This window comes from Thermostichus sp. MS-CIW-23 (genome assembly GCF_054059455.1).
The window spans coordinates 1-57,021 of the sequence record NZ_JBSSCC010000011.1 but is presented as its reverse complement, the minus strand read 5'-3'; the positions used below and the strand labels follow the sequence as shown (position 1 = coordinate 57,021).

The window sequence follows — 57,021 nt, the reverse complement described above, 5'->3', positions numbered from 1 at the left end:
ATCCGGGCTTGAATTTGGTGGGCATTGGCTTCGGTAATTTGGTTCTCTAGAGCAGCAGGAATCAACACATCCGCTTTTTGCACCAGCAGGTCGGCATTGCTAATGGGCTCAGCCTGTGGAAAGCCCGCCATGCGGCCTCCCTGTTCCTTCATGTAAGCTTTGAGGGCGGGGATATCCAGTCCTTTGGGGTTATAAAGGCCCCCAGAACTGCCGGAAACCGCCACAATTTTGGCTCCTGCCTGATGCAGCAAGCTGGCCGCTGCTCCACCCACATTGCCAAAACCTTGGATTAACACCGTTGCCCCTGCCAGGGATCCACCATGTCGGGCCAAGGCTTCCCGTACCGTGATCATCACCCCCCGTCCGGTGGCCAGTTCTCGCCCTCGGGATCCCCCAATCGAGAGAGGTTTGCCCGTCACCACTCCCGGCACCGCATGCCCAACATTCATGGAATAGGTATCCATCACCCAGGCCATCTCGCGGGCGGAAGTTCCCATGTCTGGAGCGGGAATGTCCTCTGCAGGGCCGATATCCTTGATCAGCTCGCTGGTATAACGGCGGGTAATGCGCTCCAGCTCCGAGACCGAATAACGCCTCGGATCGATAGGGATCCCCCCTTTGGCCCCACCGTAGGGAATGCCCATAAGGGCGCATTTCCAGGTCATGAGCATCGCCAAGGCCGAGACCTCTTCAAGGGTGACCGCTGGGTGGTAGCGGATCCCCCCTTTGTAGGGGCCGAGAACGTTGCAATGCTGCACCCGATGGCCGGCCAGCACTTGGATGTGTCCGTTATCCAGCCGCACGGGGATCGCCACCGTCACCACTTTGCGGGGGGTGCTGAGGATCGCCACCCAGCCGGGATCCAGTTTCAGCTCGCGAGCTGCCCAATCCAGGTAGCTACAAGCCTGGGCAAAGGGACAGATGTGGGCGGGAGAGGGAGGGGCAGAAGAGGCCAGCGCAGGACTTGCAGCCATGGTGGAGAAGAAGAAAGGGCTGTTTCCACGCTATACCGCCGGGAACCGGAGAGGAACGTTCCGTAGCAAGCGTTACAAATAATTGAGGATCTGCAGCAGAACAAAACAGAGGCCGGCACTGGCCAGGGGCACGGTCAGGTTATCCAACCCCCACCAAGAGAACACCTCCAGTCCCATAGCCATCCCTCCCACCAAAAGGCTCACTCCGAGCAAAGGGAGAGAGAAGCCAAAGTACCCCAGCAGCAGAGCTGCGATCACCAAGCTGCTCACCGCCCACATGGTCAGGGATCCCTCCCAGCTTTTTTGAATGGATCCCAGTTGGTAGGGGTGTTGGCCCCAAGTTTTGCCCACCAACCCTGCCAAGGCGTCGGCCCACGTCATCACCAATATGCCGATCACCGCGAAGACCTGTCGCTGGGGACGCCAAAACCAAAACAGCAGCAGGCCAATGCTGACGGCGTAGAAACAGGTGCCAAAGCTGCGGCGACCGACTCCATTCAAGCTGGGCAAGATGGCCACCCGGTAGGAGAGCAGCGCCAAGCCGGCAAACACCAGAGAGAATCCCACCCCTAGCCAGCGAGGCACTTGCAAAGCCCAAGCCAACAAAATGATATTGCCCACACCAATGTGAATGGCCTTGCGCACCCATTCCCCGTCCACCTGCCGGGAGCGCAGCCATTCCGCAAAAGCAAATACGGCGGCCAGCCAGAGAGCATAGCAAGCAAGCTGCTGGGCCAGGCCCATGAAACGGCCTCAGAGGGTTTTCAAGTAGCTGAGCAGATCTGCCATCTCCTGGGGATCCGGCTGGAACTGGGGCATGGGAGGCGTTTTGCCACCGGTCACCTGCTGAATAATAAACCGATCCGAGCGGCGGCTGCTCACCCCCCGCAGACTGGGCCCTACCCGGCCATCCGCTTCTTCTCCGTGGCAGGCTGCACAGTTGAGGGCAAACAAGGATGCACCATGGCTAACCTGCCCCTGTAAGCTGAGGACGGCTTCGGTATAGGGATCCAGACGAGCCTCAGCACTTAGCCAAGCCCAGGTCAATATCGCCAGCCCTAGGCTGAGGAGGGCAAGACCCAGCCGAGTTTTTTGAGACCAGACACTTGTAAAGAACTGCTGCAAGGATTTGAGGAAGGGTTGTAAACGCTGTTGGGATGAAGGCTGAAGTCGCTTTTGCTCAAAGCCGACGCAACTGCCAGTTGATGACTGGCTGCTGCGGGATTGAGTGGTCTCTGAGAGGGAGGGAGACACAGACAACGCTGAGAGAAACCGTTTCAATCTTTTACATTTCAACCAACACGATAACTCAGGAGCCTTTCCCTGCCAATAATCTGTAAAGGTATTTACTTTTTCTTAATGGTTGGCTGGGCCACGTGAGACTTTGATCCCTCTGAGGGGGAACGGTTGGGAAAGAGCCGCCCCATCACCTCCGCTTGAGCCCAGGGATCCCGGTTGAGGCTGTGGATGGCATTGGCCCATGGAAAGTGCGCCCGCAGGCGGCGGTAGAGAGATAAATTACCATAAATGACGACCGCTGCCACCCGCTCCCGATGCTGTTGCAGCCAATCCAGCACATAGTTGGGCAAGGGATCCCGAAGGAAACCTTGGAAGATGAATCCTGGGGCGTTGTTTAGGGCAGCTTCCAGCCAAGGTAGGGGGGTAAGAGCATCGCTGAGCACAGGAAGCATGCCTAAGGCAGCCGGAACATGCAGGGCGGGAGACTGCAACTGCACATCGGCAGCACCCAAGGGGGGATCCTGCCAGATCCAGTTCAACCATCCGGGCTCTGCGGGCGGGCTGAGGGGCCGGCCTCCTTCCACGCCACCACGGGCCATAGCCGCTTGACAGGGGGCAATATCCTTCTCGGCCAAGAGGGATCCCATCTGTGCGGCTCTGTGCAGAGCAGAGGTCAGGTGGGAGCGCCTGTTGAACAACTTTCCCAACGCCGTTCGCGTCCGCGGAACGGAGTCCTTGTCCTTGGAGATGGGATCCCCCAACAGCAAAGGCTTCAGTTGCTCGGCGGGAGAGCCACGGTTGAGGGCCGGATCCGTGGGATCCTTGGCTCCCATCCATCCGCCAAGGGCGCTGAAGTCGGTTTCTGCCAGGGCCGGCCACACCTGTTGGAGGAGAGCTGAGGCGGCGGGTAGGAGTCGCTGTTTGGCCCGCAGCACCCGCGTCACCGACTGGGCAAGCTGGTCTGTGCTGAGGGATCCCTGTTGCACCGCTTCCAAAACGGCTGCCAAGGATGCCATCGGATCGGGGGGGGCCAAAATTAGGTCGGCACCGGCCTGGAAAGCCCGCACGGCCAATGAGTTGGGCCCGTTAGCATTGGCCAGCTCTGCCAAGCAGCCTTGATCGAGGCTGTCCACAACAATAAGCCCGCCAAACCCCCATTCCTGGCGCAACAGTTGGGTTAGCCGCCCCGGCAGCAGGGTGACAGGCCAGCGCTCATCCCACTCCGGCAGCACCACGTGGGAAACCAAGATCGCCCCCACCTGCTCCACCAAACCTCGAAAAGGCAGCCAAGGTCCCTCTTGGAGCTGGGCTAGGGTCAGGGTTAATCGGGGGCACCAGGGGGTGTCTGTTGTCTTTGGGGATGGCTTCAGTCCGGCCTGAACCGGATCCCTCCAGCCTTTGCCCGGAAAAGAGCTGGCTGTGGTTAGGATCCCGCCTGTGCTGCCCGGGGTGGCTTGCTCACATCCGCGCACAAAAGCTCGCGCCAGTTGCAAAGCAGACAGGGGATCCTCCGCCAGCGCCCCTTCCCCCAGCGGCTCTGCCACCGGGCTGAGCAACCAATTGATGCCGATGGCCGCCGCCTCCCGCGCCGTGATCCGCCCCCACTGCTCGGCCCAGCGCTCGGCTTCCGCCCCCAGGCGGCTCAACCCTAGAGGATGGGGGAAAGGGGTCGCCCCCTGCAGGGCCAGCCCCCGCCCGACCTCGGCTGCCACCAAAAGGGGCAGAGCCGCCCAAGACTGGGCCTCCTCGATCAGCAGCAGGGCCTCGGCCACGTGGCCATCCGTGAGCCAGATGCCCCCGATCCCCACCTCCTGGATAAGCCGTTTGAGGATCTCTCGGGGAGGAGACTGGGATCCCAGACGGGCCGAGACCGGCACCACCAACAGTTGCGCCACCTGCCGAGCTAGGGACAAGGGTCGGTCAAGTTCCTCGAGCGGAGATCCGGAAACACTCATAGGCACAGCCGAAAGTTCGTCAGCAAGGGGAACTGCTCCCTTTGCAGAAACGCAGATCATGATAGCCACTCCTGCCGGTTGCGGCTCGCAGCGGGCTGTTGAGGGCTAACGAGAAAGCCGACAACGGTCACAGGTGCCACAGGGCAGGCCGGGCTGCTCCCCAGGGTAGCCAAAATAGGGCAAGATCGCCTGCCACCGACAGCCGCGGGCGTGGATGAGGGCTTCCATCCCTTGCCAGGGATCCTCTCGTCTTAAAGGCTGCCAACGGCGGTGCAACACCTGAAAGTGAAAGGGATCCGGCCAGTGCAGGCAGCCCATCTCCTGCAATAGACCCAGGGCCACCCGTACCTCTCCAGGCGGCAGGTCGGCGTAGGATCCCTGCTGAGGCAAGGTTTGCAGCAGGTGGCGTGCTCGGGCCTGAAGGCGCTCCTGCTGGGAATAAAAATAGGCCTGGCGCCGGCGATCGCTGGGATCCAGCATGCCCGTCGGCTCCGAGACCAGCATCAGGGCCCGACAAGGGCCACCATCCCGACCACCTCGTCCCACCTCTTGTAAATAATCCATCAAGCTGGGCGGGGGATGAAAATGCAGCACCCAACGCACATCCGGCTTGTTGATCCCCATGCCAAAGGCGTTGGTGCAGACCAGAAAGCGCAGTTCCCCCTGCAGCCAGGATCGTTCTAGCCGGCGGCGGGATCGCGCTTCCAGCCCCCCGTGATAGGTGGCGGTTTTCAAGTTCTGTCGGCCCAGCCACTCGGCCAGCTCTTCCCCATCCCGTCGGGTGCGCACATAGACCAGACCCGACCCGGGATTCTCGCCCAGGAATCGCAGCAGACGACGACGGCGATCCGCCGGGCTCCAGGCTATCGCCACATTGAGGGAGAGGTTGGCCTGCAGGGGATCGGCGCAAATGTGCTCCGGATCCCGCAGCTCTAGGATTTGGCTGAGGCGGCTGCAGGTTTGGGGGTCAGCCGTGGCGGTAAAAGCGGCGATGGGAAAAGAGGACTTCACCGGGGCCAGAGCCGGGCGCAGCAATCCCAGACGGCGGTAGTCGGGCCGGAAGGATCCCCCCCAATGCACCAACGTGTGGGCCTCATCCACGATCAGGCCGTTGATTTGCACCTGAGGCTGTTGCAGCCGTTGCCAAACGGGGGGGCTGAATAGAGTCTCCGGCCCCAAATAGAGCAGGCGCAGTCGGTTTTCCTCAAGGGCCTTCAACACCCGCTTGCGCAGGGCTGGATCCAGTTCGCTGTGGAGACAGGCCGCCGGCAGCTTGCGTTTCCAGAGATCCTGAACTTGGTCTTCCATGAGGGCGATTAGGGGCGAGACCACCAGCATCACCCCCCTTTGCAGCAGAGCTGCTAGCTGAAAGCACAGGGATTTGCCAAACCCCGTCGGCAACACCACCAGCGCGTCGCGCTTGTCCAGCAGAGCGCGGATCACCTGATCCTGCGGTGGGCGCAGCCTCTCGTAACCCCAGTGTTGCTTGAGGGCGCGCTGAATCTGCTGCCAATCTTGCAAACGGCAACCCCCTTTTCAACAATTTCCTTCAGCAATCTACAGCGATTTCGGGAGAAGCTGTCTTATAGGCTATTTCAAATCCCGCTGAACCTGCTAGCTCCCCTCTCCCAAGGGGTGAGGGCGCAGAGGATCGGCCCCACCGGCTTGCCTGTAGGGGATCCCTGTCACACCTATCCCCGTGTCCAGGGGGCTGGGATCAGGATCCCCGGCAGAGAAGGGATTCTCACCTGCTGCATGGGTGAAGGTGTCGATGGCGGCGGGCTTGTGCGATCCTAGAGCTGGGACTTCCCGCCTGCTTCGATACTTTTCCCATGACTGCCCTCGACTCCTCGCGCCTGCTCCAGCCCAGAACGGCCTCTGTTCACCGTCGCACGGGGGAAACGGATGTGCAAATTCACCTGAACTTGGATGGCAGCGGTCAGCACCAGATCGACACCGGGATCCCCTTTTTGGATCACATGCTGGCCCAGCTCAGCACCCACGGGTTGATCGATTTGCAGATCAAGGCCATAGGGGATCTGCACATCGACGATCACCACACCAACGAAGATGTGGGCATCACGCTGGGACAGGCTCTGGCGCAGGCTTTGCAGGATCGGCGGGGCATTCATCGCTTCGGCCATTTTTGGGCGCCTTTGGATGAAGCCCTGGTGCAGGTGGTGCTGGATTTTTCGGGTCGCCCTCACCTCAGCTATGGCCTGGAGCTGCCCACAGAGCGCATTGGCCGCTACGAAACCCAGTTGGTGCGGGAGTTTTATCAGGCGGTGGTCAACCACGCCCAGCTCACTTTGCACATTCGCCAAGCTGCCGGCCTCAATGCCCACCACATTGTCGAGGCCAGTTTTAAGGCGTTTGCCCGCGCCCTGCGCATGGCTGTGGAACGGGATCCGCGCCGCCAAGAAGGGATCCCTAGTTCGAAGGGAGTACTCTAGGCATGAACTGGCCACGGAGACTGTTGGCCTTGGCTCTGGGATTGGGGACAGTTTTCTTCGGTCTGGGCCAGATGGGGGGTGCAGAGCGCTTGGGGGTGTTTCTGCCGCCTTTGTTTGATTGAGTTCTCCTTGCCCGTGGAGGATCTGGCCCAGTTTGCTCACAATGGCACGGTGAGCCGGCAGTTGGATTTTTATCTGCGGCGGCTTACGCCAGAGCAGCAGGCAGCTTTGGCAGATTTGCTCACACGCGATTTTGATCCCAGCACCTCTGCGCACTACTTTGATTCGAGACCTGAGGCCAGAACAGATCCAACTGGCCTCGTTCGCGACGGAGGTGAGGAACACTTTCCCGTGAGAAGTGTCTTGAGCTGAGGAGCTGAGAAGAGGGCTGGCTGCTATCTTTGTCGGATGGCCCTCCTTGGTCTTGTTGAATCTCTGCCCATGCTGCTGTTGCTGACCAATCTGAGCGCCGTTTTGCTGTTTTTGCTCTGCCCCTAGTGGGTGCTGAGGCGGGAGTTCGGCGGCACAGGGGTGCTGGCAGGAACCTTTGGCCTCATCGACCCGCAGCAGTTGGGGATCCCGGAGACTTTGGCGGTGGGTTGGATCCCAGGGTTGAGCTGGGCCTGGGTGCTGTTGGCGCTGTTGTCATGTCTGGCTCTGGGGATCAAGGAGCGGCAAGTGCGGGCCCGCTGGCTGTACAGCTTGGGAGTGGTCGGTCTGGTTCTATTTGGGCTGGGCTTGCTCTGGTTTTATGGGGCAGTGGGGGCGGTGAACAGGGTGGCCCTGGCGGAGGGGATCCCGCCAACTCGGTTGCCGTTGCGGCGGTTCAGCCCTTCTTTGGCTGGCTATGCCAGCTTTGCCTATGCCCTGCTGCTGTTGCTGCTGGGGCGGCTGCAGTTGCCGGGAGGAAAAGCTTTTTTGGTGCGGCAGCGGCAGATCATCGTACCCCTGAGTGCCTTGGGGGCGGCGGTGGCAGCAGGGGCGGTGGTGGTGGGGTTGCTGCGGCCCGGCTTAGGCTCCTCGCCCGATTCGCCTTTTTTTGTAAAGCTGAGCACCAAAGTGGACTTGATCACCTACACCTTTTCATTGCTGCAGGCGGCCTGTTGCCCGGCTATTTCACGGATCCCTTGCAGGCAGCCCAGGTGGAAATGGACTGCGATGAACGCTCAACTTGAGTACCTCTGAGCGGAGATCTCGTTTGCGCTGGCGCTGCGGAGCACTATGGCAACTCTGTTTTGGGCTTTGATCCCGGCTACCCTGCGCTCCACTACCCCTCTGTTGCTCACGGCCTTGGGGGGCATGTACTCCGAACGCAGCGGCGTGGTCAATATTGCCCTGGAGGGGATCATCTTGTTTTGTTTGGGGCTTTGGCGGCGGCGGTAACCACCCAACGCCTGGAAGCTTCCCTTCTGGCCCAGACTCCAGCAGCTCAGGTGGGTTGGATCCCTTGGGTGGGTTTGTTGGCCGGCGCCTTAGGGGGGGTGGCCATTGCCTTTGTGCATGCGCTGATGTGCATCCGCTACAGAGCCGATCAAATTGTCAGCGGCACTGCCATCAACCTGTTGGCCATGAGCGTGCCTTCGCTGGTGCTGCAATCGTTCTACGGCAACACCACCAACTCTCAAGAAATTGTCAATCGGCTGCCGCTGTGGCATGGGTTTAGCCCCTTGGTGTATCTGGCCTTTCTGTTGGTGCCAATCTCCTGGTGGTTGCTGTTCAAAACACCCTGGGGCTTGCGGCTGCGAGCGGTGGGAGAGCATCCTCAGGCTGCTGCCACCATGGGGGTGGATGTCCTGGGTATGCGCTACGCGGCGGTGCTGCTCTCCGGCCTGTTGGGGGGCCTGGCGGGGGCCTACCTTTCCATTGGCTTTTTGAACCAGTTTGTCCGCAACATGTCAGCAGGAAAGGGCCTTATCGCCTTGGCAGCGATGATCTTTGGCAAGTGGCACCCCTTCGGGATCCTGGGCGCGACGCTGTTGTTTGGGGCCACCGACGCCCTGGCCATTCAACTGCAAGGGGGAGATGTGATGCCACCCGTGTTGATCCAGGCGTTGCCCTTTGTGTTGACGATGGGGGTTCTATCGGGAATGCAGGGCCGCGCCCGCCGCACTCGTCCGCCGGCTGCCTTGGGCAAAATCTACAGCAACTGAGAAAGAGCCCAGAATTAAGATCCAAGTTGCGGGCTTGGGCAGCAGTTAGTCAGGTGATCGGGGTCGATTGCACATCCCTGGTGGGTGCGCTAGTTCTGGACGCGATTCTCAGTGTGGGCCTGTTGGCTCCCGCCTCAGCAGTCCAGATGGGGCAAAGTCTAGCCGGTAGGGATCCCCATTTGGGTTTATTCTGGACTTAGCCATCTTTCCAGAGTTGCACCTCAGCTTATGCGGGATCCAGAGTCGAAAACGGTTTCACCCCATCGGGATTCCGGCGGTGGCCAACCCTGGAGGCTCTTGTTCCCAGCAGTCGGTAAATCAATCTATGTTAGGGGGGGATGAAAACCATGGACATTGATCTCCGTCCGCTGATCGTTCTGTCGCCCATTGTTTTGGTGGTTGCCTGGGCTGCCTACAACATCATCAAGGCTGCCATCAAGGGAGAAGCCAAGCTCTTCGGCGAAAAAGGCAACAACCCCTTCGGCAGAGGGGGGAGCTGAACGTGCGGATCCGGTCACAGCTGGCAGGCTCAGTATGCTAGGCGAAGCAACCCAGGCAGCGGTAACCCCTTCCGAGGGAGCCCGCTCAACATCCGCCGATGTGATTGTCATCGGGGCGGGAGTGGGCGGTTTGGTGTGTGCAAGGCAACTGCTGCGGGCGGGGCTGCGGGTTCTGGTGCTGGAAAAATCGGCGGGCTTGGGCGGGCGCATGGCCACCCGTCGAGTTGAGCACGCTGGGCAAACGGTGCCAGTGGATCATGGGGCTCAATACCTGACCGCCGATTCGGATGGCTTTTATCGCTGGGTGAAGGAGCTGCTGGGCCTGGGGCTGCTGACGGAATGGACGCGCTCGCTGCATGTGCTGGATCGAGAAGGGCTGCGCCCAGAGGATCCCAACGACGAGAAACCACGCTACGCTTGCCCCCAGGGCATGACAATGCTGGCCAAACACTTGGCTGCCCCGCTGTCGGTACACACCCAAACTCGTGTGGTCAGCCTCAAACCTTTGGCAACAAGCTGGCAATTGAGGGCGGAGAACGGCCAATGCTACGAGGCTGCTGCCCTGGTGGCGACAATTCCGGCCCCCCAGTTGCTGCCCCTGCTCCGGGAAGGGATCCCTTCGGCTGAAAACCTGTTGCCTCTGCTGGAATCCGCCCAGTATCAACCCTGCCTTGCGGTTTTGGCGGGCTACTCTGAGCATACGCCGCCCTGGAAGGGGATCAAGTGCTTGGAGGATCCGATGTTGGCCTGGCTGGGACTGGACAGCAGCAAGCGCCTGCAGCCGCTCCCGCCTGTGGTGGTCTTGCATGGGGGGGCGGAGTGGTCATCTCTGTACTTGGAGGCCGGCCCCTCTGAGCTGGAAAAGGCCGGTCGAGAATTGCTGGCCCACGCAGCCCAACGGCTGGATCCCTGGTTGGCTTCGCCACAATGGATGCAGGTGCACCGTTGGCGCTACGCTTTGCCTTTGGAAACCACGGGATTGGCCAGCTTAAGCACCCGTGTGCCGGTTTCCGCTGCTGAGGGATTGCCTTTGGTTTGTGCCGGCGATTGGTGCGCCGGAGGGCGCGTAGAGGGGGCTTGGCTCTCAGGGCAAGACGCTGCCAAAACCCTGCTTGGAATGCTTTCTGGGAAATGAGGGTATGCACAGGCCGACCCGGTCGGCAGGGCAAGTGCCTGACCTGGCGCAGGACAGAGATGACGGCAAGACCACTGGGAGGGCAGGCTGAGGGCCGCTGAGAATTTCCACCCTCTGGGCCGGGGAGTGTGTCAAGCTAAAGGGTGGATCCCCTGGCAGATGCTCTCCTCTCCACTCATGTCCAGAATCTGTACAATTTACCGTCGGGCGCAATTTGCCGCCAGCCACCGGTACTGGTTGCCCGAGCTCTCAGAAGCCGAGAACTTGGCCCGCTTTGGCCCCAATGCCCGTTTTCCCGGCCATGGCCACAACTATGTGCTGGAGGTGGGCATGAGTGGTGAGGTGGATGACTATGGGATGGTGCTCAACCTCTCGGATGTAAAGCAAGTGATCCGGCAGCGGGTGATTCAAGATCTCAACTTTGCTTATCTAAATCAAGCTTGGCCGGAGTTTGCCCAAACCTTGCCCACTACCGAGTTTATCGCTTACGTGATTTGGCAACGCCTGGCCGAGGCTCTGCCCCTGACCAGCGTCCGTCTGTACGAAGATCCTGAGCTTTGGGCCGAATACCGAGGAGAAGCCATGCAAGCCTACTTGACTGTTGCCACCCATTTCAGCGCCGCCCACCGCTTGGCTCTGGATCACCTGAGTTTTGAAGAAAACAGCGCCATCTACGGCCTCTGTGCCCGTCCCCACGGCCACGGCCACAACTACGGCCTGGAGATCACCGTCAAGGGATCCATCGACCCGCGCACGGGGATGATCGTGGACTTGGCGGCCCTGCAGCGGCTGATCGAGGAGCAGGTGGTGAAGCCGCTGGATCACACCTTTTTGAACAAAGACATTCCCTACTTTGCCCAGGTGGTGCCTACTGCCGAAAACATCGCCCTCTACATCCAGCGGCTGCTGACTCTGCCCCTGCGGGAGCTGGGGGTGCAGTTGCATCGGGTTCGCCTGCAGGAGAGTCCCAACAACAGCAGCGAGGTCTACGGGGAGTTTCCGCTGGAAGAGCTGCTCAACTCCTCAGAAGGACAAGATGTGGCTTCTTCCGCTTCTGGCAGCCGTATTGCCATGCAGGGCTGATGCGGCCATCATGTTGGATCTGGTTAAGCTGAGCGGGCAAATTCCTGCGTTCACCCGGCACCTGCAACAGGAGTCGAAAGCCGGCCAAGAACGCCTCCGCCAAGCCTGGCAAGTTTTCGAGCGCTGGCAGCAGGAGCCGCAGGTTTGGCAGTCCCGCTGGGTGGAGTGGGGATCCCATCTGTCGTTTGTTTGCGCCAGCCCCGCCGAGCCGCTGGAAGCCTGGGGATCCCTGCCCAAGGTCGAGCCTCTGCAGGGGCGACACACGGTGGTGGCCACGGATGGATCCCAGATTTTGCCCAGTCACCACGAGATTGCCTACTGCTCGCTGATCAATGTTGGGCGCGTGGTTCTCCACTACGGCACCCAGGAGTGGCCGCTCCTGGACAGCCAGCCCCTGCTGCTGTATGGAGATGGGCCCCTTGCCCAGCAAAACCGCTCAGACTCCCCTCTCTCGGAACCGCGGGCAGAAGGGTTGCCGAGGGCCCCCCTTAACCGGCGAGACTCTCGCCCGCAGCGCGCTCCAGGTGAACGCAATCCTACCAGCGGCACGGAGTCCTCGTTGGGGCTGGAAGAGATACTGGCCTTACGACGCTCCCAAGCGGAACTGGAGGAGCTGGCTCGTTTGGCCCTGTCGGTGCCCCGTCGCCGCACCACGCTGGCGCTCCTGGATGGATCCCTGATCCCCTGGGGACTGGAACCTCTGTCCCAGTCGGCTCGGCGCCCCTGGTTGGATCCCATTCTGGCGACCTTGGAGCAGTTGCGGGCGGCCCGCATTCCTCTCGTGGGTTACATCAGCGCCTCCCGCAGCAGCGAAACCCTCAACTACCTGCGCTTGGGGCTGTGCCCGTACCTGGGCTGTGACTGCTACCGCTACTGTCCCGGCGAGAAGTCTCCTCCCTGCCATCCCTTCGCCCCCCTGGCAGACCGCGTCTTTTGGGGATCCCTGCTGCAGCCGGGAGAGCGCAGCCCCCTTTGGCGCAGCGGCGCCAGCGTGTTGGACGCCTTCGGGGAACACCACGTCCACTGTTGTTACCTCAATGTTGGCGAGGGATCCCTGGGCCAAGCCGAAATTGCTCGCCTGGAGTTTCCCGCTTGGGTGGTCCAGGATGCGGAGTTGCTGCAGCGGGCTCTGGCAGGGGTGCTGAGCCAAGTGCACAAGGGCTTTGGCTACCCCATCGCCTTGGCGGAAGCCCATCATTTGGCGGTGGTGAGAAGCGGGGATCGGCAACGGTTTTTTGCCTTGATCGAGCAGGAGCTGCTCCGGGCCGGCCTGCGCCACGTGGCCGTCTCCCGCAAGGAAGCCCAGAAGCGGAGTGGCATTGCCTGAACCGACGCCGGGGATCCCTGGCACCCAAGAGAAGGCTGTAGCCTATTGAGGGGATCCCCATTCAACGGCTAGGGTTGCCAAGGTGTCCCAATCCTGTCTCTGTTGCCGACATGACCGACATGATGATCCGAGCCCCTCTGCGCAGCCTCATCTCCCCCCTCACCCACGACCCCCTTTGGTACAAAGATGCAATCATCTACGAGCTGCCGGCACGGGCCTTTTTCGACAGCGACGGCGATGGCGTGGGCGACTTCCAGGGCCTGACCGAAAAGCTGGACTACTTGCAAGAACTGGGGATTACAGCCGTCTGGCTGCTGCCGTTTTTCCCCTCGCCTTTAAAAGATGACGGCTACGACGTTTCTGACTTTACCAGTGTTCACCCTGACTTGGGCACCCTAGAGGACTTCAAGATCTTTCTGGAGGCTGCCCATAAGCGGGGGATCCGCGTCATCATTGAGCTCATCCTCAACCACACTTCGGATCAGCACCCCTGGTTTCAGCGGGCCAGACGAGCTGCCCCCGGCACCCCCGAGCGGGACTTTTACGTTTGGAGCGATACCCCCGAAAAGTACAAAGAGGCCCGCATTATCTTTCAAGACTTTGAAGCCTCCAACTGGACCTGGGATTCAGCGGCCAAGGCCTACTACTGGCACCGCTTTTACTCCCACCAGCCAGATCTCAACTACGACAACCCCGCCGTACAAAAAGCCATGTTCGAGGTGGTGGACTTTTGGCTGAGCTTGGGGGTAGATGGCATGCGGCTGGACGCGGTGCCTTATCTCTACGAGCGGGAGGGCACCACCTGCGAGAGCCTACCGGAGACCCATGCCTTTCTCAAGGCTCTGCGCCGACACATTGACCAAAGGTATCCTGGCCGCATGCTGCTGGCGGAGGCCAACCAGTGGCCAGAAGATGCTGTGGCCTACTTCGGCGATGGGGACGAGTGCCACATGGAGTTCCACTTTCCCCTCATGCCACGGCTGTTTATGGCCATCCAGATGGAGGATCGCTTCCCCATCATTGACATCCTGCAACAAACCCCTCCCATTCCTGAAACCTGCCAGTGGGCCCTCTTCCTGCGCAACCACGACGAGCTCACCCTGGAGATGGTCACTGACGAGGAGCGGGACTACATGTACCAGGTGTACGCCAAGGATCCCAACGCGCGGGTGAACCTGGGGATCCGCCGCCGCTTGGCCCCCCTTCTGGGCAACAGCCGCCGCCGCATCGAGCTGATGAACAGCCTGCTGTTTTCTCTGCCCGGCACGCCGGTCATCTACTACGGGGACGAGATCGGCATGGGGGACAACATCTACCTGGGGGATCGCAATAGCGTGCGCACCCCCATGCAGTGGAGCGCCGACCGCAACGCCGGCTTTTCGCGGGCCAACCCTCAGAAGCTCTACCTGCCCATCGTCATCGACGCCGAGTACCACTACGAAGCTGTCAATGTGGAGGCGCAGCGAAACAACCCCCATTCCCTGTGGTGGACCATGAAGCGGCTCATCGCCGTGCGCAAGCGATTCCAAGCTTTTGGCCGCGGCTCCTTTGAGCTGCTCCACCCAGAAAACCGCAAGGTGCTTGCCTTTGTGCGAGCCTACCGCGGCGAGCGCATCTTGGTGGTGGCCAATCTCTCCCGCTACGCCCAGTGGGTGGGGCTGGATCTATCGCCGTGGGAAGGATTGATCCCGGTGGAGATCTTTGGCCACACCGAGTTTCCCCCTATTGGGCGACTGCCCTATTTCCTAACGCTAGGCCCCCATTCCTTTTACTGGTTTTCCCTTGAGCCCCAAACGGAGACCATCCACCTCAGCCCCAGCAAAGCGGAGGAGCAGGAACGCCTGGTCCCTCTGGTTGTTCAAAGTGGTAGTCCTCTGGTTGTTCAAAGTGGTAGTTGGGACAGTCTCTTGCAAGGGGAAAGCCAAAAGCAGCTGGAGGCAGTCTTGGCGGACTACCTCTACCGCTGTCGTTGGTTTGGCTCCCAAAACCGCCAGCTCCAGGCGATCCATATCCTGCAGGCTATCCCCTGCCGCCGAGAAGAGGAGTCCTTGCTGGGCAGCCAGATCTTGCTTCTCCAGGCCGAGTTTATCGAGGGCGATACGCAGCTCTACTCTCTCCCTGTGGGCTATGCCACCCAAGAAGCAGCCGTACACCTGCGCCTGGAGATGCCCCAGGCGGTCATCCTCCCTGTGCAAGTGGCCGGAGGGCCGGCGGGAGTAATTTTCAACGCCCTGGCTGACAAAAGCTTCTTGCTGCGGCTGCTGCAGCTAATTGCCCAGCAGGGCCGCCTGCGTCACCGTCAGGGAGAGCTCTGGGCCACTAGCTTTGCTGCCCTTGAGCATGACCTGGAACCCCGCCTCCTCAAGGCAGAGCAGAGCTACACCTCCGTTGTCTATGGCGACCACTACCTCCTCAAGCTCTACCACCGGGTGGCCGAGGGGGTAAACCCAGAGCTGGAGATAGGCCGCTACCTGCTGGAGCACCATCCCCAAGTGCGGGTGCCGCGGCTGCTGGGATCCCTGGAGTATCGCCGTCGTCGCGGGGCCCGTGGGTTTGATCCCGCCGATCAGCCCATTACCCTGGCCATTTTGCAGGAGTACATCCCCAACGAGGGAGATGCCTGGCACTACACCCTGGACAGCCTGGGGCAATTTTTTGAGGCGGTGCTGGTTCACTACCAAGAGGTGGATCCCGTGCCCGTGCCGCAGGGATCCTTCTTGGAGCTTTCCCAACAGCCCTTGCCGGAGCTGGCCTACGCCACCATCGGCAGCTACCTAGAATCGGTGCGGATCTTGGCCAAGCGCACCGCCGAGCTGCACATCGCCCTGGCTGCCGCTCGCGTCAGCGGGACGGAGTCCTTTACGGAGAACAAAGACTTTGCCCCAGAGCCTTTCTCCAGCCTGTACCAGCGCTCCGTTTACCAGTCCATGCGCAACTTGGTGGGGCAGGTGTTTCCGCTGCTGTTCGCGTCAGCGGGACGGAGTCCTTATAAGCAGCTCCCCAAGCTGCCGGAAGCAGAGGCCAACTTGGCTCGGGCTGTTTGCGACCAAGAAGGGGAAATCATGAGCCGCTTCCGCCTGATCCTGGAGCGGAAGATCACTGCCCTGCGTACCCGCTGCCACGGGGATTATCACCTGGGCCAGGTGCTGTTTACCGGCAAAGACTTTGTCATCATCGACTTTGAAGGGGAGCCGGCCCGCTCTTTGGGCGAACGGCGTCTCAAGCGTTGCCCCTTACGGGATGTGGCGGGGATGCTGCGATCCTTCCACTATGCTGTCCACACAGCTTTGCGCCAGCAACTGGAGAGCGGCTTGGTCTGCGCCGACCACTGCCCCGACATGATGCGGTGGGCCCAGTTTTGGCACCGCTGGGTCTGCGCGGGCTTTTTGGCCGAATATCTGCAGGTGGCTTCCCAAGCGGCTTTTTTGCCCCGCAGCCTGCAAGAGATAGAGGTGTTGTTGGACGCCTATCTGCTGGAAAAAGCCATTTACGAGCTGGGCTATGAGTTGAACCACCGCCCCGAGTGGGTGGAGATTCCCCTGCGCGGGATCTTGCAACTGCTGGGCATTTCCACCAAGGTTTAGGGGATCCTGTCGGCAGGCCATTTGGGGTGAGCGACTGGGGGACAAACATGTGTGGACGGTTTAGCCTGGCAGTGGCCCCAGAAGTGCTGATGCAGCATTTCGGCTTGCCGGCGGCAGCCCAAGAAAGGGCAGCTGTCCCCCGGTATAACATCGCTCCTTCTCAGCCGGTGCTGGCGGTGGTGGCGGGATCCCTTCAGCGCGAGGCAACCCATTTTCGCTGGGGCTTGATCCCCGCTTGGAGCCGAGCTCCTCAGGCCGGGTTGATCAATGCTCGTTCTGAAACGGTGGCCGAGAAGCCTTCTTTCCGCGAAGCTTTCCGCCGTCGTCGCTGCCTGATCCCGGCAGATGGCTTCTACGAGTGGGCCGACCAGGGTACAGGCAAGAAGGGCAGACAACCCTACTGGTTTCACCTGGTGGATCGACCGGTATTTGCCTTTGCCGGCATTTGGGAACGCTGGCGCAGTCCAGAGGGGGTGGAGCATGCCTCTAACCCCCAAAACCCTGAACTTTGCTGAATTTACTGAGCTTTAGGCGGTTTGGCAAAAGTCATTGAGAGGGATATAGTAGACCAAGTTTCCCCCTGATCCTTGAGTCCACCGCAACGGTTGCCGGGAAGTGAAGGGGGAAAGCGCTCGGGGGGTATTCCTCAGGGCTTTGCGGGATACCGCCTTCCTGTTTGGACTCCGTCCCGCTGACGCGAACAGAGATAGGCAGGATGCGATCGCTTCTTTCCTGAACCATGTTCAGGAGAGTTCAGCGTGAATGTATCAGGTGGAAACCTGTGCCATCCTCAACACTGCCGCCAACCGTCTGATGCAGCTTTTTCACGAGCGGATGCCCGTGATTTTGACGGAAAACGACTACGACCTCTGGCTGGATCCCCAGGTGCAGGATCCCAAGCTGCTTTTGCCCTTGCTCCGCCCCTACCCAGCAGAAGCCATGGCGGCTTATCCGGTCAGCACCTATGTGAACAACCCCCGCCACGAGGATCCCGCTTGCCGTGCTCCTATCGGAGAAGCAGTGCAGGGATCCAGCCTCAGCGAGCCCGCTGGTAGCGCATCCCCGGCAGTTGTACCAGCCAGCCTTCCAATTCCATAAGCAGCAGGGTACTGGAAAGGGTGGCAATATCCATCTGGCTAGCCTGGGCCAGGGCATCGAGGCTGAGGATGCCCTCCCCTAGCAGCTGCCAGAGCAGTTGCTGTTGGGGATCGCTGGGGCCAGTGGACGAGGGCTGCTTTAGCACAGGGGATCCCTGGAGGAGGCCCAAGTCTTTCAACAGCTCCTCGATCCCCAGGATCATGCCGGCGCCGTCGCGGATGAGCTGCAGGCAGCCGCGGGCTGCTGCCGTGTCGATGTTCCCCGGCAGGGCATACACTTCCCGACCGTAGTGGTTGGCCAGGTGAGCAGTAATTAGCGCTCCCGAGGTTTCCGGAGCCTCCATCACCAAAGTGGCGCGGCAGAGGCCGGCAATGATGCGGTTGCGCTGGGGAAAATGCTCCTTGGCCGGTGGCGTGCCGGGGGGATATTCGCTGAGGATGGCCCCTTGGGCCAGGATGCGCCGGTAGAGAGCTTGATGGTGAGCTGGGTAAACTTTGTCCACCCCCGTTCCCACCACGGCCACCGTCTTGCCGCCGGCATCCAGACAGGCCTGGTGGGCAATGCCGTCGATCCCCGTTGCCAGCCCCGAGACCACCACACAGCCAGCTTCCGCCAGGGCAGCGCTGACTTTCTGGGTCCACTGTCGACCGTAGGCCGTAGGGGCGCGGGTGCCGACGATGGCAATAGCCGGCTGTTGCCAATTGGGACATTCTCCTAGGGCATAGAGAATGGGCGGGGGATCTGGCACCTCCCACAGCAGCGGCGGATAGTCCGGATCTGCAGGCGTGAGAAAGGGGATCCCCGCTTTGAGGGTTTCCTCCAGGATCTGCTCGGGATCAAGGCCAGGACGGGCAGAGACAATAGCCTGGGCCAGGGTGGGGCCAATGCCTTCCACCTGCCGCAGGGCCGGGGCATCCGCTTGCCAAGCCCGCTCCAGGGATCCAAAAAACTCCGCCAGCCGCTTGAGCCGGTGGGGGCCAATCCCTTTGATGCGGGCCCAAGCTAGCCAATAAGGCCGCTCTGGTTCTCCGCGCTTTGGCCAACGGAAAGGCTCCACCTTGCCGGCAGGATCTGAAGGGGAAGTGGAGAAAGACAATTTCAGCTCTGCGCAACAGTGGCTGTATCTTAAATAATCGGCAAAAGGAACCCGTGGCAAAAAATCAGGAGATGGGCAGATGTCAGGGTTGGATCCCGCCGGTAACCTTCAAGGATCAAGGCAGCTGCGGTTTGGGCGGATGCGCCAAGCTTGGGTGTGGGGGGCCTATCCCCTGCTGTGGCTGTTGACCTGGGTGGGATCCCGCTCGGCCCAGCCCCAGTTTTTGGGGATCCCGGCCTGGTATTGGCTGGCGGGATTGGCTGTCCTGCTGTTGGTACCTCTTAACTTCTACATTGTGCGCGTTTGCTGGCCGAGAGGCGGAGATGAGTAACACGGTTTTGAGTCTGGGTGTGGTGGGGGCATACTTGCTGCTGCTGGCGGCCATTGGCTTCTGGAGCTATCGCCACAGCGGCCAGGATCCGGTGAGCTATTTTTTGGCAGGGCGGGGGTTGGGATCCCTGGCTCTAACTTTGACGACGCTGGCCACCTTGCTCAGCGCCTTTACCTTCATTGGGGTGCCGGCAGATGCCTATACCCACGGCATAGGGATCTTCCTGGGGGTGGGAGTGACCACCGCCTTCATTTCGGGGCTGTTTTTGTGGGTGGGCTACCGGGTATGGCTAGCAGCCCAACACTTTGGCTTCATCACCCCTTCCGAGTTTTTCGGCCACCGCTTCAACAGCCCTCTTTTGGCTCTACTCTACTGCCTTAGCGCCCTGACGTTTACCGCCCCCTACATCAGCATCCAGATCATTGGCGGAGCCCGCACCCTGGCGGCGGTGTTGGGGGAGGGGATCCCCTACTGGCCCTTGGCGGTGGTGGTGGCGCTGGTGATCTTGGGGTATGTGCTCTTTGGCGGATCCCAGGCGGTGGTCTGGACGGACGTGGTGCAGGGGATCATCCTGATTTTGGGGATGGGGGTGGCCTTTGTTGCAGTGGCTTTCTCCCTAGGGAGAGAAGCGGGTAGCGAACTGGATCCCTGGCTGAGCTTGCCCGGCCCCAATGGGCGCTGGAGCTGGCAGGGGCTATTTGGCAACCAGTTGCTGTTTTTCATGGCCACGCCCCTTTTCCCGCAATTTTTCCAGCGCTTCTACATGGCCAAAAGTGCCCGGCCCTTCCAGACCCTGATGGTAGTCTGGCCGCTGCTGATTCTGCTGGTCTTTTTCCCAGCAGCTCTGCTGGGGGTTTGGGGCCGCCTGGCTTTTCCCAGCCTGGAGAAAACGGATCAGATTATGCCCATGATGTTGCAAACCCTGCCCAGCGGCGTAGCAGCGGTGGTGATTACGGCGGCCCTGGCTGCTCTCATGTCTACAGCTGACTCCCAGCTTCTCACCGCCAGCTCCCTAGTGACGCGGGATCTGGTGGTTACCTTCTTCAGGCGCCAGCTTTCCCCCCACCAAGAAGAGTTGCTAGGCCGCTGGGTGGTGCTGGGGATCGGCCTAGCTTCCTTTGTGATTGCTCTTAACCCGCCGGGGCTGATTGTGGAGATTGCCACCTGGAGCTTTCAGGGAAATGCCATGCTGTTCCCTGTCTTAATTGCCGGCCTGTACTGGAAGCGGGCTACCCGCGCTGGGGCTGTAGCCGGGGCCCTCGTCTCCAGTGGCCTGACTTTAGGTTGGCTGTCGGGTCTGTTGCCGCGGGCTTGGACAGGGGGCTGGTTACCCGTAATCCCGGCAGTGGTTATCGGCAGTGGGGTGTTAATTGGCGTAAGCTTGCTTACCCAGCCGCCCAAGGAGCAGGTGACCGCCTACTACGAGGAAGGGCCTTGGGGAGAGTAGGTTATTCTTTATCGATCAGCTCAATCAACGCTTTTCCAGGTCTGCCGGTAGCCAGCCAGCTTGAGCCAGGCCGTTGAGAAATGCGAAAGTCCCTCCTAGAAAAAGCAAGCCCATCAGGCCCGCCAAGGGGTTGCCACCAATCCCCGTTAGCCACGCTGGCGCCCTGCCGGTGTAGTCTATCCAGGCCAAGTTGTTGACCCAGGCCATGCCCCATACCCAACCCGCGTGCAGCCCTAGGCTAAGGCCCAGCTTGTTTTGGTTCCAGACCCTCGCCTGCACCAGCAGCAGCCCCATCAGCCACAGTCCGGGAAATTGCGGCCAGGTGGCGAGAATCTCAGGCAAAGGCTTCAGGAAATGGGCCATAGCAAACAGGAAGCTGGATCCCCACACCGCAGTGCTGCAACCGTAGTCCAGCAGCATCTCCTGCAGCAGCCAGCCGCGAAAAAACAGCTCCTCCGCCAGCGCCACCCCCAAGCCCAAAAGCAACCCCAGCAACCCATAGACCAGCAGGGATCCCCCTCCTACCGCCCTCCAACTCAGCCAACCCAGGGATCCCTCTAGGCCAAACAGCAGGAAAAGCCCGCCCACACCTATCCCCAGGCCCCAGAGGATCCCGCCTCGGCAAGGCCAACTGCCATCCAGTCCATAGGCGGCAAACCCGGATCCCCACACCCATAGCCAGGCTAGCAGCAGGGCATACAGGAGCAGCCACAGGTACTCCCGTCGTTCAGGAAGAAGCCAACTCCCCAGCCCGAGCAACGGCAGCCAGGCCAAGAGCGGGATCGCCAAGAAAAGCAGCAGACGCAGCAGAAATGGACAAGCCCTCAGCTTGGAGATCGGCAGGCCCATCCAACCCGCCCCGCCTAGCGTTCCGGCTCAATGGAGCTGGTGAGGCCGTGCTGACGCAACTGCTCACAGTAAAACTCCGCGTGCTCCCGCGGCACCACGATCACCACAGCAACACCGTTGTTGTGGGCCTCTAGCATGATCTCGGTGGCTTGCGGCGGCATCATGGATGGGATCACCTTGACCAGCACCTGCACCACGTACTCCATGGTGTTGACATCGTCGTTGTGCAGCAACACCCGGTACATGGGCATGTGCTTTGGGGTTACAGAAGGCTTGACCAGAGTCTCCGTAGCCACGACGATCCCTCCTTCGGCAGGGTCAACAAGAAGTCTAAGGAACGCAAAACCGCAAAAATGGGGCAAAAGCAGGAAAAACTGTAATGAAATTTTAGCCTTCTCAGCAAGCTCTGTGAAAAGGCCCTGGGGAGCCTAATCCATTAAACAAACCCTAACCCAACCTTCACCTGCCCACAACCTCAGCTTGGGGGCAAAAGTGCTTGACTAAAAAGGCGATTGGCCTTTGTTGCGGATCCCTTTACATTTGCCTGTGTCCCTGAGGTGGGCCCTATGAGTTCCCTGCGTTCCCGTCGCTTTTTCCTGCAGTTGCTGATGTTTGGAGGTGGGGCAGCTGCCCTGGCTGCCTGTGGGGGCACCTCCAGTTCCTCCATTCCCCCCCTGGGAGAGCCCGGGTTCCCTCAAGGGGTATTTGCCGGGGATCCCACCTCGGAAGGGGCGGTGCTTTCCACGCGGGTGATCCCGGCCAGTGCAACAGACACGGTTGCGGTGACGTTGCAGGTGGCTGAGAATTCCGAGTTCAACCCCATTTCGCAACAAGTTTCGCTTACTGCTCGCCGTGTGGCGGGCCGCAACTACCGCACTGAGCCAGGCGACTACATTGCTCGTGCCGTCGTCACCGGCTTGAGGCCAGCGCAGCGCTACTTCTACCGGTTTGTCAGCGAGGGGTTTACCAGCCCTGTAGGCCAGTTTCGCACCCTGCCAGCTCCTGGGGATGGACGACCCATTCGCTTCTTACACATCAGTTGTGCCAACGAGCCTCCCTTTCCTAATTGTGAACGGCTTTTTGGCACCGGTGAACCCGGCCAATCCCCAGGTGAGCGGGATCCCAGGGGTAACCACAGGCAACCTGCGCTTTTTGGAGCTGGCGGTGCCCAACTACAACGTTATTGAAGTCTCCGGCAGCCGCTGCACCATTCAAATCAAAGGCCCCGCCGGCAGTGTTTTGACGGATCCCTTAGGGCGAAGGGGGGAACTGAATTTGCCGCAATGAGAAGTCGGCCAGACCGATGCGGGAGCTTCGCCGGATTTCTGGTCAGAATTGAGGGATCCCTGCTCTACTCGGGATCCCTTTTTTTGTAACTCTTTTTCGCGATTTTCAGCATGAGATTCTTAAGATCCTTAACGTGATCTGAATCATTCGGGAGAAACGGATCTGGGTGCTAGAGTGTGGGCGTTGAGGTGGATCCCTGTAGAAAATCTATCTCCGTTTTTCAGTAGGAGGGCAGTCTTATGGCTTCGGTGCGGGGCTGGTTGGTGGCAAGCTTAATAGGAGCGGCCACAGTTATCGGGGGCGCTGCCGCCTGGGCTCAGAGCCGTAGTTTGTGGCTTCTTAATGGACAATCGACCGTAGTTACAGGCTATTTCTACCGAGGTGAAAACATCTGGGCGCAGTGCGACCAGGATTGCTTCGATGTGGATCTGGTGCTTTACGATGCCAGCGGTCAGGTGGTGGCTGCAGACGAACTGTTGGACGATTTCCCCATCGTGCAGGCGCCCTACGAGGGCAACTTTTCCGTCAAGGTGATTATGGCTAGCTGTCTCCACCCCCGTGGTTGCGCTGTGATCGTAGACTCGGACTACAGCTTCTAGAAGGGTGCTGGCTGTCCTCACTTCGCTGCTACTGCTTAGGAACTCAGTCCGTAGCCTAGGCTGCTTTGTGAGCAGCTTCCTGGACTTTGGCGTGGGTAAACTTGCTCAGGCCGTGGATGGTCTTTTCCCAGTAGAAGGGCTTGGTAAAGAGCTGCCACAGGGCCATGTAAGCTGCCATAGAGTGCAGTTGCCAGTAGATGGGGTTGAGCAGGGCATAGAAGGCCAGATCGTAGTACCCTCGCCGGAAAACGGCCACCAAGTTGAGGTAAATCCCAATGGCATTGCCCACCAGGAGGTTAAACAAGCCCAGATAAACCAGCCAACTGGGGAAAATGTTTTGCAGCCAATGGGCGCGGGTGAGCAGCCAGTAAATAAACAGCAGCCACATGATGGGGCTGGTGAGAAAGGTAAAGAAGCTGCCGCCAATAAAAAACTGGTAAGACAGCCAGTTCTTGAGGCCCAGCTTGCGCAACGAGCGCAGGGGGTTGCGGTTGTGCACCAGCCAAGTTTGCATGTAGCCCTTGATCCAGCGGGAGCGCTGCCGGATCCAGTTTTTAACGGCGCAGTTGGCCTCTTCATAAGTGGTGGAGTTGATCACCCCCACCGTATAGCCGTGCTGGCTGGCGCGGATGCCTAGATCTGCGTCTTCGGTGACGTTAAAGGGATCCCATCCCTGCAGCTCCCGCAGGCGGTCAGTGCGAAAGTGGTTGCTAGTGCCTCCCAGGGGGATGGGCATTTTCAGAGTTTCCAAACCCGGCAGAAGATAATCAAACCAATAGGAATACTCCAAGGTGAACATGCGGGTGAGGAAGTTCTCGTTGCGGTTGAAGTAGTTAAGGGCAGCCTGGACGCAGACCAAGCTGGGATCCCCTTTCTGGAAGGCGATGACCGCTTTTTTGAGTTGATCTGGGTCAGGAATATCTTCAGCGTCGTAGATGGTGAGATATTCACCACGGGCAAAGGCCAGGCCGTAGTTGCAGGCTTTGGGTTTGGTCTTGGGTTTGCTGTCGGGCACCAACAGCAGGCGCACGTAGCGGGGGGGCTTGGCAGCTCGAGCTGCCTCAATGGTGTCTCGGTCGTTTTCCTCCAACAGAATAAGCACATCCAACCGCTCGTGGGGGTAATCCAGCTTAGAGAGAGACTTGATCAAAATTGGCATCACTTCCGGTTCTTTGTAGACCGGCACCAGGATGGTATAGATAGGCAAGTCGCGATCATCCAAAGCGGCTACTTCCTCATCGGTAATCTGGTGGAAGCGATCGGCGGATCCCACCAGGCTGAGCAGCAGTTTGAACAGGATCGAAGCGACGTAAAAAAGATTGATCAGCAGCACCAAGATCGTTAGAGTCGCCCAGGGAGCAGTGGCCAATCCCCAGAGCAACAGCAGCAGCAGGCCATAGCCCACCGCAATCTGGGAGGGGGTAAACACCCGCGAGGCCGATTCCTCCGGCAGGCGGGCCATCAGCTTGTACACCGCCTCTTGGCTGAAGCGGGATCCCTGGTCTTGGCTGAGCAGTTGCGTGATATCCTGCTCGGTGCCCAGCACCTTTTCAATCCGCAAGCCTGGCCGCCAGCTGTAGAGCAGCTCATCCACCGCCCAGTCCAGGGGGTCATTGACCATCACTGTAAGGGTGTGCTCATCCGTCCAGCTCAAGGGGTAGAAGAGGTGGCGCATCATCACCTCGGGATCAAACTGCCGGCTCAGGCTCTCGTCGCGGTGGAGCAGCCCTGTCCCCATTAGTTCTGAGACAGCGGGGTAGCCCAGCAAATGGGCTAGGATGCTGAGATACTCGGGGGTGGAGAGGTAGCTCAGCCGGGTCAGCACCTGCCCCAGGCTGGAGCCGGTGCGGCGGCGGATCTCCAAAGCCTGCTGCCACTGCTCTAAGGTAAGACGGCTGCCCAGCAGCTCGACGGCCAGCTTGCGCTCAAGGATGACCGTCAGGATCTGCTTTTCAGTGGCTGGGATCTCCCAGAGTTTTTCTGCTTCCGGGCACAGGTGTTTCACAGACTGCCAAATGGCGGGGAAGCCCGGCTCTTCTGTGGCCACCACAACAGTTTGCGGGTCGAGCCAGCCACAGGGCAAAAAGCGCACCGGCACCAAATCAATAGGCTCAATCAGCCAAGGCAGCTCTGGATCTAGGGAGTGCTTGAGCAGCCAGTCTCTCAGCCTAGGCCGGTCCAGAATCTGGCGACACAAGTTGACAAACTTGCCCGGGTGCATGACTCGCAAGCTCCAAAGAGCCCTAGGCAAGGAGCAACTAGCTGCTTCGCGATACTCCTCAGCCTTAGCCAATTGCTGACGGGTAAGGTAGCCCGTGCGCAAAAGCGAGGATTTGAGGGACTGGAGCATGGCTGGAAACCCTATTCGCGCAAGTGGGACGGAGTCCTTGTTTGGCTCAAGTCTGGTTTAACCGGAAGTCCTCTGCCAACCCCCCTAGGAAAGGGTGGGCGACTCAGGGCGGCGGGCCAAGCGTTGGTAGGTATTCCAGGCTCCTACTGCCAGCAAAAGGGCCAGCAGCAGCACTAACCAATAGCGGTATTGCCACAACAAAAGCTGCCAACTGAAGCGACCAGGGTAGCGCACTCGATAGCCTGCCGGCGTGAGATCCCAGCTCTGTACTTGGGTGAGATCGGGGGCAGCGGCATAGGCGGTGAGCACGTTTCCCTGTAGCTGGTTGGCCAGGCGGGTGCGCGGATCGGCAAGGCCGCGGCTGAGGCGCTCTGCCAAAGCCGGGTCAGATCCCCACCAGGAAAGCCAAAGGTTCGGCTTACCTTTCAGGAGAAAGTACTGCAAAAGGCCGAGGTTTTCTTGAGGCTGAGCGGCCAAGGCCACCTGCCGGTTGAGGGGATTGATGATTTCAAACTGGGATCCCAGCCGGATGGGGCTATTAAGCTCCACCTGATCTGGCCCAGCCACGATCACCTGCCAGGCAAAGTTCCCCGTCTCCAGGTTGGCTTCCTCTTTGGGCAAAACCTCAAGGGTGGGCAGCAGGGGTCGGGCAGCCAGCCGGCTGAGGGCACCGACCAGGTAGGCGGCAGCCGGCAGCAGTTGGGGATCCCCTACCCACACTTGGCCGGATCCTCGAAGCACCGCCGGGATCTCCTGCAGCTCGCCAGTGGGGGCTTGGTAGCCGCTCCAGATAAAGCCAGAGCTATCCGAGCGCACTTGCAAAGTCAGCGGGGTCAGGGATCCCTGGCAATTACCGGGGCTGGCGCCATAGTCAAAGCGGAGCTCCAGTTGATTAAAGCGGCGCAGCAGGCGGGTGGGGAGGGGGATGGTCTCGTTGAGCTGGGTGCGCCCGGTTAGGTTGTAGGTGCGCAACAGAACGCCATTCAAGAACACGTAGCCGGTGAGGCGATCCCCCACTCGGCCATCCACCGGGTTCATAACGACATCTAGTTGCGCCGCCAGATCCCGCGGCCGCCCCCCCAATTGGGACAGGTTGAAGTTGAAGACCAAAGACTGGCTGCCAAACCCCCGCAACATGGGATCCACGATCCCCAGCTCTCGCAGGCTGAGGCGGTTGGCCCTGAGCGCTCTCTCCAGATCCGCCACCCTTGTCACCTGGATGCCGCGGCTGACCAGCCCCGCCCGCTTCCATTCTTCATAGAGAGCAAGAATAGCTTCCCGGCGGGCGGCCACTCGCAGGCGGGATCCCTCTGGGGTAATTTGATGCTGCAAGTGGGGGGTGAAATTGGCCGGCTCTAAGATCACCTGTGCCCCCTGCTTCGGACGATTGCTCCACAGGATAGGCGTTTGCGGAAACAGGTGAGAAAGGAGGCTGTACAGCCACAGAGCTGCTTCCGCCGTCTCAGAGGAAGGATTGGCCGGCACTACCAAAGTAACCTGAGGATACAGCCGGCCCAGAAAACCGGCCACCGTGGCATCAGGAACGAGGGGCACCAGCTCAAAGAAACTATCCCGCCCTACCGTCAGCAGCAAATTGCCGGTATTCAAGTCGGCGCAAATATCGTCGCTGATGCTCAGGAAAGGCTGCACCGACAAGGTGATAAAGCGCTCGCCAGCGGCCAAGCTGGGGATGGGCACCCGCACCACCGGCTCCTGCCGCAGGTCCCGCACCAGAAAAAGGCCCATTAGCTCCTCGTTGATCAGCACCCGCACCGTGGACGTGGGCTTGAGCACCGGCGAGGGATCCAGGCGCAACTGCACAAAGCTGGCCTCAGGGTCAAGGCCGTTCAGGGGGGCAGGGATCCCGATATCTAGACGCGGGTTAGCTCCTTGCAGCAGCACCGAGCGGTCGTAGCCCAGCCTTTGCAGAGAAATGACTTCCGCTGCGTGGACAGCCGTCGGCCCGCAACACCAAAGCAAACCGGCAACCCACAAAGCCCACTGCCTTGCCTTCTGCATCACCTTGACCCCCTCTTGCTTATCCCTCACTTGTCTAGTGCAGGCAAGCCCCTTGGCCTACCTGACCCAGGTTTGCCCGACATGCAGAAATCTGTAAGCTTTCGGGGTCTGTACGCACAAATCGTGGATTCGGATGCCCAGGGGATCCCTTTACTGGCGGGCGTAGTCGTCCTCAAAGCGCACGATGTCGTCCTCCCCGAGATATTCCCCGTTTTGCACCTCGATCAACACCAAGGGAAGGGTGCCGGGGTTTTCCAGGCGGTGCTTGGTGCAGGGGGGAATGTAGGTGGACTCGTTGGAGCTCAGCAGCATCACCTCTTCTCCACGGGTAACCTTCGCTGTGCCCCTGACCACGATCCAGTGCTCGCTGCGGTGGTAGTGCATCTGCAGGCTGAGCCGATGGCCAGGCTTCACCTCGATGCGCTTGATCTTGTACATCGGGCCTTCATCCAAAACCCAGAAGGATCCCCAAGGACGGGTTTCTGCTTGAGAGGGTACCAGCTCAAGCGCTGGAACTGCTGCATCATTCACGCCCCGCACAGCCTGCAACATAAGATCATGTCCTTGCAAAGTCGTCCCCATCCTCTCTCAGAATCCGAGAACCCCTCATCGACAATCTGGCTGAATTGGCCTACGCCAAAACTCGTAGAAAAAGACTCTCAAGACAGGGAATGCTAGTCTATCCCTGTGTCCAGTGCCTAGACACGTCAGCCCATCCCCACGCCCTACTTGAGACATGTTCTCATTAACACTAAATAGCTCTTGAGGCTCGATTGGCGATTTAACCAGTTACCCTCCAATTAATCTCCAATTAATTCTAAATTCTTGAAGCTACTGAAGTAACCCATGTTTCTCAACAGGCTCAGGGCTTTCTTGCGGCTCTTCGGGTCTACCGGGATCCTGTTTCTGCTGCTGGCTAGCCTTCTGTGGGGTTTGAAGGAAGGCTGGAGCTGGGTGAGCTTGGAGATGCAGTTTCTTGGCTACAAGGGATCCGTGGCGGCCTTGGGGCCGGATCCGCGCCTGCCCATTGTGGGCACCACCTTTCCTCCCTTGCTGGTGCTGGCTACGGCCATTCTGGGACAATCCCCGCTGTTGTTGCAGACTGTCTTCGGCTCTCTGGTGCTGGGCTGGGTGTGGCGGCAGTTACGCCGTTTGCCGGTGGAAGTGGGATGGCGCTGGCTGTGGGGTTTGTTGATGGTGGTGCAGCCGGCTTTGATCTTGATGCTGCTGCGCAGCCCCGCTTGGACGGCCACCTCGCTTTTGCTGGGGGTAAACATGGCCTTGTTGTTTCCCCTGGCTGACGAGAAACGAGCAGCGGGGAAGTCAGTGGCGGCAGGGGATGAGCTGCCTATTACCCTGAGGCTGCTGCTCGTTGGGCTGGCGCTGGGGCCCCTGATGGTGCTGCGCTGGGAAAGCGGATGGCTGCTGCCCTGGGCGGGGATGCTGCTGCTGGTGGCCTTTCGCCGAGAAGTCTGGGGGTTTCGCTGGGCCTCGCTGTTGGTGGCCGGCTTTGTCAGCCTAGCCTTGATCCTGAGCTGGCTGTATGTGAATTGGCTGTCGGTAGGGGATCCCTGGGCTTTCACCTACCAGGTGGGCAGCGGTCTGCGGCTGCCGCAATTGCGGGAAGACTTGCAGCAGGCGGGTGGCTGGCGGGGGGTGCTGGAGGCTGGGAAATGGCTGGCGGTGCTGGCCCCTGCCTATCTGCTGTTGGGGCTGGGATCCCTGCTGGGCCGAGGCCCGGGTCGCTGGGTATGGGCTCTGGTCTGGGGGATGCCGCTGGTCATCCTGCTGGCTTCTCTAGGGCAGGGGCTGTTTTTGCGGGAGCTGAGCCGCTTTGGCCTTTTCTGGGTGCCGCTGCCTTTGCTGATGGGCGCCTACTTGTGTCGCGGAGCCGGCCCCGGCTGGGCTAAGCGCCTGTTGATCACTGCCCTCTTGGGGTTGAACTGCCTCACTGCCGGTTATGGGGTGAGCCAAGAGCCGGGTTTCGTCATGCCCCTGGTGGCCGAGGAGCGGGATCTCTGGGAGCGGCTGGTGGCAGGGTTAGTGCCCCTTAGTGGCGAGTTGGAAGCTGCCCAAAACCTGTATGAAGTAACCTCTGCTGGGCAAGCCCTAGAAGACTGGCGGAGGCTGCGGCAGGAAAAGCGCCAGGTTGGGCAGTATCTCTATCGCCACCTGTTGCCCGGACAAAAAGTGCTGGTGGACGACGACATCCACTTTGAGGCTATCTTTTGGGCAAGGGATCCCCGCTCTTTCCTTACTCCTCACCAGTACGAGTTTGCCCTGGCCCTTCAGCATCCCCAGGAAAGGGTGGACTACCTCTTGGTAGCGGGGCTGGCGGATCCCTTGCGGAGCGCCGATCGCATCCTGCAATTTTGGCCTGAGCTCAATTTTGAGGGGCTGCCGGGCTTCAGGGAGGTTTATAGCTCCCCCCAAGTGCGGCTGTGGGCTCGCCAACACCAAGAGGAACCGCAGGAGGAGAGGAGATGAAAAGGAGACGATCCTGGCAGCGGCGACAGGTGCTGCAAGCGGGCGGAGCGCTGCTGGCTGCCTATGGGGTTGCCGGCTGTGGCCAGGAGTTTTTGAGTCAGCAGGGGAGTCGCAGCCCGGAAAATGCCGAGACGGGAAGCATGAACTTGTCAGAGCTGCTGGCCCGCTGGCAGGTGGGCATTGGCGAGGATCCCGGTCGCTTCCTCTGGGAAATCGAGTCGGATCCGCAGGTGGCGGCAGTGGCGCAGGGGTGGGATCCCCATTTCCTGAGCGGCTGGCTGAACAGCTTTGATCACCGCCAGGGGGATCTCTCCTTTTGGCGCAACTGGCACCAGGCCGGGCTTTTGCGGCAGTGGTTTGAGCGGGGCTATACCCTCCACATCATCACCTGGGAAGACGACACCCACCGCCCCTGCGGCGATTACCACATCTCCCCGCAATTTGTGGAGGACGTGGCCGAGCTGGCGGGCTATATTGCCCAAGCCAATCCTCAGGGCCGCCCCACCTACTGGAGCTTGGCTACTGAGTTTTCCTACTGGCGGATCCCGGCGGACACTTACAACGCCGACACTGCTCCCTACTACCAAGCCCTGATGCGCAATGTCCTCACAGCCCGACAGGCCATCAAAGAGCGGCTGCCAGAGGCCGAAGTGGCCCTGTGCTGGGGGGGCTGGATTGCCACCTTTGACGACCCTTCCCGGGGGGCAGGCCGCAGCATGGTGGAGCCCTTTGCCGAGACCCTGAGCCGGATGGACGGGATCGCCTTCCAGTCGATGCGCCAGCGGCGGCCAGGGGAGTTTAACCCAGAGCTGAACGGCCCGGATCCCGGCAACCCAGAGCAAATCCGCCTCTGTTGCCGCCTGTTTTCCCCTATCCACTCCAACCTGATGTTGGCCCACTACGAGCCCTCCATCAAAGACAAGCACCCCAGCGGCGGACGGGCCGACACCGTCCATACAGACTTTCAGCTCATGAGCCAGCCGGAGTGGCTGCGGGAAGTGTCTCAACTGGGGCTGCGGCACCTGTCCTTGATGCACTACGGCCTGTATAAGGGGGATCCCTTCGGAGCGCTGACCGCCGCTCGCCAATTCCGGGCACAGGTGGGCCTACCGGCTGCCACCTCATAGTTAGCAGTCGTTCCAAAGCCGGTTTTGTCCCGGATCTTGGCCCAGAGCTTGATCCTGGGGATACAATCCCCCTGAAGCTGCCGGGATCCCTGCCATGGAGAAGCTGAGATTTCTAAGGGCAAGCCTGCTGGCGAGTCTAGTGGTTAGTGCAATGCCGCCGGAGCTGCCGGCCTGGGCAGGATGCGGTTTTCCCCGCGGTGCCGGCAAGACTTTTTTTTCGCTGCAGCCGGAGGTCTATCGGCCTCGCACCCGCTTTGATCAGGGGGGACGCCTGCAGCCGGCCCTTTCGGAGTACGGAGAAACCCGCCTCAACCTTTTCGCCGAGACTGGCCTTAGCGATCAGCTCACTCTCAACCTCAACACCAGCTACGTTTTCATCGAAAATCGCTTTGCCAGCGGGGCTGACACCGTTACCCAGCGCAACCAGGGCCTGCGGGATCTGGAACTGGGCCTGCGCCATACTTGGGGGAACGGGGATCCCTTCTTCTCGGCTCAGCTAACGGCCTTGATCCCGCCGGGATATGCCACCCAAGACATTCCCCTGCCCTTGGGGTACGGTGTTTTCGGCTACGATCTCAAAGTTGGGGTGGCGGCCAATACCCAGTTGGGATCCCTGCCCGCCTTTTTCGACTCCTGCCTCACGTTCCGAGATTACTTGGGCTATCCCGGGGATCGGGTCAAGGCCAACCTGACCTTCGGGGCAGACCTGACTCCTGAGCTGCAGGCCATCCTGGCTTTGGATGGGGATTTTACGTTGGGCAACGGCGCGCCTTTGTTGTTCGGGGATTTGGCGGTTCAGGATCCCGACTACGACAACCTCAAGCTTTCGGGCCAGCTCAACTGGCGGCTGGAGGGAGGGTTAACGCTGGGCTTGGGGGGGTTTCAGTTCCTGGCCGGTCGCAACACCAATGCCGGCGGCGGCTTTACCGGCTATGTGTGGCTAAGTTACTAAAACCCAACAAAATGTTGCAGGATATCCCCTACGGTAACAGGGATCCGCAGGGGCAGATCTAGGATGAGTCTTGGCAAACTACGGCCCGGAGAACGGATCCCATGCCTCGATTTGAGAACCTCATTGCCGCCATCGATGGCAGCGGCCCCACTGAGCAAATGGTGCATACCCTTCTGTCTCTGCCGGCCTTTGCCCAGTGCCACGTGACATTGCTGCATGCGGTGCCTTCCCAGACCTCTGCCGAGGAGATGCGGGCTGCCTGGCAAAAGGGGCAGGAACTGCTGGCCCAAACCCTGCAGACTTTCCCCCCCCGCCCAGGGCTAAAGATCAGCACGCAACTGGTGGAAGGGGATCCCAAGGTGGTGGTGCTGCAGGTGGCCGAGTCTATGCCCAATCCCTTAATTGTCATGGGATCCCGGGGGCGCAACCGCATCATGGCCATTTTGCAGAACTCGGTGAGCCAATATGTGTTCCAGCTCGCCTCCTGCCCCATGCTGTTGGTGAAAGACGACGCCTACGTCAAATACCCCAGCCATGTCATGGTGGCCCTCAACAACTCCCCCGCTGCCCAGGCCGCCTTTGCCACGGCCCTTGACTTGATCTCCGGCATTCAAGGGGCCCAGATCTTCCTGGCCTCTGTGCAGTTGGATGCCGACAACCCAGGCAGAGATGAGGCTCTAGATCGGGCAATCGATACCCTCAAAAACCGGCAAATCGGCCACCAGGTGTTGACGGCTGTCGGGGATCCGGCTACGGAGATTGTCCGCCTGGCTGAAGAAAGCAAGGCCGATCTGCTGGTGATGGGATCCCCGGATCGCCGGCCCAGCATTGCCCGCAGCATCCCCGACCTGGATCGGCTGCTGGGGCGTTCCATCTCCGACTATGTGCGGGTGCACATCGGCTGCCCAGTGCTGATGGTGCGCTCCGTCCAAGACTAAACAGGACTCAAGAGCGAGGGATCCCTAAGGCAAGATAGAGCGGTGCTCTGTAACTCGGTCGCTCTGCTGCTGGCGATCCGGGCTGACGGCCCAAGCTTCAAAGATCAGCTCGGGGACGCCTGGGGGAATGGTCATGCGGGTTAAAGCTTGCCACTGCCCCTGATCGTCGCGGGAGAAGTCCAGCAACCAGCGGGGGCCATCCACCAACGAGCGGGTGCGGCCATGCTTGACCCAAAACTTGATCCAATAAGGTGGCTGGGAGGCGGCGCTGGCGGCGGAGGCAGGGGCCAAGGCCGGCAAACGCAGCACCACATCGAAATTGTCGCCCGCTCGCAGTTGCTCAGGCACCAGCAGTTGTGGCGCCGGGCACACTTCTGGCGGCGAGGGCGAGTTTTTGGTGTCCTTGCTGGTGGCAAGCAGGGCGAATGCAGGCGGAGGTGGGGTGGCCGGGCTCCCTGCTGGGGCTGGCAGGGCGGCATCCTCGCCCATTGGCTCAGCTTGGGGGGGTGAGGGAAGAGGGGAAATCGGCGCCGCAGGCTGGGGGTTAGGTTCGGGTGCGGCCTTAGCAGAGGGCTCTGCCGGCTGAGTCGAGCCGGGATCCCCTCCAGCAGGAGCACTGTGCTGCCAGATGCGCAGCAGCTTTTGCAAGGTTCGTTCGGGAGAGAGCAGGGTTGCGGTCGAGGCAGGACTGGCAGCATCGGCCAGCCTCTCTTCCTCTTGCTGCTGCGGGAGGGGGATCCCTGCGCCAAGAAGTCCTGCCTCTTGGCTGCGACAGCGAATGGAAAAGGGGATGGTCAGGGTCTGAGGCGACGGCTCTGGATCCCACCAGGAGGAGGGAGTAAGGGCCAGTTCTCCCCGTAAAGGACGGGCCCACACTTGGCTGGGCAGGGTGATGGGGATGCTGAACACCGCCGTCCGCGCCCCCGCCGGGAGTTGAATTTGCCGTTGTCCCTGGAAAAGCGGCCTCTCCTCCCCTTCTGGCCAAACCTGTACCCGCAGCTCGCCGCTGCAGCCGATCCGCCCCGTCAACACCAGCACCTCCTCCGGGGATCCCTCCAATTCACTGTGCATTAGGGAAAACAGCTCTGGCGGGATGGCGACCTCTTTTTTCTGGGGGGGCTCAAACCCGGCCTCTTCAGCCACCGGGGCAGGGATCCCTCGTTCCGGCTCCAGAGGGGCAGGCACAACCTGAAAACGGAGACAATTGTCCAACTCGGTTTCACCGAACAGTTCTGCGATCAAGTCGGCATCTCGGCAGTGCAATTCCCAAAACCCAGGGGTGAGGCGGCTGGCAGGCAAAATAATGCCGATCCCTTCATCATTGGTGCGCACAGAACGGGTTTGGACCTGTGGAGGAGTCGTGCCGGTGTTGGAGCCCTGATTCTGTGGCCCTAGAGGATGCTGCCGGACTTCCACCGTGATGGTGAAGTGGGGCTGGGGCGAACGGGCAACAATGGTGTAGGTATCTTCTTCCAGAACTGCTCCCTCGGCTGGTACTGGCTGCCAGTCTTCTTGGCCGTCGCGCCGAACCCAAAAATTCAACATGGCTCCATCACCTTAGGTGCTCCGCACTGCTGACCCGAATGGGATGCCAGATACTTAACCAGATCGGCTTGCAAAAGGGTTTGCTGTTGCCCTGTAGGCAGGTGCTTAAGCTGTACCTCTCCGGCCACAGCTTCCGCATCCCCTAGCACAACAGCCCAAGTTGCGCCGCTGCGGCTGGCCCGTTTGAACTGCTTGCCAAAGGCGCTGCCGCTCAGATCCAGCTCGGTGCAGAAACCAGCTTGGCGCAGCGCTTGAGCGATCCGGAGGGATTGGGCCTCAGCCTTCGCCCCACGGGAGATCACGTAAACCTCGACCGATGTTGGCGGAGCCTCCCCTTGTTTCTTTTGCAACAGCAGCACCAGCCGCTCCATGCCGATGGCCCAGCCCACCGCTGGGGTTGAAGGCCCGCCCAGCTCTTCCACCAAGCCGTCGTAGCGACCACCCCCACAGACGGTACTCTGGGATCCCAAGTCAGGTGAGACGATCTCAAAGGCGGTGTCGGTGTAGTAGTCCAGGCCCCGCACCAAGTAGGGATCCAACTGGTAGGGAATATCCAACATCTGCAGGTGAGCTTGCACCTGCTCGAAGAAAGCCCGCGATTCTGGGCCGAGGTAATCCGGCAGCTTGGGGGCCCCCTCGGCAATCTCGCGGGTGCGGGGATCCTTGCTGTCTAGAATGCGCAGCGGGTTGCGGGTGAGACGCTCTTGTGAGTCAGGATCCAGCTTCTCCCGCAAGGGAGTGAGGTAGTCCACCAGGGCCTGGCGATAGGCCCGCCGATCCTGCAGATCCCCCAGGGAATTGAGCCGCAAGCTCAGGTTCTCCGCCCCCACCGCTTGCAACAGCTCCCAGGCCAAGGCGATGACTTCCGCATCGGCGCGGGGATCCCGGCTGCCCAGCAGCTCTACCCCCAACTGGTGGAACTGGCGTTGCCGCCCCGCCTGGGGACGCTCATAGCGAAACATCGGCCCACAATACCAGAGGCGTTGCACATCTCCAGCCGTTTGCAGCCCGTGCTGGATATAGGCCCGCACCACACCTGCTGTGTTCTCTGGGCGCAGGCTCACCTCTTGCTCGCCACGGGTGCTGAAGGAGTACATCTCCTTGCCCACCACGTCGGTGGCACTGCCAATGCTGCGGGCAAAGAGCTCCGTCAACTCCAGGATGGGGGTGCGAATTTCTTGGTAGTTGGCCCGTCCCAGGATCTCTCGGGCGCTGGCTTCCACCTGCTGCCAGAGCCGCACCTCCTGCGGCAGAATATCTCGGGTGCCCCGCACCGCCTGGATCATCTCCATTCTCGTTCTCCCTCCCTGGGGTGGGCCTGGCCGCCTGCTATGCCAATGGCTGTTCTCGTCAAAGGACTCCGTCCCGCTGACGCAAACGGCCTAGTTATTGATTATCGGCGACAACACTCCCCGTCGCTAGCGGAGCCAAATGACCCCGATCCAAGCTCGAGTCCAACCAGGAGTAGGTGGCGGCAATTTGGCTGGTGGCAACAACAGCGGCGGTGGTAGCTCGCAAGATGGTAGGGCCAAGGGAGACGCACACCCCCCCATATTCCTCAGCTTGCCGACGTTCGGCAACGGTCCAGCCCCCCTCTGGGCCGATGGCTATGGCCAAGACGGGATCCCTGAGCTTTGGCAGGGCTTGCACCAGCGGGGGCGCTTTGTGCCGAGCCACGGCTATACCCCACCAAAAGGACTCCGTCCGAGTAGCGCGAACGGCTTGTAGCTCCGCCAGCCAACTTGTCCAAGGGGTGGGGGGATCGACCTGAGGCCAGCGCAACCGCTCACATTGTTCTGCGGCCTCCCGCACAATTTTTTGCCAGCGTTCCTGCCGCCCAGATCCCGGTTCCAACACGGTGCGCTCCGTCAGCAGGGGAGTAATGCGCGCCGCCCCCAGCTCGGTAACCTGGCGGAGCACCTCGTCAAACCCCTGCCCTTTGACCACCGCCAAGCCCAGATGCAAAGAAACAGGCAATTCCCGCGGCAGCACCTCCACCTCGCCCACAACTCGGGATCCCTGGGCTTGCCAACGGGCCGCCCACAGCTTGCCTGAGCCGTCCAAAACCAAAAAGAGATCCCCTGGCCTGAGGCGGCGTACCCGCTGCAAGTAGTGCTGTTGCAGACCAGTTAAATGGAGAACACCGCTGGGATCCCGCTGCGCCGGGTCAATCGCCAACCGGGGCAAAGCGCTCAGGTCATGCGTGCGTTCAGACAACACCACTCCCCCCGTCGCCAGAGGGCTGCCACCACCCATTCGTTGGCCTCCAGCATCTCGGCTACCAACTTGGCCTGCTCGATGAGGATGCCGCTGAGGATCAGCCATCCCCCCTCCTTCACCACCAGCCGAAACTCCGGGATCATATCCAGGATCACATCTGCCAGGATGTTGCACACCAGCCCATCCACCATTTCGGGAATCTGCTCCAGGCTGCCCTGAGCCACCACAATGCGATCCGTCAGGCCGTTGAGATCGCGGTTGTGCATCGTGGCTTGCACCGCCAGGGGGTCGATGTCCACCGCAAACACCCGCTTCACCCCCAACAGGGCCGCCGCCAACGACAGAATCCCGGATCCACAGCCCACATCGGCCACAGTCACTCCCTCGGCACCCCCGCCGCCCTCCAGGCGCATCTCCAGTGACTCCAGACAGAGCTGCGTGGTGGGGTGAGTGCCCGTGCCGAAGGCCATACCGGGATCCAGCCGCAACAGGTGCCGCCCGGGGTGAGGGGGCGGATCCAGCCAGGCCGGACAAATGAGCAACTTATCCCCGATGGGTTGGGGCTGCCAGTGCTGCTTCCAACTGCTGCTCCAATCTTCCGCCTCTATGCGTTCCCAGCGCAGCTTCGGAACCCGCTGACCGGCAATGAGGGCATCTTGCTGCAGGCGCAGGGAGAGGGCTGCCAAATCCAGGAGGCTGACGTGAGGCCAAGGCAGATAGGCGTGAATGCAGACCTGATCTTCGCCGTGGGCTTGGCTGGTCATGCCCCGACAGCCAAAATTCTCCAGCCGCCAAAAGATCAGGTCTTCTTGGGCAGGGGAGGCGATGAGACTGAGATCCCACCAAGCACCAGCGGGGTCCAGCGCTTGTGCGGGCGAAAACGGAGTGGGATTGGCAACAGTTCTGCTCACAGGGATCCCTTCACAAACCTAAAGGAAAACCAAAGTGATGGCCAACAAGATAGCGCTTCATGTCACCCAGCCGGCCAGCACTCAATGCGGCACTTTATATCAAAAATTGCAGCGCTCTGCTCAATTCATAGTTTAGGCTTATTCTGGCTATTCTGGGATTGAAAGGCTCACAGCGTCGGTTCAGCAGCGAAGAAGGGAAGGATCCCCCCAATTGGGGGATGACCCTCAGCGGCTCTTTGGATGACCAGCTCAGCCCTGTGAGATAGATTAAGTCCAAAAGCATTGAACAAGAATTGGATGCAGCGTTGACATTCGTTCCGAGCCTCAGTGATTTTGCGGATAGATGGGGTTTGGCTAGGGCGTACTGAGCAACGATGTAAGGATGAAGAAAGAGCAATGCAGGTGGCGAGGTCGATGTCAATTGAGCAGTCAGGGCAGCAGCCGAAGGTAGCTCCTTGGGGGATTACCAGAGGGGAAAGGGCTGCCCATGAGGATCCCCAGCCGCTCAAAGTCAGCACCCGCAAGGACTCCGTCCCGCTGACGCGATCCGCTCTGATGCGGCGTTTTAACCAGAGCTTTCCGCCTTTTTACAGCCAGTTTGTCAGCAGCGAGGTGCAGGCCCAAAATCTGCGCTTGGCCTACGCCCTCTACCAAACCCGCAAGGCGGTGGTACAGATGCAGGACGAAGGTCGCAAGACGGTGGTTTGCCTGGCCTACCGCAACCGACCTTCTCTGCTCAGCGATCTGTTTGGGGTGTTCACTGCTTTTAATCTCTCGGTGCATGGCATTCATCTCTATGGGCAGATCTACTCACCGCACCTGGTGTTTATCCGCACCATTGTCTCCCGCGATGGCCACAGCCTTTCTTCCCAAACCAAGCTCAGCCTAGAACGGGCCATTCACGAATGCCTGGCGGGTGTGTTTCGCGTTCACGAAACCTTGGCGCTGGAGTTTGATCTCAAGGCCGGACTAAAAGACGTGCAGGTTTCTTTTTATTTTGACCCGGTGTTTCATTTGCCCACACTTTTGGTGGATGTGGACAACCAGCCGGGCGCGTTTTACCGGGTGATGACGGCCCTCGCGCAGGAGGATTTGACCGTTGTTAACCTCAACTTGATGCTCCGCCGCAAGCAGACGCGCTTTATTTTCTACTTGCTGGGGCCGGATTCAACTCCAGCCATGCCGGAGTTCCTGGGGCAAAAATTGGCGTTGAGCATCCAGCAGCGGCTGCAAGGGGATCCCGTCTAGATCTGCACGGGACTGGGAGGCAAATCGAAAAGGACGGTGTTCATGTAGCGCTCTGCCCAGGCGGGTCCAAAAGCTTTTTCCAAAACGCGGCGGGTGCGGTCGTTCTGCTGTTGCTGGCTGCAATAGCGCTGCTGCCCCTGGTAGTGGGCCAAAATCTGGCCGGGATCCGTCTGTGGGGGGATCTGCTGCGCCAGCCGGCAGTGAATTTCCAAGTAACGGCGGGCAAAGTGCAAAAAGCGGTCGGCCTCTGCTTCGTCGGCAGGACGCACGAACAGACAGTAGGGAGAAAAAATCGTGCCCCACTCCGGCAACCGGCGCCGGTGTTGGAAAGGGACGAGATGGGATCCCAACGCTTCCAGCTCCTGGATATAGAGATCGGGCAAGCTGGGGGTCACCGGCGAGAGATCGACAATGGCGGCGCTCACCTGTCCGCGACCGACCACAATGTCGCAACCGAACAGCGGCAGCGGGTACTGCGGCTGCGGAAACATAACGCAATGGAGAATATCCAGGCTCTGCCCGGCCTGGGCCAGCTCCAGGTGCAGTTTGCGAAAGGGATCCCCTTGGTAGCAGCGGTTTTCAATTTGCAATTTCTCACCCTCTAGGCGGCCTTCCACGTAGCCCAGATCTTCAGGCAGAGGATAGGGGGCTAGGGTGAGGGTAGATCCCCAAACGTTCAGGATTGCCTCAGATAAGCCCTGAATGAGCGGATGCAGTTGGGCAGAGAGAGCAGGAGCGGTGAACATAAGACTCTAGAAGAAAGGCCAAGAACCCCATCCAACCTTGACCTTGGCTCCATGCCAAAGTGTTATGGGGGAACCGCACCGCTGATGCGAAGGGCTTGGGTGGGATCCCCAAAAATCCCAGAGGCCCTAGCTGGGCAAGGCGTTCTAAAACTGTATGCCTGAAGACGGAAGGGGTGGGATTCGAACCCACGGTGACCTTGCAGTCACAACGCTTTTCGAGAGCGTCACAATCAACCACTCTGTCACCCTTCCAGTCAGCTATGGGGCTTTACCATCTTAACGGCAAACCGAGTCTCCTGCTTCTTCCCAGCCTCAAAGCCAAGCTTGCTTCCCCCACGGGATGCGGTTGATGGGAAAGTGCTCCGCACCGCTGGCAGGAACGCCCAGATGAGATCATGGAGATATGGCTGCTTTATCCATTCACCACTTTCGCCAGGCCAAGCAGGCGGGTCAACCTTTGGTGGCCCTCACGGCTGCCGACTACGCCACCGCTCAGATTTTGGATCAGGCTGGGATCGACTTGATCCTGGTGGGCGACAGCTTGGCCATGACCCACTTGGGGTATACCAGCACCCTGCCCCTGACGCTGGAACAGATGCTCCATCACGCCCAGGCGGTGCGCCGCGGGGTAGAACGGGCCTTTTTGGTGGCCGACTTGCCCTTCTTGACTTATCAAGTCCACAAAGAACAAGCTCTCCTCTCAGCAGGGCGGTTGATGAAGGAGGCAGGAGTCAACGGGGTCAAGCTGGAGGGGGGCTACCCCGACATGGTGGAAACGGTGGCCTTTCTGGTGCAGCGGGGGATCCCGGTTTTGGGTCATATCGGCCTCACTCCGCAGGCCAAACATCAACTGGGAGGCTATCGCCAGCAGGGAAAAACCACTCCGGAGGCGGAGCGTCTGCGACAAGAGGCCCTCAGCCTGGAACAAGCAGGGGCATTTGCCCTGGTTCTGGAGCACATGCCGGCGGAATTGGCTGCCCAAATCTCAGCCCAGGTGGGGATCCCAACCCTGGGCATTGGAGCCGGGCCGGCCTGCGATGGGCAGATTTTGGTCACCCACGACCTGCTGGGGCTGAGCGAGCGGATTCCCCCTTTTGCCAAGGCCTATACCAATTTGAGACAGGCGATCCGAGAAGCAGTGGAAGCTTTCGCCGACGATGTTCGCCAAAAAGTATTTCCCCCCCGCTGAAGGGATCCCTTACCCATTCAAAGCTTGGGCAGAGGTGCTATGCCTACGGCACCTCATACTGCTACCTACTGCTACGCAATGCTTATGGGAACGGGAACCGCACCGCTTTCTCAAGGCTGGGCAAGGATAGGGCGACCTCAGGGATCCCTCACCAGCACCATCCCGGTCACCGCAGCGCTTTGGCCCAACCGGTCGAAGACCCGCAAACTGACTAGGTAGGAGCCGGGCACCAAGCTTAGGGGAGGACGAATGCGGAAGCGGGTTGTACAAGACACCTCTCCCGACACACAATTCACCTGCGCTGCCGAGAGCGTCTGAACCTCAATCCCCGACCACGACACCTGAAACGCCAGCTCCGCCGGGATCCGGCCCGGCACCGATACCGAAACCCCCAGCTCCAAAAAGCCGTTCCGATTCACCACAGAAGGAATATCGCTGCTGGTGATCAAAGGCGGCAGCGGAGTACTGGCCGTCAGCGCATCGGCACCACAACCGACCAAGGCCACACCCAGCAGGCCCAGCACCCATCCCCAAGGTTTGGATCCCAGCTTCATCACAGGGTTCATCTGAAAACTCACCTTCTCAGTATAGAGGGTGGGGGCAACAGAGTTAGTGTTGGTTCTGGGAAAAGCTAAAAATTTACACTACAGATAGTGGCGAGCTGGATTTTCATCCAGACCATCTGCTACAGTAAGGCCCATAACCTGTCGAGCAGCCTGGATATGGAAGGGGAAGAGGAGCTAAAAGCCTTGCGGGCGCGGGTGCGCAACCTAGAGCGATCCCTCGCCGAATCGGAAGCGCTGTCATTGCAGCAGATTGAGTGCATCCATCGCCTGGAACATCAACTGCTGGAAGCACAGGCCCAGATTCAAGAGCGGGATCAAGCTTTGCAAGCGTGTCAAGAGGAGAAAGCGCGGCTGGCCCAGCGCCCTACCCCAGAGGCTTTTCAGCTTCAGCAACAGCACATCGAAGAACTGCAGAATCTCCTGTGGGAAATGGAGCGCCGTCCAACGCTGGAGCACTACCACATTCTGCAGCAGCAGTTGCAAACCAGTCAGACGGAAATTGAAACCCTCAAGGCGGAATTGCAGCGGCGCGTCGATCCGGCCCGATTTTACCAACTGCAGCAGGAGCTCCTGGAGCTGAAACAGCAGGCCAACCAATTGGGAGAATACGCCGTCAAGTTGCCGCAGGTGCAGCTTTTGCAAGCCCAACTGCAGCTCCGTGTACAGCAGCTAGAGGAGGAAAAAGCACAATTGCAAGCGCAAATCCAAGAGTTGGCTGCTCGACCTTCTGCCCAAGAACTGGAAACCCTACGGGCGGAGCTAGAGGCTGCCCACCGCCAAGCGGAAGCCGAATGGCAGCGTTTGAAGACCCATCTGGAAACCGAAAAGGCACACATGGAAGCTGACCTGAACACTGCCCGGCAACGTATTCGCGAATTGGAAGAGCGCCCTACCCCAGAGCAATGGGCACACTTGCAAGCGGAGCTGGATCATCTGCGCCAACAGGCCTCTTTTGCCAAGGCCGAGCGGGCCACCTTGCTGGAAGAGCTGCAGCAGAGTCAGCGGCAGCAGGCCGAGCAAGCCCAACAGATTGCCAAGCTGGAAGCGGAAGCAGCCCAGGCCGCCCACCTCAGGGAGACAGAGTCCTCACAGGCGCAGCGAATCCTTGCCCTGGAGGAGCAGGTGCAGGCTTTGACCCGCGAGCTTGGTGCTTTGCGAGCCGAGCGGGATCAGCTCATGCAAGAGTTGGCCCAGCGTCCCACCCTTGCCCAGTGGCAGGAAGTTCAGCAGCAGGTGCAGGACACCCGAGAAAGCCTGGAAGCAGCCCGGCGGGGGCGAGAACTGGCCGAGGCCCATCATCTGGTCAGCCAAAAGCAAATCGAGAAGTTGCAGCAGCAGGTGATGGCTTTGAAAACCGAGTGTGTGCAGGCCCACGCCTACGCGCAAACCCAAGAAAAGGAAGTGGCCCTGCTGCAGCAGCGCAATCAAGAACTGGAAGAGCAACTGGCCACACTGCGTCAGTCGGCCTCCGCTTCCCCTCAGCCAGCGGTTGTCGAGCCCAGGTCGAATCATCGGGCCCAGGAACGGATTCCTGCCGCGGCTGACGAGTCTGCTCCTTCCCCGGCCACCACCTGGAGAACACCCACCCCAGGGATCCCGCCGCTCACCCTGGACGAGCGGGAAGAAAGTGCCCCGCTCGGCTGGCGCCAACGGACAGAAAGGCTCCTGAAACGCTCCGCTTTGGCCGCTTCACGGGCAGGAGGGGAAACGGGCAGTCGCAACCGGATTGAGTTGCCGACTTTTGTGCAGCGGCGGCCCTACTGAGCGCTCCATTCTCGGGGATCCAACCGTTCTCCAGCTTGAAAACGAGGCCAAGCCCAGCGCAACAGGGCTCCCAGCTGGGCATGAAACCGCTCTGGGGCAAATTGCAGAGCATGGGCCCGAATCCGCTGCGGATCCCATTCCTGTCGATCCGCCTGCCGCAGCCCTTCCACCAGCGCTTCCACACTGGCCTCGGGAATGAGGATGCCGGTTTGGCCGTGGATGACCGTCTCTTGGGCACCTCCCCGGTTGAGGGCAACCACGGGGCGGCCGCAGGCCTGGGCCTCCACTGCCACTAGGCCAAAATCCTCCTCCCAGGGGAACAGCAGCAGCCGGCAATTGGCTAGCAGTTCCCGGAAACGATCGGGGGGCTGATGGGGCAAAAACTCCACCTGCGGCCCCGCCAGTCGCTTGAGCCGAGCCAGCTCCGGCCCTTCGCCCACAACCAGCAGCCGACGACCCAGCCGTTCACAGGCGGCAATCGCCAGATCCACCCGTTTGTAGGGCACCAGTCGGCCTGCCACCAGGTCATAATCGGCGCTGGGATCCGCCACCGGCTCCAACCCCTGCAGCGGAACGGGCGGATAAATGACCACAGCCTCGCGGCGATAGAGCTTGGCAATGCGGCGGCGAATGTGCTGGGAGTTGGCGATCAACAGATCTGGACGTTGAGCTGCCAGAAAATCCCATTGGCGCAGGCGGTGCAGCAGCCATTGGCTAATTGTGCCAACAGGCCCGCTTCTCCCCAGCCCTTCTCGCTGCAGATACAGCTCCCGGTTCTCCCAGAGGTAACGGGTGGGGCTGTGGATGTAGCTCAGGTGCAGGGTAGAGGCTCCCGTCAGGATCCCTTTGGCAAAGGCGTGGCTGCTGGAGATCACACAGTCATACCCCGAAAAGTCGAAGCTCTCGTAGGCCAACGGCATCCAGGGCAGCAGATACTTGAGGCGGGCGTGGTAGTCAGGGCGCAACACCCCCAGCCACTTGGCCCAGCCTTGCAAAAAGGAGGTGTGAATTGTCAGCTCCTGCCAGCTCGGCGGCAGGGTGTGAGCGGAGAAGAGACTGACGTAAAGGGGGGCCTGTGGGGCAAAAGCCACCAGCTCCTGCAAAACCTTTTCCGATCCCCCCGGCCGGATCAGGTACTCGTGCACCAGGGCCAGGCGCTCAGGCCAAGCGGGATCCCGGCTGGGAAGAGTGGGGACAGCCACAGGAAGGGATCCCCAAAGCTCAGGCACGGTCAGGACTTGGCAGAGCGGCGCTTTTTGCCAATTGGGCCGCTCACCTGCTTGGCTTTCTCGTCGATCCGCTCATTGATGTAGTTGTAGATCTCGCGGAAGCGAGGCAGGGCCCGCATCTCCAGGCGACTGCCGTCCTTGAGGGTGAGCACCATGTCTCCCCACACGCCCAAGCCACGGGGCACCATAACCACCTTGGCAATCTCGCCGTAGATTACATCTGAGCGCTCCTTGCCGCCCCATCCCCCAATCACGGTGATGCGACGATTGGTAATCCGATAGTGTACCCACAGCTTACGCACCAGTGCCCCCACAAACAGAGGCAAGCCGACAAGTGTAGCCCCAATGAAGGAGTTCAACACCAAATCGCCACTGTGGGGGCCGCCCTCAAAAAAAACCTCCTCTTGCACCGCCATGCAGAGCACCGTCCGGTTGTTTAGAGTGTTGCCGTTAACGATCTTAAACGATTTCTCAGCTTTCCCCAACTGGGGCTAACGGCAGGTTCGGGATTGGGTCAGCCTTCGGACGGCTTGTAGGGAACGGCAGGTGGCCAAGACCAGGTAAACAAACAACACCATCACCACCACCGCCACCGCTGCGGCTCCGGCATTACCCAGCCAGCCCCACCCTTCCAGCCCCGTCAGGGCCACCAAAGCCCAAGAAGCCGGGTGCAGCATTCCCCCCAACAGGAGAATTTGCGAGAGCATTTGCCCAGCCGTAAAGCGGGATCCCAGCACCACCAGGGCCAGTCCGCCGCCGATGTTGATCAACCCCATGTTGCCTAAAAAGGCGTAGCAAATATGCCAGGCGTACTTTTGTTTGGGCACCTCCTGCCAGAGGAGGGGCTCGGCAGGGATCCCCGAAGCCTCCTGGGGGGCGAGCGGCAACGGCTGAACTTGGCTGAGGATCCAGCCGAGGACAATGGCGGCAACCAGCATCGCCACGCCCGCCTTCACGTTCAGCTTGCCGGGGATGGTTAGCTCGGGGTGGGCCAACATCGCAGATCCTCCTGCAACCCGTCCTAGCCTATCCTGTCTTTGCCCCAAATTGGCCAACAGCCTCAATCCCTTGGATAGAGCAGTGTGCCGCAGCGCTTGCAGAATTGGGCATCCCCATCGTGTTGGGAGAGGCCACAGCCTGGGCAGGCCCACTGTACCGAGTTGCCGCTTTTTACCAGTTGCTTGATCAACTCCCCCACTTGCCAAGGGATCAGGGCTATGCCCGTCAAGATCATCAACACTGTCAGCAGCCGGCCCAGCTCAGAAGTGGGGGTGAGATCCCCAAACCCCACCGTGGTCATGGTAACGACGGAAAAGTAGAAAGCATCCAAAAAGGTGGCAAAAGCGCCAGGATTCACTGGATGTTCTACCTGGTAGATCAGCCCAGAGTAGACGAAAACAATGGCAAAGAGGGTGAAGAAAATGCGCAGCAAAATGCGGCTATCGGCGGAGATCACTTGCCCAAACAGGGTTTTGCCCTCCACCAAGCGCAGCAGCCGCAGGATGCGAAACCAGCGCAAGAGGCGGATGAAGCGAATATCGGTTAGCCCGGCAAAAAAGGGCAAAATGGCCAGCAAATCGATGAGTGAATAGAGGCTGAAGACGTAGCGCAGCTTTTGCGGGGCCGCCGCCAGGCGGAGCAGATATTCCACCACAAACAGGCCGAGAATGAGGCGATCCACCCGCTCCAGCCAAAGACGTACCTCAGGGGGAATGGGATAGGTTTCCACCACAAAGAAGGTGGATGAACAGAAAACCAACACCGCCACCAACAAATTCACCCAGCGGCTTTCCGGGGTGTCTTGATCCCCCCAATGGCGCTGAAGGATCCCGGAACGGGCAAGATCGAGATCAGTTGGGGTGGGGGCCTGTGAGGGTACAGTGGTCACAAACAGGATCCGGCTGGGAAGATATCGAGAGAGTTTCCTTTCAACGCCCATCAGGCGCATACTAACTAAGCTAATGGAAACTAGCTCACAGAGCGAACTTCCCCTAAGCAAACGTCCAGGCTTTGGGTGTTAATTAGGTGTTGAGTCGATGTTGCCTCCTATCGTACTGGCCTCGCAATCCCCTGCCCGCCGCCAATTGTTAAAGGCTGCCGGGATCCCCCATCGCGTTCAACCCAGCTACTTCGACGAAAGCCAAATCCAGAGCTCTAATCCGGTGGAGCTGGTGCAGAAGCTGGCCTCGGCGAAAGCCGAAGTGGTGGCGGCCCAGCAACGGGAGCCCGTCTTGGTCGTGGGGGCCGACTCCGTGCTCTACCTAGATGGCGAGATCCTGGGCAAGCCGGCCAATGCTCTGGAGGCGGAACGGCGCCTGCGGCAAATGCGGGGCGAAGTGGGAGAGCTCTACACAGGCCATGCCTTGATTGACACGAAGCAGAACCGCCGCCTCACCCACTATGCGGTGACGCGGGTGTTTTTTGCCAAGCCCAGCGACGAGGAAATCCGCGCCTATGTGGCCACCGGTGAGCCGCTCAATTGTGCTGGCTGTTTTGCCATCGATGGCCGCGGCAGCCTGTTTGTGGAGCGGATCGAGGGGTGCCCCGGCAATGTTATCGGGCTGAGCTTGCCCCTGCTGCGGCGCATGATGCAGGAGTTGGGCTATTCCCTCACAGATGCTTGGAGCTAGCCGTCGAGGTGTTGCTTGAGCAGGTCGTTGGCCAGCTTTGGATCTGCCCGTCCCTGAGTTTTTTTCATCAATTGCCCGACAAAGTAGCCGAAGAGCTTGGTTTTGCCCCCCCGATACTGCTGCAGTTGCTCGGGGTTTTCTGCCAGCACCTCGGCGATCATCTGCCCCAGCAGAGCGCTATCCGAGATTTGGGTCATGCCCTTAGCTTCCACCAGGGCGCGGGCCGATCCCCCTTTTTCCAGCAGTTCCGGCAGGATCTCCTTGGCGATTTTGCTGGAGATGGTGCCCTGCTCGATGAGGCCAATCAGCTCGGCCAGGGTTTCCGGCTTCAGGGCAATGTCGGGATAGTCCAGCTTGTGGGTGTTGAGGTAGCTGGCGATGTCGCTCATCATCCAGTTGGCGGCTGCTTTCGGGTCGGCACCGGCGGCGATCACGGCTTCAAAGTATTCGGCGGTGTTGCGTTCATCGCTGAGGTAGCGGGCATCGTACACCGAGAGGCCGTACACCTCCTGATAACGTCGCCGCTTCACACCGGGCAATTCCGGCAGCTCTGCCTGCCAGCGGGTTTTCTGCGCTTCGGTAACGCGAATGGGCGGCAGATCGGGCTCGGGGAAATAGCGATAGTCGCTGGATCCCTCTTTCTTGCGCATGCTGATGGTGCGCTGGCTGTTTTCTTCCCAAAGGCGGGTCTCTTGCACGATCCGCTCGCCCGCCTCCACAACCTTGACCTGGCGGTTGAATTCGTACTCGATGGCCCGTTGGATGGCGTTGAAGGAGTTCATGTTTTTAATTTCCACCTTCGTGCCAAAGGTCTCGCACCCCAGCGGACGCACCGAGATGTTCACATCACAGCGCAGGGATCCCTCCTGCAGGTTGCCATCGCACAGCCCGGCATAGCGCAGGATGCGGCGCAGCTCTTGCACATACTCGGCTGCCTCTTCCCCGCTGCGGATGTCCGGCTCGCTGACGATCTCGATGAGGGGAACCCCCGCCCGGTTGAAATCCACCAAAGAGTAGCTGGATCCCGATAGGCGGTCGCTGCCAGCGTGGACCAGCTTGCCCGCATCTTCTTCCATGTGCAGACGGGTGATGCCGATGCGCTTGGTACGACCGTCGCTGAGCTGGATCTCAATCCAGCCGTGGGTAGCAATCGGCAGGTCGTATTGGGAGATTTGGTAGTTTTTGGGCAAGTCGGGGTAAAAGTACTGCTTGCGGTCGAACTTGCTGTAGGGGGCAATGGTGCAATTCAAGGCCAAACCCGCTTTGACCGCGTACTCCAGCACCTTTTCGTTGAGCACCGGCAGGGTGCCGGGCAGGCCCATGCAGATGGGGTCAATCTGGGTGTTGGGGGGAGCGCCAAAGGCTGTCGCGCTGCTGGAGAAGATCTTGGAGCGAGTGCTGAGCTGGCAGTGAACTTCCAGCCCAATCACAGCTTCGTATTGCACTTTGGCGGGGGCAGCAACAGTCATGGGATAGGAAAAACTGGCGGTGTAACCATTCTAGTGTGACCTTGGAGGGATCCCAGCTCACAGACAGTTTCTGGGGACGGCAGCCCAGAACCCAGGACGAGGCCGGAGCAGCCCAGCTTGAAGCAGATCCTCAGAACAGCGAAACTTCCTCAAACGGTAGGGCGAATCTCAAAAGTGGGTAGACCTTCCGGCGGCTCGGAACGTTGCTCAATGGCCTCCACAACCGAACCGGGGCTGCCCTGTTGGCACCAGCGCAGCATGGCCTCCACCGCAGCAGGGGATCCTTCAAAAACGGCCTCGACGCGACCATCCCGCAAGTTGCGCACCCAGCCGCCAACACCGGCATTGCGGGCCATGGCTTCGGTGTGGGCGCGAAACCCCACCCCCTGAACCCGCCCCCGTACCCAGACGTGAACGCGAACCCTGTCACTCATGCCGACGGGGATCCCTCCGTTGTGCTGCAGGGTTCTGGCGACTCGGTCGGCTCCTCCGGAGTCTCTGAGGTCTGCCGATCCAGCCACCCCACAAGAACGTTGACCAGGGCAACCAAGCCTAGGAGCCCCAGCGAGATCCCACAGGCATACCCAATCGCTTGCCACAGCACGGAAGACATGAACCCAACCTCACGAACGCTTGTGCAGAGGATCCCACCCTTCATGCACCGTGACATCCTCCCGGCGCTCGTCCTACGGACAGAGCGCGGGCCACCCTTCCCGTCAGCAGGACGGAGTCCTTACCTCGCGGCTGGGCATTCCTGCCCCACGCCACTTGTCTGGGTCTACAACCCCCGACAAAACGACTGGACAGGTGGTTCCCCTTCCCCAGCCTCCCTGGCTACTGCCAGCTTGCAAAACAAGTCTAATCCACAGGGAACGGTGCATCGGCAGGCAGGATGGACTCCTGCACCCAGGAACCCCTGTCCACCGGACAAGAGCAAGAGGCATCTGGATCAATCCGGTACTTGTAGGTTACCGCCAGCATAAGTAGGTTTTACTACAGATTTCGCTCAACAGATTTCGCTCAGAGGTATGGCGGGGATCCCTGTATCCCGGTGCTTACCCTGCGGGTAGAGTGCAGGACTGATTGCCCCTGCACCCCCGTTAGTTACCGCTAGCTACACCGCCGGGAAGCCCCGCCCTCTATTAGTTAGTGGCTAGTGAATAGTGAATAGTCACTATCCACTAACCACTATCCACTATTCACTATCCAGGGTGAGGGTCGGGATGAAAGGCGGGGACATGATGTTTTGTCCTTACTGGTGCCATAAAAAGTAGCGGGGTTTTATACACTGCCGCTATAGACATCAAGTACAGGGGCGGGGCATCCCGTCCTTTTCGCGTTAGCGGGACGTAGTCCTTAAGCCCAGGAAATGTCCTTTTCGCGCTAGCGGCGCGGAGCGCTAACCGGAGTCACTGGGAAGCCCGCACTCTCTCGCTTTAGCGGCGCGGAGCGCTTTGCATCAACATGAGTGCGGGAGTATGTCACTTAAAATGACTACACCAGTCTTGTTCAGCACCAATCTATTGGGTTAGCGCAACACCAGGGCTAGAGCAGTCCCTTGGGATCCCGTCTCGACCAACCGCAAGTCCCCCCCGTGGGCCTGCAGGATGCGCCTGGCGATATATAGCCCCAGACCTCCTGAGCCGGTTGGGTAGTGGTGGCCGGCAATGTGAATGGGCTGGGTCACGTAGGGTTGGGCCAACTCTTCTAGGGGAGCCGGCAAGCCGGGGCCATCATCCTGCACCTGGATCTGGTGGGGGCTGACGATTAACACCACCGCATGGCGTGCGTAGCGCAAGGCGTTGTCCACCAGATTCACCAGCGCCCGCTCCAGCTCTGCCTCATCGGCGTTGCCCCACCCTTCTCCTTCGACTCGCAGATCGATCCCCCGCTCCTGGGCCAGGGATCCCATGCGCTCGGCCACCTTTCTGGCCAGGGATCCCAGATCGCAAGGCCGAGGATGCAACTCGATCTCTCCCCGCTCCAGGCGGTGAGCCTCCACCATTTTCTGCACCAGAGAGAGATTGTGTTGATTTTCCTGCAGGATGCGATCCAGCAGAGCGCGACGTTGCTCCGGCTCGAGCTGTTGATCCTGTTTAAAGGCGCTCAGCAGGTGCCCAAAGGCGATGAGGGGGGTTTTGAGGTCGTGAACGAGGGTAGCGGTAAAGGCTTCTCGCCGCATTTGATCGATCTGGATCTGGCGCAGCAACTGGGCAAAAGCCTGCCGCAAGATCAGGGCTTCCTGGGGATCCCCGGGGCGGAGCAGCAGATTCCAACGGGCGGGCTGGTTAATCAAGGTTTCCAAATGAGCCAACTCGCGGGCCAGCAGGGTGAGGGGGCGCAAAATCATGGAGGACAGAGCATAGCCCACCACCGCCGATAGCACCGCCAGCAACGGGATCCACAGCAGCAGCAGGAGGATCCCTTCAGTGCTGAACTGCGTGTCGGGCCAGATCCACTGCACCGACAGGATGAAAACCAAGTTGGGGACAAACGAAAGGCTGGCAATGACCAATGCCACCTGGGTGCGCAGGCTGTGGGGAAAGCGGCGGCGCCAAAACTCAAGTAGGCGGAGTGGTTGCTGTTTCAAACTCGGTGTGCTCGCTTTGACAAGACCTGCTTGAATAGTGAACCAACCGTAGGCAAAGAATAAACATCCCCTCACGGTCAAGGCTGAAGAGTTCTTTCCTAGGTCTTAGAATGACCGTTATGTCTTGAGCCACTTCATCCCCATGAATAAAGAAGGATGCCGTAACCCCAGCTTTTAGGATACCCAGCTACCCCATTCTTTAGAGAAGCCGCGCCGTATTCCGGTTGGCAAAGCTGTGGACATCACGGCAAAGAAAGACAGCTTGATCCCCAGGCGTAACCAACGTTGAGCAATCATAGTCGTTTCAGGTTAGGGTGAGGCACCTGGGCCATTGAGAAAAGCCTTTGGCCGCATGCATTATTGCTCGGCAACGCTGACGCGACGACGCGACCAACGTTTTGGGTGTAGTGTCCCAGTTTGGGTCAAAGGACTACAAGTTCAACAGATTCAACAGATCAAGATCGAGGGGCAGAGCGGAGCTCTCAAGCTCCTGAGGCATGAAAAAACCTCTGGGAGTCTGTCCGTGTTTCGACCCCAGAGGCTTCTTCTCTTCACTCCTCACCACTATTGAGCGTAGCCGCCCTTTGAAAGGCTGTCAAGCACTTTCCCATTGGGGTTGGCGTGTGGGAAATTGGGCCAGGGTGGCGCTGCCGTACAGGATCATCTGCTGGGGCTGCAAGTTCACCCGATCGACCCGCAGCTCAGTGCCTCGCAAGGCGAGCCGATCCAAATCCAGAAGCTCATTCAGGCAGCGTACCAAAGCTTGGCTCAAGGCTAGCTCCTCTTCTGTACCGCTTTCAAACACTGGATCTGTAAAGCGGATGCGACGCCGCTCCAGCACCTCAACCTGGGCGGAAAAACCGACGCAGAAAGCCCTGGCTTCTCCCTGCTGTACATTTGCCTGGAATTGCAGTCGCCGCGCCGGGGTGATGCTGATATGGACGTGATGGAAGGATAGGGGGCTGCCATCCTGTCCCACCAGGGCCAGCCTATTCAGCACAAAAGGTGTGTTAAACGATTGCGCCAGATCGTCTTCGCTCAGCACCACGCGCATTGTGGCCTGTACTGGCTGGCGCAGCTTGATCTTCCCCTGCCAAATTTGGCTGAAATCGATGGCCACCGCATTGCAGAATAGCTCCAGAGCCGAAAGCCTCAGGCCGTTGTACATCTGCAGATGCTGGCCCAACAGTTCAAAGCTGTCGATACGACCCTGCAACAATTTGGCAACAGGCTCCACTCGCACGCGCGCCTCCAGCCGCTCTGCATGCTTAAAGAGGGCACGAATGGCTGCGCCTACCCCTCGGCTAACCCAATCGACAGCCATGGGATTCTGCAGGGAAAGTTGGGGCAGGAGTCCTGTAGCCATGGGAAAAGGTAAAGAGCGCCTACAGGGATCATAACCAACCATTAAGAAAAGTTACAACCTCCGCCGACGGAGAGGCTGTTCTCTCAGGAGTAGGTGCGTCCCTCCTGCATAGCCGAGCGGGCCACGGCTGCGATCCCCTGGTCGGTGGCGCGGGGCAGATGAAAGTACCGTCCGCCCGCCAATTCCGCCAGCTCGGCGCTGAAGCCGGTGGTTACAAAGCGGCTTTGGGAATCGATCAAAAGCAGCTTCAACCCCAGGGCGCGGATGCGCAGGGCGATCTCCCGCAGCTCTTGCTTGAGGTCGATGGGATCCGCTCCCAACTGGCTTTTGCTGTCGCTCCGTCCCAAAGAGCGGCTGAGGGGGATGTTGCCCCGACCATCGGTGAGGGCCACCAGCATCACCTGGCCCACGTCGCCGGCAGCACGGGCATTGACTCCCATGCGCACGGCTTGGGTGAGGGCATGGGCGAGAGGGGATCCCCCGCCACAGGGCAGGGATTCCAGACGGTGGCGGGCCAGCTCGATGGAGCGGGTGGGGGGGAGCAACACTTCGGCAGTTTCCCCACGAAAGGCGATGAGGGCCACCTTGTCACGGTTTTGGTAAGCCTCGGTGAGCAGGCGCAGGGCGGCACCTTTGGCCGCTTGCATGCGGTTGAGGGCCATGGAGCCGGAGGCATCCACCACAAAGATCACCAGGGCTCCGGCCTTGCGAACCAGCTTTTTGGCGCGGATATCGCTCGGCTCCACAATCACGCTACGTCCCGGTTGCCGCTGGCGGCGGCTTTTCTGATAGGGGGCAGCAGCTCGCAAGGTGGCATCGACGGCAATGCGGGGGTTGGATCCCTGGGGCAGGATGGGCTTGACGTAGCGGCCTCGGTCGGCGCTGAACACCAGGCTGCGGGATCCCGTTTTTCCCTGCTGGTTGAGGGACTGGGCAAAGGCCAGCAGGCGCGGGTCCAGGGCCACCTGCTCAGGATCGAAAAAAAACTCCTGCGGCAGGCTGAGGCTTTCCGGCTGGGGATCCGTCTCCTCCTGGTCCTCGCCGGTGTCGTCGGAATTGCTTGGGGAAGGATCGGGTTGTTGGGATTGGGGTGGGGGGGGAGGCGGGGGCTGGTCGGGGTCGTAACGGGCGCGGGGCAGCAGCACCAGTTGCACAGCCTGCTGCAGATCCTCGGCCAACAGGCGATCCCGTCCTTCCAGAGCTGCCAGGGCACAGGCGGCTCGCAGGGCAAATTGTTCTCCCCGGTGCCCTTGGACGTTGCCGCGGATGGCCTCCTGCACCAGGTAGAGGAGCTGTTCCCGCTGCGGCTTGACCTGGGGCAGCCACTCCCGCGCCAGGAGGATGCGGGTGCGGATTTCCTCCAGTTCCGCCTGGTGCTCGGCCAGGAAGGGCTCGGGAGCATCGACAAATTGCGTTGCCCGTTGGACAATTTCCCCTCGCTCTTCTAGGCTCAGCTCCTGCCCCACCGGCACCACCAGTGCCAGGCGATCCAGCAGGTGGGGGCGCAGGGATCCCTCTTCGGGGTTGTAGGTGGCCACCAAGAGAGGCCGGCAGGGGTGTTGCAGACTCAGCCCCTCCCGTTCCAGGCGGTTGACCCCATCCCCCACCACCGTCAGCAACAAGTTGACGATGGCGTCGTCCAAGAGGTTGATGTCATCCACATAGAGCACGCCCCGGTGGGCAGCAGCCAGGAGCCCTGGCTGGAAGACCGTTTCCCCCTGCCTGATGGAGGCCTCCACATCGACGGATCCCAGCAGCCGATCTTCGGTGACGCCCAGGGGAACCTGGACAAAGGGGGGCGATATCACTTGGGTGGGCGGCACCTCTCCGGCTGGGTAGCGAGCCTTGGCCCAGTCCGACCAGGTGTCCGGTCGCGCCGGATCGTCGTTGCAATAGGATCCCGCAATCACCTCGATGGGCGGTAGCAAGGCGTGGATCCCTCTGGCCAAAACCGACTTGGCGGTGCCGCGAGGCCCCACCAGCACCACACCCCTTAGGCTGGGATCCACTGCTGCCAGCAGCAGAGCCAGCTTGGCCGCCTGTTGCCCCACTACAGCGGTGAGGGGAAAGGTACAAGGAGCGGATAGAGTTGCGGATCCCATGGTTGGCGGGTAGGCTTGGCGAGCAACGGTTCAATCGAGCAGATTCGCAGCGGAGCGGGAGCTGTACACCCCAGTCTATCGCTTGAGTGCTCCGCACCGCCTTTGCAACTGAGATTTTCTGGGGAGCATGCCTCTAACCCCCAAAACCCTGAACTTTGCTGAATTTACTGAGCTTTAGGCGGTTTGGCAAAAGTCATTGAGAGGGATATAGTAGACCAAGTTTCCCCCTGATCCTTGAGTCCACCGCAACGGTTGCCGGGAAGTGAAGGGGGAAAGCGCTCGGGGGGTATTCCTCAGGGCTTTGCGGGATACCGCCTTCCTGCTCACAGATAGGCAGGATGCGATCGCTTCTTTCCTGAACCATGTTCAGGAGAGTTCAGCGTGAATGTATCAGGTTCCAAACCGGCTCCAGACAGTTCCCCAAGCCCTCTCCCAAGGGGAAGGGGTAGGTCGGAATCAAGGCCACCAATGGCCTACGGCGACTGGGAATACCCCTGGTGAGCCGCCGCTGTTTGGTGGTCATCTTCTGTTCAAAATGGGCATCACTTCAGCGGGTTGCAATCATCACGTGTTTGGTGATTTGGTAGTCGCACACCGCTTCTGCCGAGAGATCTTTGCCAAATCCCGATTGCTTAAAGCCGCCATGGGGGGCCTCAGAGGCAATGGGAATATGGTCGTTGATCCAGACGGTGCCGAACTCCAGATCGGCGGCCAACCTCATCGCTCGTCCGATGTCTTGAGTCCACACAGAAGCCGCCAGCCCGTATAGGACGTCATTGCCCAAGCGTAGCGCTTCCGCTTCTTCGCGAAACGAGCCGAGCGTGAGAACCGGCCCAAAAACCTCACTCTGTACGATCTCCGCTTTTTGATCGACATTGGCAATCACCGTGGGTTCATAGTAGTAGCCCTGGGCAAGCTGGGAAGGGATCCGACCGCCGGTCAGCACCTTGGCTCCCTCTGCTTTGGCCCGCTCCACAAATCCCATCACCCGCTCCCGCTGGGCTGCTGAGACCAAAGGCCCCATCTCCACTCCCGCCTCGAAAGGGGATCCCACCGTTACTTTGCGCATGGCTTCTACAATGGCCTCTTGCGCCTGCGCCAGCTTGCTCTCGTGCACATAGACGCGGGTGGCTGCCGTACAGTCTTGGCCGGTATTGACGGTGGCAGCAAATGTGGCCTTGGCAGCAACGGTCTCTACGTCCGCATCCTCGAAGACGATAAACGGCGCTTTGCCCCCCAGTTCCAAATGCACCCGCTTCAGGGTATCTGCCGCTGTCCGCATCACCTGCTTGCCGGTGGCGGTAGAGCCGGTAAGGCTGACCATGCGCACCTGGGGGTGCTCCACCAGGGCTTGGCCGGTGGCATTGCCTCCGGTAACGATATTGACTACCCCGGGCGGGATCCCAGCCTCGGCGATCAGTTCCCCCAGCATCAGGGTGGTCAGGGGGGTGGCAGGAGCGGGCTTGAGCACCACCGTACAGCCGGCGGCCAGAGCGGGGCCGATCTTCCAGACGGCCATCATCAGCGGATAGTTCCAGGGGGTAATTTGAGCGCACACCCCCACTGGCTCTTTGCGAAAGAGGGAGGTGTAGCCCTTGGCGTATTCCCCAGCACTAAAGCCATGGATGTCGCGGGCGGCGGCGGCGAAGAAACGCAGATTATCCACCGCAAATGGCAGATCTCCCCCCAAGCTGAGGAACTCGTAGGGCTTGCCAGTGTTTTCCGATTCCAAGCGAGCCAATTCGGCGGCGCGAGCTTCGATTAGATCCGCCAATTTCCAGAGGGCCAGGGATCGCTCGCCGGGGGTAAGTTTCGACCAACGGCCATCGTAGAAAGCGGTCTGGGCAGCTTGCACCGCCCGATCCACATCGGCAGGGCTGGCATCCACCACCTCTGCCAGTTTCTCGCCGGTGGCCGGGTTCTCGATGGTCATCAGGCCCCCCCCTTGGCTATCGACCCATTGGCCGTCGATCCAGAGTTTGTAGGCCATAGCGATGTCCTCAACAGCTTGGTGAAATGGCTCTCCCCATTGTGCCGAATCTTTTTGGCTCGGCTTGAATCATAAGCTTCATTCAACTTTGGCAACTTTGGGGTGCAGAGATGGGATCCTTTGGGATTGGGATGGCCCAAACGGCTATTCGCAAAGCGGGCCGTAGACTGTGGCCAACGGCGCACTGGTGAGGATCCCGCATCTGCTAACTAACGGAGGTGCAGGGGCAATCAGTCCTGCACTCTACCCGCAGGGTGAGCACCGGGATACAGGGATCCCCGCCATACCTCTGAGCGAAATCTGTAGTAAAACCTACTTATGCTGGCGGTAACCTACAAGTACCGGATTGATCCAGATGCCTCCCAACAAGCCGCTCGCGGTAGCGGGACGGAGGCCTTGCTGTTGGCGTGGCTGGAGATTGGCCGGGACGTATACAACTACACTTTGCCGGAAATCAACGAGTGGATAGCATCTTG

General features: G+C 60.1%; 50 protein-coding genes, 1 tRNA gene and 1 pseudogene (1 of these 52 only partly in view). 23 read left to right on the top strand and 29 right to left on the bottom strand.

Annotated features, from left to right (window positions below):
* The 5 genes from ACVW0B_RS05945 to ACVW0B_RS05925 all read right to left on the bottom strand — a co-directional run.
* Window positions 1-974 carry the 5' portion of a Glu/Leu/Phe/Val family dehydrogenase gene (locus ACVW0B_RS05945; RefSeq protein WP_457491199.1) on the bottom strand. Its footprint begins 319 nt before the window's first position, so only the first 974 of its 1,293 coding nucleotides appear in the window; its start codon is at window positions 972-974; its stop codon lies beyond the left edge, outside the window.
* A gap of 72 nt (window positions 975-1,046) precedes the next feature.
* Window positions 1,047-1,718: a diacylglycerol/polyprenol kinase family protein gene (locus ACVW0B_RS05940; protein WP_414416234.1), complete on the bottom strand. Its 672-nt coding sequence runs from the start codon at window positions 1,716-1,718 to the stop codon at window positions 1,047-1,049.
* A gap of 9 nt (window positions 1,719-1,727) precedes the next feature.
* Window positions 1,728-2,021, bottom strand: a complete 294-nt coding sequence (locus ACVW0B_RS05935; RefSeq protein WP_369791762.1) for a c-type cytochrome — start codon at window positions 2,019-2,021, stop codon at window positions 1,728-1,730.
* Between the two features lie 299 nt (window positions 2,022-2,320).
* Window positions 2,321-4,126: a glycoside hydrolase family 3 N-terminal domain-containing protein gene (locus ACVW0B_RS05930; RefSeq protein ID WP_457491198.1), complete on the bottom strand. Its 1,806-nt coding sequence runs from the start codon at window positions 4,124-4,126 to the stop codon at window positions 2,321-2,323.
* A 147-nt stretch (window positions 4,127-4,273) separates the two neighbouring features.
* A complete protein-coding gene (locus tag ACVW0B_RS05925; protein WP_457491197.1) occupies window positions 4,274-5,689 on the bottom strand; it encodes a RecQ family ATP-dependent DNA helicase in 1,416 nt (471 codons plus the stop codon).
* Between the two features lie 311 nt (window positions 5,690-6,000).
* Here ACVW0B_RS05925 and hisB point away from each other — a divergent pair, with 311 nt between their 5' ends.
* The 11 genes and pseudogenes from hisB to ACVW0B_RS05870 all read left to right on the top strand — a co-directional run bounded on the left by hisB (window position 6,001) and on the right by ACVW0B_RS05870 (window position 17,498).
* Window positions 6,001-6,621, top strand: a complete 621-nt coding sequence (gene hisB / locus ACVW0B_RS05920) for an imidazoleglycerol-phosphate dehydratase HisB (RefSeq protein ID WP_457491196.1) — start codon at window positions 6,001-6,003, stop codon at window positions 6,619-6,621.
* A 135-nt stretch (window positions 6,622-6,756) separates the two neighbouring features.
* Window positions 6,757-6,993, top strand: coding sequence for an alpha/beta hydrolase (locus ACVW0B_RS05915; RefSeq protein WP_457491209.1), 237 nt, complete (start codon window positions 6,757-6,759; stop codon window positions 6,991-6,993).
* Window positions 6,994-7,122: 129 nt separating this feature from the next.
* A complete protein-coding gene (locus tag ACVW0B_RS05910) occupies window positions 7,123-7,806 on the top strand; it encodes a hypothetical protein (RefSeq protein ID WP_457491195.1) in 684 nt (227 codons plus the stop codon).
* 36 nt (window positions 7,807-7,842) lie between these two features.
* A pseudogene (locus ACVW0B_RS05905) lies at window positions 7,843-8,771 on the top strand (ABC transporter permease).
* A 347-nt stretch (window positions 8,772-9,118) separates the two neighbouring features.
* Window positions 9,119-9,271, top strand: a complete 153-nt coding sequence (locus ACVW0B_RS05900) for a photosystem II protein Y (RefSeq protein ID WP_457387433.1) — start codon at window positions 9,119-9,121, stop codon at window positions 9,269-9,271.
* 34 nt (window positions 9,272-9,305) lie between these two features.
* On the top strand, window positions 9,306-10,406 hold the full coding sequence (locus tag ACVW0B_RS05895) for an NAD(P)/FAD-dependent oxidoreductase (RefSeq protein ID WP_457491194.1): 1,101 nt from the start codon (window positions 9,306-9,308) through the stop codon (window positions 10,404-10,406).
* A 177-nt stretch (window positions 10,407-10,583) separates the two neighbouring features.
* Window positions 10,584-11,489, top strand: coding sequence for a 6-carboxytetrahydropterin synthase (locus ACVW0B_RS05890; RefSeq protein ID WP_457491208.1), 906 nt, complete (start codon window positions 10,584-10,586; stop codon window positions 11,487-11,489).
* Between the two features lie 10 nt (window positions 11,490-11,499).
* Window positions 11,500-12,816, top strand: coding sequence for a DNA double-strand break repair nuclease NurA (locus ACVW0B_RS05885; RefSeq protein WP_457491193.1), 1,317 nt, complete (start codon window positions 11,500-11,502; stop codon window positions 12,814-12,816).
* 122 nt (window positions 12,817-12,938) lie between these two features.
* Window positions 12,939-16,400: a maltose alpha-D-glucosyltransferase gene (treS, locus tag ACVW0B_RS05880; RefSeq protein ID WP_457491207.1), complete on the top strand. Its 3,462-nt coding sequence runs from the start codon at window positions 12,939-12,941 to the stop codon at window positions 16,398-16,400.
* 47 nt (window positions 16,401-16,447) lie between these two features.
* Window positions 16,448-16,915 (top strand): SOS response-associated peptidase, encoded by a 468-nt coding sequence (locus tag ACVW0B_RS05875; RefSeq protein WP_457491192.1) that lies wholly within the window; start codon window positions 16,448-16,450, stop codon window positions 16,913-16,915.
* A 247-nt stretch (window positions 16,916-17,162) separates the two neighbouring features.
* Window positions 17,163-17,498: an SOS response-associated peptidase family protein gene (locus ACVW0B_RS05870; RefSeq protein ID WP_457402304.1), complete on the top strand. Its 336-nt coding sequence runs from the start codon at window positions 17,163-17,165 to the stop codon at window positions 17,496-17,498.
* Here the strand turns inward: ACVW0B_RS05870 and dprA are convergent.
* Complete coding sequence (dprA, locus tag ACVW0B_RS05865; RefSeq protein WP_414350682.1) at window positions 17,437-18,594, bottom strand: DNA-processing protein DprA; 1,158 nt, start codon at window positions 18,592-18,594, stop codon at window positions 17,437-17,439. The genes ACVW0B_RS05870 and dprA overlap by 62 nt on opposite strands.
* Window positions 18,595-18,733: 139 nt before the next feature.
* Between dprA and ACVW0B_RS05860 the strand changes: the two genes are divergently transcribed.
* Together ACVW0B_RS05860 and ACVW0B_RS05855 are read left to right on the top strand one after the other, a co-directional pair.
* Entirely contained in the window at window positions 18,734-18,925 is a 192-nt protein-coding gene (locus ACVW0B_RS05860) for a hypothetical protein (protein ID WP_238376882.1), read from the top strand.
* Window positions 18,918-20,372, top strand: coding sequence for a sodium:solute symporter family protein (locus ACVW0B_RS05855; RefSeq protein ID WP_457491191.1), 1,455 nt, complete (start codon window positions 18,918-18,920; stop codon window positions 20,370-20,372). Before ACVW0B_RS05860 ends, ACVW0B_RS05855 begins: the two co-directional genes overlap by 8 nt.
* Before the next feature lie 24 nt (window positions 20,373-20,396).
* Here ACVW0B_RS05855 and ACVW0B_RS05850 read toward each other — a convergent pair whose 3' ends face one another.
* Both ACVW0B_RS05850 and clpS read right to left on the bottom strand, forming a co-directional pair.
* On the bottom strand, window positions 20,397-21,221 hold the full coding sequence (locus ACVW0B_RS05850) for a CPBP family intramembrane glutamic endopeptidase (protein ID WP_457491190.1): 825 nt from the start codon (window positions 21,219-21,221) through the stop codon (window positions 20,397-20,399).
* Window positions 21,222-21,235: 14 nt separating this feature from the next.
* Window positions 21,236-21,517 carry an ATP-dependent Clp protease adapter ClpS gene (gene clpS / locus ACVW0B_RS05845; protein WP_414333897.1) on the bottom strand — a complete coding sequence of 94 codons (282 nt, stop codon included), beginning with the start codon at window positions 21,515-21,517 and terminating at the stop codon, window positions 21,236-21,238.
* 270 nt (window positions 21,518-21,787) lie between these two features.
* On the opposite strand from clpS, the gene ACVW0B_RS05840 reads away from it, so the two are divergent.
* Both ACVW0B_RS05840 and ACVW0B_RS05835 read left to right on the top strand, forming a co-directional pair.
* The gene (locus ACVW0B_RS05840) at window positions 21,788-22,408 is read left to right on the top strand and encodes a PhoD-like phosphatase N-terminal domain-containing protein (RefSeq protein WP_457491189.1); all 621 of its coding nucleotides are present in this window, start codon (window positions 21,788-21,790) and stop codon (window positions 22,406-22,408) included.
* A gap of 339 nt (window positions 22,409-22,747) precedes the next feature.
* A complete protein-coding gene (locus tag ACVW0B_RS05835) occupies window positions 22,748-23,107 on the top strand; it encodes a hypothetical protein (RefSeq protein ID WP_414374183.1) in 360 nt (119 codons plus the stop codon).
* A gap of 55 nt (window positions 23,108-23,162) precedes the next feature.
* Here the strand turns inward: ACVW0B_RS05835 and ACVW0B_RS05830 are convergent, their stop codons facing one another.
* The 3 genes from ACVW0B_RS05830 to ACVW0B_RS05820 all read right to left on the bottom strand — a co-directional run bounded on the left by ACVW0B_RS05830 (window position 23,163) and on the right by ACVW0B_RS05820 (window position 28,028).
* Entirely contained in the window at window positions 23,163-25,457 is a 2,295-nt protein-coding gene (locus tag ACVW0B_RS05830) for a glycosyltransferase family 2 protein (RefSeq protein WP_457491188.1), read from the bottom strand.
* Window positions 25,458-25,541: 84 nt separating this feature from the next.
* Entirely contained in the window at window positions 25,542-27,476 is a 1,935-nt protein-coding gene (locus ACVW0B_RS05825) for a cellulose biosynthesis cyclic di-GMP-binding regulatory protein BcsB (protein ID WP_457491187.1), read from the bottom strand.
* Between the two features lie 150 nt (window positions 27,477-27,626).
* Window positions 27,627-28,028 carry a cupin domain-containing protein gene (locus ACVW0B_RS05820; protein ID WP_414356659.1) on the bottom strand — a complete coding sequence of 134 codons (402 nt, stop codon included), beginning with the start codon at window positions 28,026-28,028 and terminating at the stop codon, window positions 27,627-27,629.
* A gap of 294 nt (window positions 28,029-28,322) precedes the next feature.
* On the opposite strand from ACVW0B_RS05820, the gene ACVW0B_RS05815 reads away from it, so the two are divergent.
* The 4 genes from ACVW0B_RS05815 to ACVW0B_RS05800 all read left to right on the top strand — a co-directional run bounded on the left by ACVW0B_RS05815 (window position 28,323) and on the right by ACVW0B_RS05800 (window position 32,980).
* Window positions 28,323-29,963: a hypothetical protein gene (locus ACVW0B_RS05815; RefSeq protein WP_457491186.1), complete on the top strand. Its 1,641-nt coding sequence runs from the start codon at window positions 28,323-28,325 to the stop codon at window positions 29,961-29,963.
* Window positions 29,960-31,090 (top strand): hypothetical protein, encoded by a 1,131-nt coding sequence (locus ACVW0B_RS05810; protein ID WP_457491185.1) that lies wholly within the window; start codon window positions 29,960-29,962, stop codon window positions 31,088-31,090. Before ACVW0B_RS05815 ends, ACVW0B_RS05810 begins: the two co-directional genes overlap by 4 nt.
* Before the next feature lie 139 nt (window positions 31,091-31,229).
* Window positions 31,230-32,042 (top strand): hypothetical protein, encoded by an 813-nt coding sequence (locus ACVW0B_RS05805; protein ID WP_187147262.1) that lies wholly within the window; start codon window positions 31,230-31,232, stop codon window positions 32,040-32,042.
* Between the two features lie 101 nt (window positions 32,043-32,143).
* Window positions 32,144-32,980: a universal stress protein gene (locus ACVW0B_RS05800; RefSeq protein WP_457491184.1), complete on the top strand. Its 837-nt coding sequence runs from the start codon at window positions 32,144-32,146 to the stop codon at window positions 32,978-32,980.
* Window positions 32,981-33,004: 24 nt separating this feature from the next.
* On the opposite strand, the gene ACVW0B_RS05795 is transcribed toward ACVW0B_RS05800, so the two are convergent.
* The 4 genes from ACVW0B_RS05795 to prmA all read right to left on the bottom strand — a co-directional run bounded on the left by ACVW0B_RS05795 (window position 33,005) and on the right by prmA (window position 37,656).
* A complete protein-coding gene (locus ACVW0B_RS05795; protein ID WP_457491183.1) occupies window positions 33,005-34,525 on the bottom strand; it encodes a hypothetical protein in 1,521 nt (506 codons plus the stop codon).
* Window positions 34,519-35,817 (bottom strand): histidine--tRNA ligase, encoded by a 1,299-nt coding sequence (gene hisS, locus ACVW0B_RS05790; protein ID WP_457491182.1) that lies wholly within the window; start codon window positions 35,815-35,817, stop codon window positions 34,519-34,521. The genes ACVW0B_RS05795 and hisS overlap by 7 nt, the downstream gene beginning before the upstream one ends.
* A 94-nt stretch (window positions 35,818-35,911) precedes the next feature.
* Window positions 35,912-36,745 (bottom strand): 16S rRNA (uracil(1498)-N(3))-methyltransferase, encoded by an 834-nt coding sequence (locus ACVW0B_RS05785; RefSeq protein ID WP_457491181.1) that lies wholly within the window; start codon window positions 36,743-36,745, stop codon window positions 35,912-35,914.
* Complete coding sequence (gene prmA / locus ACVW0B_RS05780; protein ID WP_457491180.1) at window positions 36,718-37,656, bottom strand: 50S ribosomal protein L11 methyltransferase; 939 nt, start codon at window positions 37,654-37,656, stop codon at window positions 36,718-36,720. Before prmA ends, ACVW0B_RS05785 begins: the two co-directional genes overlap by 28 nt.
* A 414-nt stretch (window positions 37,657-38,070) precedes the next feature.
* Between prmA and ACVW0B_RS05775 the strand changes: the two genes are divergently transcribed.
* On the top strand, window positions 38,071-38,904 hold the full coding sequence (locus ACVW0B_RS05775) for a hypothetical protein (protein ID WP_457491179.1): 834 nt from the start codon (window positions 38,071-38,073) through the stop codon (window positions 38,902-38,904).
* On the opposite strand, the gene ACVW0B_RS05770 is transcribed toward ACVW0B_RS05775, so the two are convergent.
* Together ACVW0B_RS05770 and ACVW0B_RS05765 are read right to left on the bottom strand one after the other, a co-directional pair.
* Window positions 38,901-39,650, bottom strand: coding sequence for a phycocyanobilin:ferredoxin oxidoreductase (locus ACVW0B_RS05770; RefSeq protein WP_457491178.1), 750 nt, complete (start codon window positions 39,648-39,650; stop codon window positions 38,901-38,903). The two genes, ACVW0B_RS05775 and ACVW0B_RS05770, sit on opposite strands and share 4 nt — an antisense overlap.
* 165 nt (window positions 39,651-39,815) lie before the next feature.
* Window positions 39,816-39,902 (bottom strand) — tRNA-Ser (locus ACVW0B_RS05765).
* A gap of 151 nt (window positions 39,903-40,053) precedes the next feature.
* Between ACVW0B_RS05765 and panB the strand changes: the two genes are divergently transcribed.
* A complete protein-coding gene (panB, locus tag ACVW0B_RS05760) occupies window positions 40,054-40,839 on the top strand; it encodes a 3-methyl-2-oxobutanoate hydroxymethyltransferase (protein WP_414332197.1) in 786 nt (261 codons plus the stop codon).
* A 137-nt stretch (window positions 40,840-40,976) separates the two neighbouring features.
* Here panB and ACVW0B_RS05755 read toward each other — a convergent pair whose 3' ends face one another.
* Window positions 40,977-41,405 (bottom strand): hypothetical protein, encoded by a 429-nt coding sequence (locus ACVW0B_RS05755; RefSeq protein WP_457491177.1) that lies wholly within the window; start codon window positions 41,403-41,405, stop codon window positions 40,977-40,979.
* Between the two features lie 87 nt (window positions 41,406-41,492).
* On the opposite strand from ACVW0B_RS05755, the gene ACVW0B_RS05750 reads away from it, so the two are divergent.
* Window positions 41,493-43,169, top strand: coding sequence for a hypothetical protein (locus tag ACVW0B_RS05750; RefSeq protein WP_457491176.1), 1,677 nt, complete (start codon window positions 41,493-41,495; stop codon window positions 43,167-43,169).
* Here the strand turns inward: ACVW0B_RS05750 and ACVW0B_RS05745 are convergent.
* The 4 genes from ACVW0B_RS05745 to ACVW0B_RS05730 all read right to left on the bottom strand — a co-directional run bounded on the left by ACVW0B_RS05745 (window position 43,163) and on the right by ACVW0B_RS05730 (window position 46,286).
* Window positions 43,163-44,371 (bottom strand): glycosyltransferase, encoded by a 1,209-nt coding sequence (locus ACVW0B_RS05745; protein ID WP_457491175.1) that lies wholly within the window; start codon window positions 44,369-44,371, stop codon window positions 43,163-43,165. The two genes, ACVW0B_RS05750 and ACVW0B_RS05745, sit on opposite strands and share 7 nt — an antisense overlap.
* Before the next feature lie 29 nt (window positions 44,372-44,400).
* Window positions 44,401-44,814, bottom strand: a complete 414-nt coding sequence (locus ACVW0B_RS05740; RefSeq protein WP_011432347.1) for a PH domain-containing protein — start codon at window positions 44,812-44,814, stop codon at window positions 44,401-44,403.
* A gap of 75 nt (window positions 44,815-44,889) precedes the next feature.
* On the bottom strand, window positions 44,890-45,396 hold the full coding sequence (locus ACVW0B_RS05735; protein ID WP_011432348.1) for a hypothetical protein: 507 nt from the start codon (window positions 45,394-45,396) through the stop codon (window positions 44,890-44,892).
* A 62-nt stretch (window positions 45,397-45,458) separates the two neighbouring features.
* Window positions 45,459-46,286, bottom strand: coding sequence for an ion transporter (locus ACVW0B_RS05730; protein ID WP_457491174.1), 828 nt, complete (start codon window positions 46,284-46,286; stop codon window positions 45,459-45,461).
* Between the two features lie 148 nt (window positions 46,287-46,434).
* On the opposite strand from ACVW0B_RS05730, the gene ACVW0B_RS05725 reads away from it, so the two are divergent.
* The gene (locus ACVW0B_RS05725; protein WP_414412897.1) at window positions 46,435-47,028 is read left to right on the top strand and encodes a Maf family protein; all 594 of its coding nucleotides are present in this window, start codon (window positions 46,435-46,437) and stop codon (window positions 47,026-47,028) included.
* Here ACVW0B_RS05725 and gatB read toward each other — a convergent pair.
* The 7 genes from gatB to ACVW0B_RS05690 all read right to left on the bottom strand — a co-directional run bounded on the left by gatB (window position 47,025) and on the right by ACVW0B_RS05690 (window position 56,545).
* Window positions 47,025-48,497 (bottom strand): Asp-tRNA(Asn)/Glu-tRNA(Gln) amidotransferase subunit GatB, encoded by a 1,473-nt coding sequence (gene gatB, locus ACVW0B_RS05720; RefSeq protein ID WP_457491173.1) that lies wholly within the window; start codon window positions 48,495-48,497, stop codon window positions 47,025-47,027. The two genes, ACVW0B_RS05725 and gatB, sit on opposite strands and share 4 nt — an antisense overlap.
* A gap of 149 nt (window positions 48,498-48,646) precedes the next feature.
* Complete coding sequence (locus ACVW0B_RS05715) at window positions 48,647-48,931, bottom strand: acylphosphatase (RefSeq protein ID WP_414351467.1); 285 nt, start codon at window positions 48,929-48,931, stop codon at window positions 48,647-48,649.
* Window positions 48,928-49,110 (bottom strand): hypothetical protein, encoded by a 183-nt coding sequence (locus tag ACVW0B_RS05710; protein ID WP_041436250.1) that lies wholly within the window; start codon window positions 49,108-49,110, stop codon window positions 48,928-48,930. Before ACVW0B_RS05710 ends, ACVW0B_RS05715 begins: the two co-directional genes overlap by 4 nt.
* A 915-nt stretch (window positions 49,111-50,025) precedes the next feature.
* A complete protein-coding gene (locus ACVW0B_RS05705; protein WP_457491172.1) occupies window positions 50,026-51,087 on the bottom strand; it encodes a sensor histidine kinase in 1,062 nt (353 codons plus the stop codon).
* Between the two features lie 595 nt (window positions 51,088-51,682).
* On the bottom strand, window positions 51,683-52,411 hold the full coding sequence (locus ACVW0B_RS05700; RefSeq protein ID WP_414418363.1) for an LmeA family phospholipid-binding protein: 729 nt from the start codon (window positions 52,409-52,411) through the stop codon (window positions 51,683-51,685).
* 125 nt (window positions 52,412-52,536) lie between these two features.
* A complete protein-coding gene (gene bchD, locus ACVW0B_RS05695) occupies window positions 52,537-54,555 on the bottom strand; it encodes a magnesium chelatase ATPase subunit D (protein ID WP_457491171.1) in 2,019 nt (672 codons plus the stop codon).
* Between the two features lie 547 nt (window positions 54,556-55,102).
* Window positions 55,103-56,545 (bottom strand): gamma-aminobutyraldehyde dehydrogenase, encoded by a 1,443-nt coding sequence (locus tag ACVW0B_RS05690; RefSeq protein ID WP_457491170.1) that lies wholly within the window; start codon window positions 56,543-56,545, stop codon window positions 55,103-55,105.
* Window positions 56,546-57,021: the final 476 nt, after the last annotated feature.

Coding starts and splice junctions, on each gene's coding strand:
- ACVW0B_RS05815 (WP_457491186.1), top strand. CDS start 28,323: ATGTTTCTCAACAGGCTCAGGGCTTTCTTGCGGCTCTTCGGGTCTACC.
- ACVW0B_RS05740 (WP_011432347.1), bottom strand. CDS start 44,814: ATGGCGGTGCAAGAGGAGGTTTTTTTTGAGGGCGGCCCCCACAGTGGC.
- ACVW0B_RS05860 (WP_238376882.1), top strand. CDS start 18,734: ATGCGCCAAGCTTGGGTGTGGGGGGCCTATCCCCTGCTGTGGCTGTTG.
- panB (WP_414332197.1), top strand. CDS start 40,054: ATGGCTGCTTTATCCATTCACCACTTTCGCCAGGCCAAGCAGGCGGGT.
- ACVW0B_RS05700 (WP_414418363.1), bottom strand. CDS start 52,411: ATGGCTGTCGATTGGGTTAGCCGAGGGGTAGGCGCAGCCATTCGTGCC.
- treS (WP_457491207.1), top strand. CDS start 12,939: ATGATCCGAGCCCCTCTGCGCAGCCTCATCTCCCCCCTCACCCACGAC.
- ACVW0B_RS05825 (WP_457491187.1), bottom strand. CDS start 27,476: ATGCAGAAGGCAAGGCAGTGGGCTTTGTGGGTTGCCGGTTTGCTTTGG.
- gatB (WP_457491173.1), bottom strand. CDS start 48,497: ATGACTGTTGCTGCCCCCGCCAAAGTGCAATACGAAGCTGTGATTGGG.
- ACVW0B_RS05900 (WP_457387433.1), top strand. CDS start 9,119: ATGGACATTGATCTCCGTCCGCTGATCGTTCTGTCGCCCATTGTTTTG.
- bchD (WP_457491171.1), bottom strand. CDS start 54,555: ATGGGATCCGCAACTCTATCCGCTCCTTGTACCTTTCCCCTCACCGCT.
- ACVW0B_RS05890 (WP_457491208.1), top strand. CDS start 10,584: ATGTCCAGAATCTGTACAATTTACCGTCGGGCGCAATTTGCCGCCAGC.
- hisS (WP_457491182.1), bottom strand. CDS start 35,817: ATGGAGATGATCCAGGCGGTGCGGGGCACCCGAGATATTCTGCCGCAG.
- ACVW0B_RS05855 (WP_457491191.1), top strand. CDS start 18,918: ATGAGTAACACGGTTTTGAGTCTGGGTGTGGTGGGGGCATACTTGCTG.
- ACVW0B_RS05715 (WP_414351467.1), bottom strand. CDS start 48,931: ATGAGTGACAGGGTTCGCGTTCACGTCTGGGTACGGGGGCGGGTTCAG.
- ACVW0B_RS05940 (WP_414416234.1), bottom strand. CDS start 1,718: ATGGGCCTGGCCCAGCAGCTTGCTTGCTATGCTCTCTGGCTGGCCGCC.
- ACVW0B_RS05820 (WP_414356659.1), bottom strand. CDS start 28,028: ATGTTGCAGGCTGTGCGGGGCGTGAATGATGCAGCAGTTCCAGCGCTT.
- ACVW0B_RS05725 (WP_414412897.1), top strand. CDS start 46,435: ATGTTGCCTCCTATCGTACTGGCCTCGCAATCCCCTGCCCGCCGCCAA.
- ACVW0B_RS05835 (WP_414374183.1), top strand. CDS start 22,748: ATGGCTTCGGTGCGGGGCTGGTTGGTGGCAAGCTTAATAGGAGCGGCC.
- ACVW0B_RS05735 (WP_011432348.1), bottom strand. CDS start 45,396: ATGTTGGCCCACCCCGAGCTAACCATCCCCGGCAAGCTGAACGTGAAG.
- ACVW0B_RS05875 (WP_457491192.1), top strand. CDS start 16,448: ATGTGTGGACGGTTTAGCCTGGCAGTGGCCCCAGAAGTGCTGATGCAG.
- ACVW0B_RS05870 (WP_457402304.1), top strand. CDS start 17,163: ATGTATCAGGTGGAAACCTGTGCCATCCTCAACACTGCCGCCAACCGT.
- ACVW0B_RS05795 (WP_457491183.1), bottom strand. CDS start 34,525: ATGTTGAATTTTTGGGTTCGGCGCGACGGCCAAGAAGACTGGCAGCCA.
- ACVW0B_RS05885 (WP_457491193.1), top strand. CDS start 11,500: ATGTTGGATCTGGTTAAGCTGAGCGGGCAAATTCCTGCGTTCACCCGG.
- ACVW0B_RS05775 (WP_457491179.1), top strand. CDS start 38,071: ATGTCAATTGAGCAGTCAGGGCAGCAGCCGAAGGTAGCTCCTTGGGGG.
- hisB (WP_457491196.1), top strand. CDS start 6,001: ATGACTGCCCTCGACTCCTCGCGCCTGCTCCAGCCCAGAACGGCCTCT.
- ACVW0B_RS05770 (WP_457491178.1), bottom strand. CDS start 39,650: ATGTTCACCGCTCCTGCTCTCTCTGCCCAACTGCATCCGCTCATTCAG.
- ACVW0B_RS05830 (WP_457491188.1), bottom strand. CDS start 25,457: ATGCTCCAGTCCCTCAAATCCTCGCTTTTGCGCACGGGCTACCTTACC.
- ACVW0B_RS05850 (WP_457491190.1), bottom strand. CDS start 21,221: ATGGGCCTGCCGATCTCCAAGCTGAGGGCTTGTCCATTTCTGCTGCGT.
- ACVW0B_RS05895 (WP_457491194.1), top strand. CDS start 9,306: ATGCTAGGCGAAGCAACCCAGGCAGCGGTAACCCCTTCCGAGGGAGCC.
- ACVW0B_RS05840 (WP_457491189.1), top strand. CDS start 21,788: ATGAGTTCCCTGCGTTCCCGTCGCTTTTTCCTGCAGTTGCTGATGTTT.
- ACVW0B_RS05690 (WP_457491170.1), bottom strand. CDS start 56,545: ATGGCCTACAAACTCTGGATCGACGGCCAATGGGTCGATAGCCAAGGG.
- ACVW0B_RS05800 (WP_457491184.1), top strand. CDS start 32,144: ATGCCTCGATTTGAGAACCTCATTGCCGCCATCGATGGCAGCGGCCCC.
- ACVW0B_RS05710 (WP_041436250.1), bottom strand. CDS start 49,110: ATGTCTTCCGTGCTGTGGCAAGCGATTGGGTATGCCTGTGGGATCTCG.
- ACVW0B_RS05810 (WP_457491185.1), top strand. CDS start 29,960: ATGAAAAGGAGACGATCCTGGCAGCGGCGACAGGTGCTGCAAGCGGGC.
- ACVW0B_RS05755 (WP_457491177.1), bottom strand. CDS start 41,405: ATGAACCCTGTGATGAAGCTGGGATCCAAACCTTGGGGATGGGTGCTG.